Genomic DNA, 57,671 nt, shown 5'->3' on the forward strand with positions numbered 1-57,671 from the left:
GACAGGTCTAATTTCTGTGCCTTCTTTGCGGACTCGACGAGCTCAAACAACAGTTCATTTAAAAGACGGGCAAAGCTTTGTACTGGCGGGGCTACTTACGTCAGAAGAGCGTGAATCGTTAACCAAGATACCAATTCTGGGGGATATCCCAATCCTTGGAGCTCTATTTAGCCACACTTCTACGAACCGCTCCAAAACGGAATTAATCATTGTTGCGACTGTCAATCTCGTTGATCCCGTCGAGCAAGAACAAGTTAAGTTACCAAGCTTTAGACGTACCAGTGACCTAGAACGATTGCTAAGAATAGACCTCTCAGATCTCGATGAACCTGAGTTGGAAGACACGATTAACCAAGGAGGGTTCAACTAATGAGATGGATCGTTATTACTTTAATAGTTTTTTTCACTTCTGCTTGTACTCATCTTGATACCAGTAACTCTAGTGTTATTGAACAATTAGAGGAACGCTTTGAATTTGACATGACGACTGATGAAGATTCGATGCCTCGTTCTGTGGCTTTTATTCGAGATCTCAACGTAAGAGAGCCAAAGGCGACGTTTTTGGTCAGATATAAGCCTGATGCGAGTGAGTTTGTCGCGAAGTTAAGCGATCGATTTAAGTCAGAGTCTATCTCTAAAGACAGATATAAAGTCGAGCTTGCCGATCATTACCAAGAAAAAAACATCCTAATCATAGGTCGATATGTCCGAATTAAAAGCAGTGACTGTGGAGTGATGGTGTTCTCGAAAAGGGAAGATTATCAATTTGGTTGTAGCGTTGAGCATAACCGAAACATCAGCTTGGTTAACCCAATTAAGAAGGCGAAATAGCTATGGACTTGGATATCTTGTTTCGTAATTCGTCTTCGAAAATGAAGTCGACAGTTGAGGCTACCGATCTCATTGTTTCAGACGATAGCGCCTTAACTGAATCGATTAATGATCTATACGCGATTGAAGGCTTTCCTAAACCACTTGAAGTCACCGATATTGATTTAGATGGCGTTTGGAATCAGTCAAATATCAAGCTTAATCATGTTGTACTTGATCTTCGCAGCGCATCTAACGTTATTGAGCAAGTATCCGAGATTTCGATTCGCCTAGATGTGAACATATCTTTGCTTGTTCTCTGCGATGTCGATTCTATAAAACTGCGTAACCAAGTGCATTCTCTGGGTGCTACTTATGTCTTGTGGGATCCTGAACTTGATGCGTTACTCGCGGCATTAAAAGCGACGCAAGAAGGTGAAAGCACCGTTAAAAAAACGCGAGTAGCTAAACGTATATTAGTGTTAGGAACCAAAGGCGGCATTGGAGTATCTTACGTAAGTTCTGTGTTAGCACATTCCTTAGCAGAGCAAGCAAACCTAAAGACACTCCTGGTGGATCATGATTCTGGAGCGCTAAACAGCGACATTTATATTGGTGTAAAAGGTTTGAAAGCCAAGCACAATAGTATCGACTTAAATCAGATCGATATCGACAGTGCGATAGCGAAAACCTATGTGCATGGCGTTAAAGAGAAACTTGATTATTTGGTTCTAGAGAAGAATGTTGCCTGTCTTTCTGATCACGCATCTACGCTGTACAACCTTTCGAGTCAACTAATTGATCAGTATAACTTTATTATCGATTCAGCGCCGCTGTCTTGCTACGAAGAGATGCACGATCAGGAGTTATCTGATAAGTATCACCGCATTTTTATTGTTTGCGAACCTTCGGTTTCTTCATTGCGTTCATACAACTCGTTGAAGAAGAAGATCGGTAAGTCTGAACACCAAGTTATTTTCAACCTGAATAGACCAGCGAAAGACTTCATGGTGACGCTCGCAAGCGCAAAAGAGAGGATCAAAGCCAAAGATAGCATTGATTTTATGTATGAGCCGTCACTTGAAAAAATAGTGGTGCAGCAGGGTATCAATGAGTTGCTTAAATCTAAGTCCTCGACTGCCGTTTTGAGTATGGTTGCCACGTTAACAGGCAAGAAAATTAAAACCAAATCACGTTTCAGTTTGTTTAGAAAATGAATCAATTAAAAGAAATTTACATCCAGCTTCGAGATGAAATCTTCGATGCTTTGGACGCCGCGACGCTTGTTGAAATCAGTAATCAAGAGTTAGAAGAACAGCTTAAGGATTCTGTCAATATATTGATCGACAAGAAGCAATTGCAAGTCAGCTCTCTTAAGCGCGTTGATCTAGTTAAAGCATTACTCGATGAGTTGAAAGGTCTTGGGCCGCTGCAAGCTTTGGTCGATAACGATGACATATCGGACATCATGATCAATGGGCCTTCCGATATCTTCATTGAAATCAATGGCAAAGTCGAGCAGTCACCCATTCAATTTGTTAATGAAAAGCAACTGAACACCATCGCTAAACGAATTGCTTCGAATGTAGGTCGTCGCATTGATGAATCGAAACCTCTTTGTGATGCTCGTTTGATGGATGGGAGTCGTGTAAATATTGTGATTCCACCGCTTGCAATAGATGGCACATCTATCTCTATTCGTAAGTTCAAAGAACAAAAAATTAGGCTTGAGAATCTAGCTGAGTTTGGTGCCATGTCTGTGGAAATGGCAAAGCTATTGTCCATAGCCAGTCACTGTAAGTGCAACATATTGATCTCTGGAGGTACGGGTTCAGGCAAAACGACATTGTTGAATGCGTTGTCTGGGTTCATTGGTGAAACGGAACGTATTGTTACCATTGAAGATGCTGCTGAGCTACAGCTTCAAAAGCCTCACATCGTTAGGCTTGAAACTCGACAAGCCAGCGTCGAAGGGACGGGAGAGATCACCGCGCGTGACCTTGTGATTAATGCCCTTCGTATGCGTCCCGACAGAATCATTGTAGGCGAATGTCGTGGTGGTGAAGCCTTTGAGATGCTTCAAGCCATGAATACTGGCCATGACGGATCTATGTCGACATTGCACGCTAACACACCTCGTGATGCCATTGCTCGTACTGAGAGCATGGTAATGATGGCAACAGCCAGTCTGCCTATATCAGCAATACGTAGAACCATCGTTAGTGCAGTAGACCTTATTGTTCAAGTAAAGCGCCTCCACGATGGTAGCCGCAAGGTGATGTACATTTCTGAAATTATCGGGATGGAAGGGGATAGCGTGGTGATGGAAGACATTTTTCGTTATGAAGCTACTTCAAATTTCAAAGATGGAAAGATGGAAGGTGAGTTCAGAACACCCGGTTTATCGACTCGTTCTGTGATTTATGAACGCGCAAAATTCTTTGGTTTAGAACAAGCAGTGAAGGAGATATTTACATGACCTTAATACTGATTGCTTCATGGAGCGCTTTGCTACTTTACTTCCTTATCCATCGCTCTCGTCAAAGCAAAAAATTGAGCAGCTTAATTGAGATGGAAGCTGAATTTGAAGGGGTTAAAGGTGTTCGTTCTGTTATTGATTCACAACAGTTTGAAGAGAGCTACAAAGCCCGGTTGAGGAAAAGTTACAAGAAGACCATCAAAGTATTTCAACCTAATATGTCTTTGAAGTTAATTCTATTTGCATCTGTGACAGCATCGGCAGTCTATGCGGTCAATGAGTTCTTCTTGCGTCAGGATTATTTTGTTTGCTTACTCCTTGCTGAACCAATCTTGTTCTTTGTTTTTTACACAAAGTTAAAGCAAAGACAGATGGACCGTTTCAAAACTAACTTCCCAGACGCATTGAACATTTTGAGCGGCGCTATTTCTTCTGGTCAAAGCATCATTCATGCGTTTGAGTACGTAGGTAAGCAGCTTGATAATGATGTGGGAAAAGAGTTCAAGCTTATGGCTGAGCGATTACTTATTGGTGAAGATCCTGATGATGTTCTTGAGCGTAGCAGCAATACTTTTCCTTATTTAGAGTATTTCTTTTTCGCTTCAACGATAAGAATCAACCTTGCTCGGGGTGGTCAGCTCAAAGATGTGATCAACAAAATTAATCGACTTATGTTTGATTCTCGAGCCGTTGAAAAAAAGAAAAATGCATTGACCTCAGAAGCGCGAGCTTCTGCCAAAATTATCGCCTGTTTGCCCGTGATTTTTCTTATCATCCTGAAGTTTACAAGCCCTGAGAACTACAGCTTTGTTATGTTTGAGGAAGCGGGACAACCTATTTTTTATTACGTTCTAGTGAGCGAATTATTAGGTTTCTTTTGCATCTGGCTGATTTTGCGAGGTGTAAATTGATGGACTTTGAAACTGCCATTGTTTGGAGTGTCATATTTATTATCTCTATGGTTCTAGCAACGTATTGCTTGCGTTTTTGGGATAACACGAGAGCAAATATAGAAACTAGAAAAATAATTGGTTCAACACGCGAAGAAAAAAAACGAACGGATTTATTTAAGGCTGTTTTGTCTCGGCTTAGTTTCAATAAGCATGAAACTAAGCGGAAGTTAGTCGCAGCTGGTTTTTACAATGACTTCCTTGCTGATGCTTACTATTTATTGAAAATAATCCCTTTTAGTATTTGCCTAGTATTAATTGGTCTTGACTTCTCTAACGGTAAAACCGAAGTAATATTTGCCTTACTGTATTTATTGGGGGCCTTATTAGCGTTTGTCATCGCGCCGGATTCTTATGTGTCTGCTCGAGGTAAAGCCAATATAAAGCACATCAGTTCAAGGTTACCTTTTTTACTCGACCTTATGAATGTTTGTGTCCATACCGGCATGACTATTGAGTCTAGCTTAGAGTACTTGGCGAAAGAACTTCACTCAGTAGACAGTAACCTTGCTCATGTTGTGAGAGTGACTGTCGAACGCTCGCGCCTGGTGGGCCTTGAAAAGGCATTAGAAGAATTTTACGAACTCGTACCAACCAGTGAGTCACAAAGTTTCGTAATGACCATGGTGCAGAGCCTCCAATTTGGCTCATCTGTTGGTCCCGTATTATCGACCTTAGCTACTGATATTCGAGAGCTAAACATGATGGATTTAGAAGAACGAATTGGAAAGATGGGGGCAAAAATGTCAATCCCGCTTATCGCTTTTATCATGGTTCCTATTGTTGTGCTAATTGCTGCCCCTGGTATTTTGAGGATGTTGATGTGATAAGAAAATATATATTAACCGTAATTATGTTGGTTTTAATCTCTGGTTGTACAACGGTTAATAATCAACTTGATACCAAAGAACAATTGCTCATTGGATCGGGTGATTCACAAAAGCTTATAGAGTTTTATAAGGCGAATATCCAATCTGACCCGGAATATAAAGTAAAACTTGTTAATTTGTATCTAGATCTTAAAGATATCAAATCGGCTGAATTATATCGAAGCACCTATAGTGAAAGTGACCTTGATGATCCTGAATTTATTCTAACCAATGCTCGAATTTACTATCAGAAAAAAAACTTTGAGTACGCATTAGAAGAGTTAGACAAGTATAGAGATGAAGGTGGAGCTGAGTATGAGTACCAACTTTTAACGGGAAAAATACTTGCTCAGCAAAAACGATTTTCTGAAGCAATTGAGCATTTTGAGGAAAGTCGAAAGCAAGGAGCCTCAGACAGAGAAGCTGGAAACAATATAGCCGTTGTAAAAATAATGCAGTCTGATTATTTAGGTGCGACGGACATTTTATATGACCTTTACCTGTCGAATCCAAACGACCAAAGAGTGAGCTCTAACTTGATTCTATCTTCGGTTAAATCTCAGCGACCGGATATCGCATTGGAAGTTCTGAAACATTCGAATAGTGATGAGCAGGCTCACAAGCAGCTATCTGCATTAATGAGGTCAATATCTAAAAGCAAAGGGAAGAAGGCCGTGACACAGTCAACGATAGAAATGGAACAACAGCTTATTGGTTCTCAAGTTAATTCAGGTGGCTTTGTAGCACCGACATCGCGAGTCAGTAAATTGGATACGACCGCAGAGTTTCAAGCTTCTAGACGCAGTGTCGATGGTTCGGTGCTTGACCCAAGAAAACTTAAACCCGGTGCAAAACCCATTTATCGAGTACAAGTTCTGGCTACGTATACGGCGATTCCTTCGGATTTCTTGAATTACTTAAAAACGAATTATGGCTCTGTTTATTCGTATACGCATGGACTGTGGAAGCGTTATTGCATTGGTGATTTTAATGACTTAGATGAAGCGAAAGCGTTCTTAAACAGTATCGATATTAAGGGAGCATTCGTTGTTGATTACACCAAGAAAAGGTATGTCCGACTATGAGATCGTTGAAACGAAAGCAAAAGGGGTCGTTGACGGTTGAAGTTGCTATGGGTATTCCGATCTTTCTGGCTATTGTCTTTGGATGGGTTGAAATCTGTATTTTGACCTTCTCAATGAGTATGACTGATCACGCATTAACGACAGCGGTGATGCGAACTAAAAAAGCGGGCGACTCGAGCAGTAGCAACTCCATTAACTACGGCCAAATGATCAAAGATGAGTTGGACAAAGCGGGCGGCTCTTTGTGGAGCAACGTAGTCAAAGAGGGGAGTGTGATCGTCCATGTTAACTATTTTCGAGATTACGAAGGCTTTCTGAAATGCACGGATACTTATGCTTCTGCAGATAAGTGTCCAGATAAGAAAGATGAACCGGAAGGTATGGCATTGGCTGTTTACGCTTTGGAATACACTTATGATCCGATTGTCTCCATATGGTTCCCAGACATGCCTATCAAGCGGGAAATTATCACTATTCAAGAATATGAAAGATGCTCTTTCAAAATTGGTCAGGGAGCGGGTTGTGCAAGCTAAACAAAAAGGTGCATTTGCAGTTGAGTTGGCGATGGTATTGGTCTTTGCGTCAGGCATTTTTGTCGTCGTAGTAAACCATATGTTGGCCATCAATAAAAAAGGACAACTCGACAGAGCTTCCTATTCATTGACCACAATCTTTGCTGAACGAAAACAATTGTTTAATGCCAATATGGATATCTGTGCGGGCGATTGTCGGAAAACAGAACACAACGCGTTTGTGATTGCTTCTGCTTCGATGAAACGAATGATTCCAAACTTTGATAAAACCAAATTTGGGATGCGTATTGACGAGATTAGGCTTGAAGAAACTGCTTTGTCTGGAGGTAAAGTAAATTACCGAAGGGTTCAAAAGACTCTGACCAAAGGGAGCATACACGGATGTGATTTTCCAGACATGAGTGATGTAACCAAAGAAAAAGCGATAGAAATACTCCCGCTGACATCTCGAGGCCGCAGGTTACCTATGTATCAGGTTTCTCTCTGTTATGAAATCCCGACGAATTTGATTGGTATCGCTAACGGAGAGGTTTTTCGCCTTGTGAGTACATCTTATTCATTTGCGAGGGTTTAAGGTGAAATCGATAAAGAAAAACCGAGGTGTCGCAGGTATTTTATTCGTTGGTCTTTTGCCTATGATGGTTATTTTTATGGCATTTTCGATGCAAATGTCTCAACAGATGCTGGCGCATACAAGGTTATTGGAAGCCGCAGAGGTTGCCAGTTTAGCACTTATTGCGAGTCCTAAAGAGGACGAAGAAAAGAACGTAAAGTATGCACGCTATTTAGTTGATAGATACGTTGTTGATAATACGGATGACGTTGATGTCGCGGTGTTTACAAGCCGTTGTGAGTACAAAGACGGCTGCGTTCAAGCAAGTGGTGAACTTGCTCCGTTTAGTGACTTTGTGGTGAGTGCGACTGCCAAGTATACGTCTTGGATCGCGTACGAAGAGATGAACTTAAAGCCAGAGTTTTCGGTAAGTGGGCGAGCAGTTACGCGTAAGTATCTCCCTCAGCCTGTTGATGTCTACTTTATCGGTGACTTTAGTGGCTCTATGACTTACTCGTGGAAGAACGGAAAAATGAAACTCGATGTTGTAAAGGAAACCATTAAACGAGTCGTCGACGACATTGAAGAGTTTAATACGGAAGAAAAGAGCCGAGTTGCTTTGCTCGGGTACAACCCGCTCCATGTAAAACAATCTGATGAGATAGTAAGACTTAATGCTTATGGTTATCGTGCTTCATGGCGAAAGAAATATGCTTATGATTACGCTCGGAACTCTCCTGCGACAACGGTTAGACAAATGTTTGATAAACCAACTTTGTATAATGAGATCATTGAACCATCGTATGGAATGAGTAGATATCAAGTAGAGAGACTTTATAAGCGAAATAATGATTTTGATGATGACTACAAGTTTTATGATATTCCACTGACTGAAGACTATGACAACTTTCGAGCTCAGTTGATGAGCGCTCAGTTGAAAGCTAGTGGAGGCACCTCTTCTTGGAACGGGATCATTGCCGCTGCGCAAGAAGCCAATAAGGCGACCAACCTTAACCCTGAACAAGTGTTTATTGTGTTATCCGATGGTAGCGACAATGACGAAACTTATTTACAGAAATTAGTGGATCAGGGGCTATGTAAAAAGCTGCGCTCAACCATTTCATCGAAACGAAATCGTTTCCAAAGTAATGCACCAACTGAAGCTGAGAAAACCAAAGTCACGATGGGTGTCATTGGTATTAATTATAAAGTGGCAGAAACCGATGGCTTTGGAGATTGCTTTGGTAAGAAAAATATCTATCACGCCAAAGATGGTGAAGATGTGTACAAGTACATTTTGAATTTGATTAATGAAGAAACCGGAAAACTAAAGGATTAACATGAGATACCTAGTGATTTTATCTACGATGCTAATGTCTCCATTGGGCTATGCAAACTGCTTGGGTGATGTTGGCGAATACGTCACTTCGAAAATGTTGGTGTCTTCTCATACTGTTACGACACAAGTGACTGGGAAGCTGGTAGAGCTAAATGAGAAACCTCAAAATGAGGTGATCAATAGAGAGAGTGAAGTGATTCAAATCGGAGCTCAAGATGATGTGTGTTTCTATGATAAAGCGACGCAATCCCTGGTGCTTAATTACCCAACTAATGTGTACCAATTGGATGAAAGCCATAAGCAAGTATTAGGTCAGTACCTTAGCTTAGTGAGTGATAAGTCCAAGATTTATATAGAGGGTCACGCAGATAGTGTAGGCAGTAAAGGCTACAACAAAGCCCTGTCATCTCGCCGTGCTGGGCAAGTGGCGAGCTACTTGAAAAAAGATCTTCATCAAGGAAGTCGCATTGTTGAATATGCATATGGTGAAAGCGCGCCAATTTGTAAGGTTGAAGACAACAAGGAAACAGGTTGTAACCGACGAGTTGTGATCACTGTTAAGTCGTAATGGGCTTGGTGTTCGTTGTCTGTATTTTTATTTTTTGGGCCGCGATGTTAAGCGGTGTATAAAGAAAGGGAGCCCGTTTGGGCTCCCTTTTTTGATTCATCGCGTTATTTGATAACTAGAGAAGATAACCAACCACCTACACCGTTGGTTCAGGTAGTTCTTCTTTCTCAACCTGAGTCGGCGTTAGATACTCACACAGCTCATCGTAAGGAATAGGGCGAGAGAAGTAATAGCCTTGCATCAAATCACATCCACAGGCCTTTAGAATTGCGAAGTGCTCGTTTGATTCTACACCTTCTGCTAATACTACCATGCCGAAGTTTTTGCCGATTGCGATAATGTTTTGCACCATGGTGAGTGACTGCTGGTCTACAGCAATGTTTTCAATGAAACTCTTATCGATCTTAAGTTCGTCGATAGGGAGTGCTTTTAACATGCTCAATGATGAGTAGCCCGTACCGAAGTCATCTAGAGAGATCTTAATATCGTTTTCTTTGAGGGCTTCAAACAGTGGTTTCACTATAGTCACATCTTCAATGAACAAGCTTTCAGTAATCTCGAGCGTTAAACAGCTTGGAGAGAACTGATATTTCTCAAGCGTAGCGAATAGGTGTTCTGAGAACGACTTATGTGAAAACTGACGTACGGATATATTGATCGAAAGACCGATCTTTTGTTCTGTCGTTCGGTGTAAATGAGCGATCTGCATAACACTAGATTCAATAATAAAGGTGCCGATTTTTTGCATTAAACCTGTGCTTTCAGCAATAGGAATAAATACATCTGGAGGGACAAAACCCAGTTCCTCGTCTATCCAACGCACAAGTGCTTCTACACCGTGAGTACTTTCATCGGCACGAACTAATGGTTGAAAAACCATAAATAAAGCTTGTTTATCGATAGCGATACGAAGCCTTTGTTCTACTCTCATTTTGTAGAGGTGGGCGTCTTGCATCTCGGTAGTGAAAATACTGTATGAGTTTTGCTGCTGTTTCGCTTTGTACATCGAAATATCGGCAGAGCGTAACAGGCTATCTAAATCTCTTCCGTGTTCTGGGAAGCGGGCAATACCTATACTACAACCCAACAAAAATTGAGAATTTTCCACGTCATAGGGTTGAGAGAGTACTTCAATAATTCGTTCTGATAGTCGCTTAATTTCAGATTCACTACTCAGCGGTGTTAAAAACAAGAACTCATCACTGGATTCTCGTACCAATAGGCTGACTCTGGAGCGAAACCGCATCAAACGTAATGCTATTTGTTTGAGCACCTTGTCTCCGAAGTCATGCCCATGGGTATCATTAACACATTTGAAGTTATCGATGTCGATAAACAGCAGTGAGAATGGCTCTGACTCATTTTCAATCCACTTACCAATGTTTTTTCGCATATAGGAGCGGTTGGGGAGAGAGGTTAATGGATCGTGATTGGCTTGGTAAATCAATTGGCTGCGAGTTCGTTGCTCGTTCTTGGCAATCGATTTTACTAAAAAGTAGAAACCAAGCTGAAGAACAGCAAAAACAAAGAAAAGAGCACCGAACTCTTTTGCGAATATACCATCAACGTGTGCTAGGTCTGTACGGCCGACAACCCAAAGCTTGTAGTCTGGAATGTAATTAGCGCTAACAATCGAGGGGGATATGCCATCATCGATACAGAAAGAGTACGTGTCTTTGCCCGCTTTTACTTCTTTGACGCTGACACTCACTTGTTCTGAAAAGCTTTTGGTAATACGAGCCATCAGATCGCCATCAACCGGTTTTAAATATGAGTCTAGCGATTCGATATCGCTAGAAAAAAACTGACGATAGTTGTCCGCTCTGAGTAGGGTCAACGTGTTGTAACTGCCTACGTGCGCATTGTTTTCGAACAAGATTGTGCTGTCTAATAGTAAGCCTGCTGTCATGACCGCATCGACGTTTTTGCCATCGACAGAAATGGATTTTCTCAACGGGATCACTAGGCTGTTAAGAAATTTTTGAAAGTAAGTGCGCCCCAAAACCATTTTATCGCTAGACATAGCTTCTAGGAACGAGTCTCTAGTGTATGGGTATTCTAGTAAGTTAAGTTGATCAGCCAGTTGTAGATTTGAACTGACTGCGAGGTAGTCTCCCTGAGGGTTTAATAACCCAAAGGCAGCAATTGCAGGGTGAGTGTCAAGCAGCTTATCTAATATTGGTCTAATTTGAATAGAAGCCGTACGGGTAAAATCAGACTGTTTGGCCAACTGGTGCCCAACCACTTCAAGTAATGCCTCTTGGCTAGTCAAAAGAGATCTTACTGAGCTAGAGAAAATATCGACTTGAATATGTTGTTGTTCAGTAAAGTCATCTCTGTTGGATTGCCACTTCGTTATACCAAACACACTGAAAAGTATCAGGGTAAGCAGTACGATCAGAGCGTACAGCGACCAGATATTTTTCTTAAATAGAGCCATGATATGCCTTTTGTTGGTGACTACTTTTAACTGACTGCAAGTGACAAACCTTTGTTTCGCTAGTGTGATTAATGCAACGAGGCATAGAAACATCAAAGATGAAGATATCTATGATTAAATAGTGTAACGGCTACGAACAGAGATTCTTGAATGAAATATTAACACTCATAAACGTGCTTACAATTAACCCATGATTAATCACAGTTTTACTAGAAATCATTTGGCTTTGCACAGTAGAAGCGTTAACTAAATCACTATGTCTTCGAGCAAACACGTTCGTCAAGCAACAAGAGGTTTTCTTGTCGAGGGTTTAACTGATCATCTTTAGTAAGTACTCTATGAATGCACAGTATATTCTAACAGTATCAGTAAGCTAAGTTGAATCACTTTTTAGTTATGGCAATAGGTAGCCTCTCGTTAGCGCCCCATTCAGTCCATGAGCCATCGTAAACGCCCATATCACTTGAATAACCAGCCAGTTTAGCGGCTAATAAAATGATGCAAGCCGTCACACCAGAGCCACAGCTAAAGAACATAGGCTTAGAAGAGGTTAGATCTAAGGTTGAAAATATCTCAATTAACTCTTCTTGAGGTTTCATTTTACCTGCATTTAAGACTTGTGCGAACGGCAAGCAAACTGAGTTTGGGATGTGGCCACTACGTAAGCCTTCACGTGGTTCTGGAACTTCTGAATCGAAGCGAGCTTGAGAACGCGCATCTACAATGTTCGCGCTCTTGTTATCGGAATAGCTTTCAATTTGCTGAGCATTAACAAAATAGTTGCCTTGAATATTTCTATTAAAATTCCCGGTTTGAACTTCTGTTTTATAGTCAGTGTCTGTTACGTAGCCGGCTTCTATCCATGCAGGTAAACCACCATCTAAGATATAAACGTTGTTGTGTCCCATTGCCATAAACATCCACCACGCACGTGGGGAGGCAAAGGTTCCTGAGTTATCGTAAACCACGATTGTGCTGTCTTGATTGATCCCGATTTCGCGAGCGCGAGTGTTGAAGTGTTTTTCGGTCGGGAACATGTGAGGAAGCAAAGTGTGCTTGTTACAAAAGTCCTTATCGTAGTCAAACCGAACGGCTCTAGGAATCATTTGTCCTTTGATCTTTTCCGACTCACTTGGAATCTGAAACTCGATACTGGCGTCGAGGATGATGATGTCGTTTTCTTCTAGTAGACGCTGTTGAAGCTGTTCTGGTGAGATGAGTGGCTGGTTCATTCTTGTTATATCCATTCTTGTTGTTATATCGAATATTGTTGTTATATCGACGGCTACTGCGCAGTTCGACAGTGGATGAACTGATAGCTGTTTTGTTCAGTTATTTGATTAGTTAATGTATCAAGCACAACAATAGAATCAATAGGGCAGTCTGTTGTTGGTGGAATCGATACACGAAATGTTTCTGTTTTGTTTTTTTCGCTTAACTCATTGTCTGACATTTCGACTGTTAAGTAACGTCTGTGTCCGTCAAGGGATTGAGTCAGAGTATTGGAGATGACTGTGGCTTCAATGCGTTCTCCGGTAGAAGATGTCATCGGGAAATAGGTGAGAGCCAACAGTACACCGACACCACACATTAAGATAAATAGACCTATTTTTAACTGTTTCATGAGAGTAAGTCTTTGAAGGTTATCTTGAAAAGATAAGTCAGATTGACGGTAAAGTGAATGTCATCAATCAGAAAATTTGAGTGGCTATCCATTCTTATACGTTCAAAAAGTGAGCATTGCTGCTCACTTTTTATTGATACAGAATCAGCTTTGCATCTGTTGACTACCAAACTGTCTCCGTCGATTACCAAACGATCTGGGAATCACTGCTTGATACCACTTGTTGTAATGGCGGTTGACCATCATAAAACCAAATCTCGACCAACAGTGAGTCGTGGTTGACTGGAGCCGTAAAGTTAGACGCGAAGACTCCGTTGTTTAATGAGCCTGCAATCACTTTACTCGAGTAGTCTGGTTTTAAGGTAGAGTCATCTCGTGTGCTAAAACGGCTATAAACGGTAACAAAAGACCGCGCAGTTGAGATACTGCTGATGTCGATATCGAGATCAAATTGCTCGACAGAGCTGTAATCAAACCCGTCGGGCACAACTAGGTCGTTCATTGTATAGATTGGCTCTGCTTCCACACTTGTGACTGGCGAGGGCGATGTTGTTACAGGAGGAGTTACTACCGGAGTTGTGGATACGACAGGTGCTGACGGCGTTGGTGATGGTGTCGATGCACTGCCGCCTTCACCTCCACCGCCGCCCCCACATCCCATTAATGCAAGTGGAGCAGCAGCTAAAATAATGGCTAACGATTTCTTCATGTTCCAAGTGCTTTGTACAGGCATACTTTCTTCCTTAGAGAGATTGCGACTTGAGTCAACGCAACAATTGTCTCGATATTGTTTAGTGTGAATAGTCATAACATCTCTCCTTAAGGTTCGTAGCGTTGGTTGTCAGCAGGTGATTGATACCATGTTTGGTTCGTGTCACCACCTGATTCCGCGTATTGTTTGAACTCTGGGTAAGCGGTAACAATATCCACGTACTCTAGAGGCCATTCCCATTCATCGTCGGAAGTCACTATCAGTGCCCAAGGATGATTCTCTGCTGTTTTGAAATATTTTCCAATTGTAGGATCACTGTCATCAACACCTAAGCCTGAGTCAAATAGGTTGTCAGTATCAAAGGCCTCGGTTGGAGCTTGGTCGGGTAAGTGAACCTCCCAGCTACGACCTGGATGCAGAGGTAAGTTTTCACCGTGATAATGCCCAGGAGTTGCGAAAATGAACGGGTCGTAAGGCATATCTGTCCAACTACCTGTACTTACTCCATCATTTGCTAAAGTAATACCGATTTGGAAGGAGAATTGTTCGTCATTCTTACATCCATTACTGGTACGGTAGAAGGTACAGTCGGTACTGATTTTCTCTGTAAGGTCGTTAGCAATAATAAAGATCGCCTCGCTACGTCCTTCTTCTAAGTCTAAATCCGTAAAGATGCCGTTGTGTTTCATGTAAGAGCTGCCGCTATCAACTGATGATGGTGCTAAGTTTGGCAGGCGAATGGCAAACCCGTTTCTGTAGCTTGCCCCTACCGCGGCTAAGCGGCCGTCGATGGTGGATTTCACTACTTTTCCATCTTTAAGGATCTCTGTAATTCGGTACATAATTACGGCGTCGTTCATATCGTAGTCCGCTTTATATGGCCAGTTGTCCTCGTAAGCTAGGGTTGCGTAACCAGAAGCGCTAGGGAAGTAGCGTGCAGTAGCGCCATCGTTGAGAACATCAACTTGAATATCCACCACCTCACCAGATGTAGAACCACCAAAGTAGTTCAAATTGGTTTGTTGACTGAATCTAAAACGAGCCCACGTAGTACCAGTCAGCGCGTTGATGTCAACGTTAAGGAATAGATCGTTTTCGCCCGCAGAAAGTTGGTAGTCGGTAAATACTTGTTCATTGGTACCGTCAAAGCTGCCATCTTGGTTCCAATCGATCCAAGCTGATAGATAGCCCGTTGTTGAAGCCTCGATTACAACTTTAGAATCAAGCCCTGCTTCTAGTGCGGTTACAAAACCGATACCACCGTTAGCCCATTCATCATCTACGCCAACAGTTTCATCAGACTGTGGTGTCACGTAACCATCTAAGTCAGCATCTGGTGGCGTTGTTCCTAACCAAGTTACGCCATCCAATTCATGTCTAGGACCATTGCTTGCTAACAGCGTTAGGTAACTATCAGGAGCATCCCCGAAGTCGATGCTTGAATCTTCATCCACAACAGGAGCATTAGCACAACGAGCACCATCATTTTGACCAGACGCTGGGCCATTCGACACAAATTCAACCGCAGGAACAATACCAGCATCGATATTGGTAGCGTTGCCTGGAGATAAGTTAATACGGTAGATTTTTCCGTCTTGGTTTCGAGATACGTAATAATAGCCGTTCACATCAAAGTACCCAGCACCAAACGTACCTAGTTCGCCGGTATCACCGATGTAGGTTTCTGCACCTGTGGTTGGGTTGAATTGGTACAAACCACCGGAGTTGTTATCAATACCATATAAAGAGCCATCACTAGGGTGGAAGGCAAAATCGGTCAAGTTTACAGTTGCAGGGCTGCCTGAAATTTTATTTACGGCTACGGTTGCGTTTGAATCGGTATCTAAAGGGGAAAGATCGACAGTGAATAGGCCTTTTCCTTTACGGTATAGGTAATAAACGTGATTATAAACATCACCAACATAAAAGGTGTGCTCAGTGGGTAAACCACTGGTATTGATCACTTCTGCTTGGAAATCTTGGCCAAGGCGAACTAAGCGTTTGTTTGTGGTGTCGTACCCGTAGATATATCGGTCTTCAAAATCAAAACCAACACCATTGATGTTGGCATTCATGCCCGTATCGTCTTCGAGAAGGGTAGTTGAACCAGTCACTAGGTTTACACCCCAAACTTCGACGGGTTTTGACTGAAAGAGGTATGCCTTGCTTGGACATGTATCGAATGGCGCTGCGTTGGCGACTAGAGGCGCACTTAATAGCAAACTTAACGTTGTGATTCTCATATCTACATCCTTGTCATGGAAGGTATAGATACTTAATCAAGTTGTATGCCATGTTTAAGTGTTTGATTATTAGGTGTTTTACCTTCTGTGAGTTGGGTTTTTACTTTTTTCTCAAAATGAGAATTCAAATGAAACCAATCTCTCATCTGTTATTTCAAATTGATAAAGACGTTAGCAGGCTAATTTTGAACGATAAAAAGCCCTGACTCGAGGCCAAGGCTTAGGTGTATAGGAGAGAGAATTGTTCGGTTACCCACACACTGAGCAATTAGGCATCTTCATTAAGTTCATCTCACGCCAGTTGTGTGACATCGCATCTAGAATTAAAAGTTTGCCTTGCTTGGGTTGCCCAAACTTAGCAATTACTTTGATAGCTTCCAAAGCTTGAGCCGCGCCAACCATGCCGACAACCGGAGCCATAACACCCGCTTCAACACAGCTTAGCGCAGCATTGCCAAATAGAGCACTCAAACATTGGTAACACGGTGCGTCTGCATCCTGATAGGTGAATACGCTAATTTGACCTTCCATGCGAATTGCGGCTCCAGAGACAAGTGGTGTCTTTGAGGCGTAGCACAAGCGATTAAGTTGATTGCGCGTTTCAACGTTGTCACTGGCATCAAGAACAAGCGAGTGCGTTTCAATCAACTTTTCAAGCGCTTGGTCATCAAGCCTGTGGTCGACAGTTTCAATTGTCAGATGAGGGTTCAATACCTGCAGCGACTCGGCTGCCGAATTGACTTTCTTCTTACCAATATCAGCATCGGTATGAAGCACTTGTCGCTGCAAATTCGAAAGTTCGACATCATCATCATCGATAAGAGTCAGCTTACCTATGCCCGCAGTTGCAAGGTATTGAGCAGAAGCACAACCTAAGCCTCCTGCACCTAACACCAAGATCGAACTCTGCTTAAGTGCTTCTTGGCCTTCAAAATCAAACTGTTTAAGGATGATTTGGCGGTTGTAACGAAGCATCTCTGCGTCAGACAGTATTTCCATCACAAGCCTCGTTAGTAAAGCGTCGAGTTAAACAGCTGAATTTGAACCGTTTCACCCACTTCTACACGTCCGCGTTCGCGCTCTAGTACCACAAAGCAGTTTGCTAGACTCATAGAACGGAAAGCACCTGAACTTTGGTTACCCGTTGTTTCTACAACAAACTGACCGTTTTCAATGGTGTAAATACCACGCTGATAATCAGTACGGCCTGGGCCTTTTTTGAATGCAGACTTGGTTATAGCAGGAATAGATTCTGGCGCTGTCCACGCAGTATGACCCGCAAGCTTAGCCAGCATAGGTTGAACCAGTACGTACATCGTCATCATCGCTGATACTGGGTTACCCGGTAGGCCACAGAACCACGCGTTATCTAATTCACCGAATGCGAACGGTTTGCCCGGTTTGATTGCCAGTTTCCAGAAGCCGATTTGGCCGATCTCTTCCAAAATGTCTTTGGTGTAATCCGCCTCACCAACACTCACGCCACCAGAAGTCACAACTACATCTGCTATTTGCTGTGCTTTTTCGAAGGTTTCTTTAAGCGTCGCAGGACAATCTGGGATGATACCTAGGTCGATTGCTTCACAGCCAAAGGCTTCGATTAATGGTTTAATACCGTAACGGTTACTGTCGTAGATCTGACCGTCTTCAAGAGGTTGACCTAATGGTTTTAGTTCATCGCCAGTAGAGAAGAAAGCGACTTTAGGCTTGTGTAACACAGTTACGTGACTCACACCCAATGAAGCAATCATTGGAATGTCGCGAGGTGTTAAACGTTCGCCGCGGCTGAGAACGATATCACCTTGCTTGATGTCGTCACCGGTAGGACGAATGCTGTTGTTTAGCTTAATATCATCTTGTTGGATTTCAACGCCTGCGTCTGTTTCACGCGTGTTTTCTTGCATCACGACCGCATCACACCCTTTTGGGATTTTTGCGCCTGTCATAATGCGAATACAAGTGTTCGTTGGCCACTCGCCTTCAAATGGTTGGCCTGCGAAGGACTTGCCTGCCAAAGGTAGTACTTTACCGTTCTTTAGATCGGCTAAACGCAGTGCGTAGCCATCCATTGCTGAGTTATCAAAAGGAGGTACGAAAATAGGGGATAGAATATCTTCAGCAAGTACGTAACCCAATGCATCCGCCAGTGGCAGTGATAAAGTCGTTTGAATCGGTTTAATTGGTGATAGCAGCTTATCTAGTGCTTCTTCAATTGGCATCAAGCCCGGAGCGTCGCAACAGCCCATAATTGAAATCCTTTGGTCGTTATTATTTTGATTTAGTGGTTGGCAATGGTGGCTCAATAATTATCAAATCACGGTTGTTCGCCAACGAAATTGCAGCCACTTTAGCATAGTTTAAGCCCCGTAAATAATGACCTCCCTTAAAATATGGGTGTATTTATTCAAAATTACGAGTATCCTTGTTTGCCATCCAGAAGGGGTATTAAAAGAGGAAGTTCAATGTCAGGTCTTAGCGAATCAGCGAAGTTGGTTAAAGATGCGCTAGCAAGCCGCGGATTAGAGACACCAATGCGTCCTAACCAGGTTAGCCGAGAAGAGAAAAAGGAACGAATCGAACACCATATGCGTGAGATTCTCACTCTCCTTGAACTTGATCTTGCCGATGACAGTCTGGAAGAAACACCACAACGTATTGCGAAAATGTATGTGGATGAGATTTTCTCTGGTTTGGATTACGCCAATTTTCCTAAAATCACCGTGATCGAAAACAAGATGGGTGTTCGTGAGATGGTACGAGTAAAAGACATTACCGTAACTAGCACATGTGAGCATCACTTAGTCACCATTGATGGTAAAACCGCAGTAGCTTACATTCCGCAAGGTAAGATCATTGGTCTTTCGAAGATCAACCGAATCGTTCGTTTTTTTGCTCAACGTCCTCAAGTTCAAGAACGTATGACGCAGCAAATCCTTGTAGCATTGCAAACCCTACTAGAAACGGATGATGTTGCTGTCACCATGGATGCGGTTCATTACTGCGTAAAATCTCGTGGTGTTATGGACGCAACCAGCGAAACGACGACAACAGCACTGGGTGGTATCTTCAGATCAAACCCAGCAACGCGCCACGAATTCTTACACGGCCTGCGTTAATACGTTTCGTTATTTGATAAGCTCGATTTAGCCTCTGTAAATTGATGTTCGTTGAAAATAAATTTTCTAAGCCTCGCTTTTTGCGGGGCTTTTTTGTACTTGTAATGAAGTAAACGGCAAAGACCGCGAATGTCGTCATTCCCTAGAGTGAAGAATGAGCGACTCATTCACTTTTGTCATTCCCTAAAGTGAGGAACGAACGTAATAGGGAATCTGTTTTGATTAGGTGTTTATTAGTGTGGTTAGCGGGAGATCCCCGACTCAGTCGTTCCTCCTTCTCGAGGATGACGGCGAGTGAGGTAAAATACGAGGGTGGGGGTTCAGTGTGTATGCTACGCCAGCCTTTTAGAAGCAAACGCTGATGATCTTGCAGAATGAGCGACTTAGTCCCTTTCGTCATTCCCTAAAGTGAGGAACGAGCGTAATAGGGAATCTGCATTTTCGATGTGGGTTGGTTGGAACGGAAATTAGATGCGCTCTACAGAATCTATAAAGCGCAAATTTGGGTACAGCAGCTGGTGGAGTGCTTAAGAAAGATTAAACAAACGCTTAAAGCGGTGAACAAAACCGGCCGGCTTGTTCTCAGCTTGATAGGTGTTCAAACCATCATAAAAACTTGCCATGAACTCTACGCGTATCTCATCACCGGTGTTTCTCGATACGCGAGACAGTAGCGCAGCGGCTACTGCAGCGTGATCATTGGCTAAGCTGTAATCCATTCCTAGCCGCCCCTGAACGAACAACCACAAATGAGTGATTAACTTTAACTGCTGAGCGTTAGAGTTTTGAAACTTGTCGCTGTGCTCAGTGCCCACTGTAGTATCGAATACATTTTGCATTGCCTCATTCGCTTCTTTATTGCTTTCAAAGCGATAGCTTGCATCGATATGTACCTTGGTTAACAGGCCAAGCAACGTCTGACGTGCAGAGTTGTCCGGTTTGTTCTCGCAAGCGTGTCTAAACAGAGCATGGTTTTCATCAATAAATGACTTTAACTCTTTTTCATAACCAGTCGTCAGCGCTTTGACTGAATCGAGACCTGCGCGCTGCAAACAGGCTTCGAGCTTAGTTTGGCGCTGAGGTTCAGTCTGAGTTTGGATCTCAGTCATTACTCTGTAGCTCTTCCCACGTGACTTCTGCAGATTGAGTGTCGCTGTTTACAAACGCAGAGTTACCCGACAGCATTACTGAAAGGTCCATAGTACGTTGTGTCATCGCTGCTAGTTGCTCAATACCATCGTTGTCTAGACGAACGATCTGAGCTTTCAGGTAACCGAATTTACCTTTGTTCTGTTCCCACCAAACATTCGATTTAGTGTTGAAGCTAAACACGCTCACAGACTTAGATAGGCGAGTCGCTTTCTTAACACGTTCTGGATCGGGTTCGCCCACATCAATCCACTCTAAGATTTGGTCATCTAACGACTTCTGCCATAAATCCGGTTCTTCAATGCTAGACAATCCTTTAGTGAACTCAAGTTCAGGAGATGCATTGATACAGAAAGCAATGATACGCGCCATCATGCGCTGTTCTGTTTCAGAAGGGTGTTGTGCAACCGTTAGATTAAAAGAGTCGTAATAGTCGCGATTCATATCGGTTAAAGAGATACGAAACTTATAGATTGTGGGTTTTAGAGCCATGTGATGTAAGGGTTCCAATCGGATGAGGTGTACTATAGGTGTACCAATGAGTTTTTTGAAATCACAGCCTATAGATAAGTTGTGCCTAGTATAAACGAAGTAGAACAGTTAGCTAGCAAGAAGAAATTTTAAGTAATACTTGATTTAACGGTTGCCCCAAATTGACTGATAGTAAGTCGTTATTTTCTTTCGAGTGAGTTTCATTAAAATCATTAGATTATGATAAATAGAAAAATCAGATGGCGACAACTCTCTGTTTTTTTTGAAATAGATAGCACTCATTAAGTTAATTGGTCTGAGTTTATGGTTAAAATGATGTTTCTGACAGTAAATGTGCGGATTGTTCTATTTACGTGCATACCATCAACTTTTGCGAATTGACAATTCCAGTCTAAATATCTAAAAAACATCTAGAGTTTATGCAATTTGAGAAGTATTGATATGGCAACTATTGGTGTTTGTGAAATAAAAAACATGCAGCTTAGTAAGAGAAGCAAGAGAGATGTAGCTGATATTAAGTCGATTATGGAATCAGGGAACCTCTTAGCAGGAGTTCTAGCGGCAACTCCATTTTATTTTATCTTTGGCACACCAAGTGTCACGAAAAGCCCGTTTGAAACGATGATAACAATCAGAGAAAATGACTGGGATACGTTTGGTCAAGCGATGTTGAGTTCAAGCTCTTATACTCGAAATGCGATCCTTAAAATAGCAATGGAACGTGAGATATTCACAAATGGAGAGGAACAAAAGTTCTGGGGGTGTGTGGTTGAATTATCGAAGTAAGGTTTTAATAGCTCTTTCGTTGTTATCTGGTTGTGCCTATAGCCAAACAAGTGTGGAGAGCCTAGAGAAACAGTGGTTACAGAGAATCGATTTTTGTATTGAGTTAGCTCAGAAAAACGAAGTCCCGTTTCCAAAGTCTGATTGGTTTCAATCACTCTCGATTGAAGACAAAAAGAGCGTAGCTAGCTACATTGCGAACTACAATGACAGACAATGTTCACACTTCGAAACTGAAGCTTTGCTCAAAGCTATTCAAGAGCAGGATGCCCAAGAGGTATTCGATAGAAACGCTGTCGATTTAATACCTCTTGAAGAGCAAACGTCGGAAAGAATGAAAAATATAGACGTGATTAAGGTCATGGAACTTCAGAAACGCTTTAGTGAACCATTTAGTACTCGCTATGTGATGGAAGAGCAGGGTTGGTATCCCCCGCAATAAGTCGATCTGTGAACAATAGAAATTGACCGTTAAAGGCTAATGCCGTTCGCTCTTAAGTGAACGGCATTACAGCAGAGGCTGGCTATTTTTAGAAAGATGTTTACCACTCTGTTCGCTTCTGTTTCTTTACGAATCGAAACAGTGCTCCGTGTGACTTTAGCTGCATTTATTCTGGCTGTGATTGCTGTGAGCTTAATTCTCAAATATTGCTGAATGAGCTTAAAATTTAGGACTACCAGACGTAGAACTTAAAACAGAGCATAATGAAAATAGCGGTAATGATTCCTAGCCAGCCTAATGTTCGAGTGACTACTTCAGGTGATTGACCATTAAAATGGGGGAGCAAGATAGCGCCTAACGAAACAAGTGGCAGAAAGCCGTAGAGCTGGCCATCATACTTGGTCGTCATTACTGGGAAAGGGGGAATAATCTTGTAAACAAACAGGTATACAAGATAAACCGACATGGCGATAGATGCTTGTTTTTTGCTGGTATCACTTCCAGACCAAAATAAAAAATAGACAGCTAAAGCTAAGAAAGATAATAGGTCAATCATATAATTATTGAGCTCAGAGGCTGCGGTATCTAAAGGAAGATTATTTCAGTTTGTTCGATTAGCGACAAGTCTTATGTATAAATTAAGTTTGATTAGTGTTTATGAGCTACTTTTAGTCACTATCACTACTAATTTGGTGCGGATGTCACCTTCATTTTGTTTGTTTTTTTATTAAAATCATAGACCTAATTTTTAAGGCGAGTTATAGATTATGGTTAAAGGCGAGTTTTGTCGTGTTGAAGGTTTTAAGCCATCAGCCCGTACGCAGGAATACATTGAACAAATGAACCACATCACAGACATGAGCTCTGTTCTAGACAAGATCATTAAGGCAGTTCCTTTCTTCCAAATCTTTGCTGGCCGCGACTCTTATAAAGGTGTTGCTATTGCATCTGCGTCATATAATGCAACTACCTATGATTGGGTGTTGTATCAAGATGCCGTGGCAGCAGTTGGGGCTCTTGAGCGAAGCAGGTTAGTGCAACTTTCAGGAATGGCAGCACTAAATACTCATGGGGAAGAGCGCAAGTTTTGGGAGTGCGTTCATAATGCGTTGTAGGAGCCTTATCTCTATGCTTTCGTTGGTAGCTTTTTCAGTGTCAGCTTCGGATACCTGGGAGGCGCACTTAAAAGCTGATATGGAGCAGTCTTATCAAGCTCTAGACGAAAAGGTTGATCTCTGTTTATCTCAACGAAACAGCTTTCAATATAGCAAGGGAATCCAAAATGTTTGGTTTAATAACTTAACTGATGAGAACAAGAAAGGAGTTCTGCTGTTTGCATTCGAAAGGGCTATGGAGCGATGTTCAATTGCTGAGAGAGCGGAGTACACTCGTATAATGCTTAGATATGTATCATTTACCAATGATGAAAAGCCTCTTGAGCAGTGGAAAAAGTTAGTAAGGGGTTTTCCAGATACCATTGATTCTGTCGTGGAGGTGGGAATTGAAGATGCTAAAAATTTTTCCGACACGCATTTCTCACAACCATTTGATGTGTTGCAAGTAGCAAAATCTCTAAGCTTGTAACCGACTATTCTGGGTGATTATGTGTTGCTCCTAAAATCTTCTATTCAAACTCACTTTTGTCCAAGACCTTGATAGGTTGAATAGCTTTTGTTCACCATCAGCAAGGGACCTACTTGTGAACACAAATAGGTCCCTTCGAGTCAATGTTTTTATATTCCCTACAAACCATTAATCGCTTTTATATTTTTCGGTCGTGTAATTTATGTGGGAACAACTGGGTATAAACCTGCCACAATGTGTTTAGGTTTCTATGACCAGTTACTTGAGCAACTTCCTCAATGGTGAAGCCTTTCTCGAACAAGTGGCTTGCACCTCCACTGCGTAGGTCATGATACCGCAGGTTATCAACTCCAACCTTTTGACACACTTCAACAAAGCCTCGGCCAACTGAGTGTGGGTTATAAGGGAATATCAATTCTCCTTTACGTTCTTGCCTCATCACAATATCTAATGCTTCACCAAGTAGAGGAACGACCATATGGTGCCTTCTTTCTTACGTGGGTCTTTTCGGTCACGTGCGATCACTGTTCTAAGTTCTTCGTTCAAGTCTTCCCCCCGAATACCACACACTTCGCTGACTCTCATACAGCTCAGGATGCTGAAGTCTAGAAGCATAGAGTAGGGCGTCTTGTTCGTTTCTCTGATTTATCGATGAGTTTCATGCAGAATAGGCGTTGCTTCTAAGAATGTGTTCACGTTCGCGGAAACGTTGAATAGAACTAACTAGTTTAAATCTCTGAATAGCGGGTAAAAAAATAGCCAGCAGAGGCTGGCTATTTTCAGAAAGCTTTAAAATACTAAATTAAAGTACTTTGATGCTGTCAGCTTGTGGGCCTTTTTGACCTTGAGATACAGTGAACTCAACTTGTTGGCCTTCAGCAAGAGTTTTGAAACCGTCGCCTGTGATTGCAGAGAAGTGTGCAAATACGTCTGGGCCGTTTTCTTGCTCGATGAAGCCGAAGCCTTTAGTTTCGTTGAACCATTTTACTTTACCAGTAACTGTGTTAGACATGATGATATCCTAAAATTAAATTTTTATTTTGAGCCAATTGTGGCACTGATAGCGCGGAAAAGTTTATTGCTATTGCGTACAACACAACGGGGTTACTAGTAATCCAACGAAATGTTTATATACAAAGAACTTTCTTTCTAGCCGAGATGAAGTCTAAATCAAATTAGGGGATAGTCAATCGAATCCATAGTGAAAGGTTGTAGAAACTTGGGGGTAGTCAAACTTTGCATTCCTTAAATATCATGGAGTTACAGTTGTATGGTGATTTGTTGTAGTTTTTGTGAAAAAGGTAGTCGAAATTGATGACGAATTTGGAGTAATTGCACTGTTTTTGCACATTAATTTTTCAAATTATTAAGCCGATAATTGGAGCTTGAATCCAATTTTAACGGCTTATATTTATAATCTCACTGTAAGCATCATGTTTCTATTGGAACGAGCTTTTGACTACTTTTTCAATCGATATAGGTTGCCATTATCGGTACTGAAAAAGATGTCGCCACTTAGTGAAGTTTCGATGTCTCTTATCCTCTCGCCTAAATCTTCTAAAATGCGTTCTTCTTCGGTTGCCTCACCTTGTTCATTGACAGTCACAATATTGATGTGAGTAAGTTTAAGCGCGCCAGCCAGAAGTTTTCCTTTCAACTCTGGGTATTTGTCACCTTGGTAGACGATCAAGCTGCCCGGAGCAATTGAAGGAACGTAGACTTTTATTGGAGACTCGATGCCGTCTTTGGTTTCAGATTCGCCAACGCGAATTGGGCCCCAGTATTCTTTACCGTGTGACGTGACAGGCCACCCGTAGTTGGCACCTGTTTTTATTAGGTTAATTTCGTCACCACCTCGCGGGCCGTGTTCAATCGACCACAGCTTTTGGGTCGGGAAGTCGTAATACAAGCCTTGTGGATTACGATGACCATAGCTCCAAATTTCATTGAGCACCTTGTTGTTATCCGAGAATGGGTTATCGCTTGGTGTACTTCCATCGGCATTTAATCGCAATATTGAGCCAGCGTGAGTCATGGTGTCTTGGCCGTTGTCTCGGTCACCGCGATCGCCGATTGAAAAGTACAGGTGGCTATCATCAAAAGTAATGCGACTCCCAAAGTGACGTCCGGTGTCTGTTCTGGACTTTGTCACCAACACGTCTGTCCAATTGGTGATTTTATTATTGCTGTAATTAGCAGAAGCCAGTGTCGTTACACCTTCACCTCCGACGTCTTTACTGTAAGTGACGTAGAGTTTTTCGTTTTCAAAAGGGGAGAGAGTGATATCCAATAGACCACCTTGGCCTTTCGCCCATACATTTGGCAGCCTGAACAGTGTGCTTTGTTCACCCGTCTTTAAATCAACCTGTTTAATGACGCCAGCTTTTTCTGTGAGAAGCATAGTACTGTCATCGACATAAGCGAGGCCCCATGGAATCTCGAGGCCGTCTGTGATTTTCTCTACTTGCCATGCCAACGCTGAGGTTGAAGCCATTGGACTCGATGCGATGAGTGCCAAAGTACAGGAAAGAATACGATGATGATTGTTCATGGAAGCCCCTTGATTTTCATGACGTGGTATTAGTTTAGCTTGTGCATGCTCAAGTTTAAGGAAACATTCATTCCGTTTTGGCTCATGGTGCTGAGGAGTTATCTAAAAAGCGAGTGATTAACCCATTTAGCTTAGGTTATTGGCAAACAACGGCAACCTTCTCACTCGCTGCAGTATTGGCTGGAACTGGATGGTCGATCAGTCGAATAGGAGATTCATACAAAGCGGATAGCGCTTGTTCATCAAGTAACTTATTTGCGCTACCTTCAAACGCGACCTGTCCTTTCTTTAGGGCAACGATGTGTGTCGCGTAACGCAGTGCTAGATTCAAATCGTGCAAAATGACGATCACTCCAACATTTTCCGTTTTGTTGAGTTCAGACAGCAAACCCATAAGCTGAAACTGATGATGCACATCCAATGCCGAAGTCGGCTCATCAAGGATTAGTACTGGTGATTGCTGAGCCAACAACATCGATACCCACGCGCGTTGACGCTCTCCTCCCGATAAATCATCCGCCAAGGCTTGTGAGAATTCAGTGACACCGGTTCTTTCCATCGCTTGTTGGATAATCGACTTATCTTCTGAATTCCAACGGCCTAGCGCGCCTCTCCATGGGAAACGTCCTAAACGAACCAACTCTTCTACGGTTAAGCCTGCAGAAGCGGGGAGCTTTTGCGGTAAATAAGCAATCTTCTTCGCTAAGTCTTTGCTTTTGAATGAAGAGAGGGAAGCGCCGTCTAGTTCCACGCTGCCGTGATCCGGCGACATCTGTCCAGAGAGTAAATTAACGAGTGTAGATTTACCCGAACCATTATGGCCAAGAACGACTGTCAGTTCATTGGTCGGAATCGTGAGGTCTTCGATTGAGAGGATGGTTCGTTCATCACGAACAATTTTGATGTTTGAAAGCTGAAACATGTCAGTCCTGTAATTAGATCAGTAGCGAAGCTCAATGGGAGAAGGCTCGTCGTATTGAACTTTAATAAATGGCGTGACTAAGCGATTTTTTTGTTGTCTGGATGCCTAGGGCAATTATCACAGTACTTTCTTGAATCGCATTTATAAACGAGGCAGCAGCTGATTCTGATCAGTTTTAACATCCCCGAACTAGAGTCCACTTTAAGGCTGTTTAAATGATTTTCAGGCAACTGGCATGCTTCTAACCAAAGCTTAGCTTGCGCAGTAATGTAATCGTTGCTCAGGCTTGGTTCGTGCTGCTGAAGTTTTATCAAACTGCCTAACAATAGATCGGCCAATAAATGATTGGTAAATCCTGGGCGAATACGTGTCCATTCACTGATCTGGCTTCGATAAAACTCAGTCAGTGCAAGAATGGCTTCACCAGCATCTGGAATCAGCTCTTCTGGTGAACCATGTTGATGATCACCATTAAAGAAGCGGTAACCAGTAATGAACTCTTTGTATCTAAATTGACCGATATTCTTGATGTCGGGCAATGAATGAAGCCCATAGATAGAAATGAAAGTCACATAGATAGGCTGCCAACACACGAGATCCCAGGTTCGCGTTAACCAATACGCTTTACCTGCTTCTGGGTGGCTTTGCGAAAGACCATCGTAAACTCGTTTGAGCTCTTTATGACTATTCTCATTTGTTACCGCAATGCTCCTGTTATTAAGCGCACCAAAGCTTCCGCTTAAATAGGGGGTAACTTGTTTTGAGTAAGCGAAGATTTTTTGATGTAGAGACGGGGCTTTCCGACGGGTGATAATATTGTGCAGTTGGGGAAGCATCTTAAATCAATAAATGAGAATCAGTTGCGTTATCATAACGAACATAGTCGAGGATAACCATACAAAATGGAGCATCTACTCGGTGCTTTTAATGTTTTTGAGATTTATAAAGTTTGGGTGGGCTGTCCTTTTTTCAGTGATAAAAGCCACTTTAAGTGATAAAAGTATTGTTGAACCCAACACGCCCTAGTCAAAAATAGAGAAGATGAAAGCTTGAATATGAACACACCTGCATTTGATCGTATCAGCCGCGTTCTGGCTTATATCCATGCGAACTTAAGCTCAACACTATCGCTAGAAGATATTGCGAAACAAAGCTGTTGGTCTCGTTGGCAGCTGCAAAGAGTGTTTCAAGCCGAAACCGGGCTTACCGTGGCGAACTATGTGAGAGAGCTAAAGTTAAGTCAGGCTGCCGAAGAGCTGCTTGATGGAAAAGATCGTGTTATCGATATTGCGCTTGGTCTCGGATTCAATTCAGAAATAAGCTTTAGCCGTTCGTTTAAGCAAATGTTTGGGGTAAGCCCAAGTCAGTATAGAAAAGCAGGTAAAAGAGTAGGGCTAAAAAAGCCGATACAAGTATCTGAAACGGCGAGTAATTCAGAAAATAGGGCGTTAAGCTTTGTGGAAGTGCGCATTGATGAAAGAGAGTCTTTCTTAGTGAAAGGAATGACATCAGAAATCAGTGGCTTGTTTTCACTCACGCAAGACTTCACACAGAAAGTCCCTCAGCTATGGTCACGTTTAGAGGGTGAGGTTGAAATCCCTGACGCCAACATGCTCCAGTTCATTGGTGTTGTTGACCTGACTCAGTCTTGCTTTGACGGAACCAATATTTACTATTGGGCGGGCGTTGAGCTTCATGACGAGATCTCTATCCCGCAACTGCCTAGTATTATCTCTGATAAGTTAGAGGTGCTGACGATTCCGAAGCAAACCTATGCTGTAGTGAAGCACCGTGGTCCTATAGAGCATCTACCCCATACTCTAAGTTGGTTCGTGCTTAATTGGCTTCCAAATTCAGGTTATCGTGGCGTTGATGGTTATGAACTTGAGATGTACCCATTTGGCTATCAAGCTCATGCTTCTGATGCGGAAATGGAGTACTGGGTTCCAATTATTAAATCGTAGTCATATTTCAGCCCTCCGACTTTCTCCCCCCTTCCTCAAAAGCCTTTTTGTTACAAGGTCAAAGGTTACAAGGTCGAATGCTACTAGAGCAATTGTGTGTTTAATCAGCAATTGACCTAATTTTACTAAAAATAGGCCAAGTTCTTTTTGAACTTGCACCAAATTGTTAATTATCCCATCTCTAGATACATACAATGCAAATGAGATTTATTACTATTTACAATTAAGCATTGGTACCGAGGGAATCATGACCACTCACACTCGTTTTAAGTATTCATCATTGGCAGTCGCGTTGCTGACTGCGTTTTCAGCGCAAGCATTCGCGGAAGATACCACTACTTCGGCAGATTCGAATGTAGAAACTATCACTGTTATGGGTAAAGCTTACCGTAATACAGCAACGAAAACCGTTTTAGCGCCAGAAGAAACGCCGCAAACACTTAACGTTATCGAAAGCGAACAGATGGAACAACGTGGTGTTAAGTCTGTAATGCAAGCTCTTCGTTATGCACCAGGTGTATCAACCGAGAATAAAGGTGGTGCAGTGGTTCTTAGTGATTGGGTTAAAATTCGCGGTTTTGGCTCTACGAATAACTATTATGACGGAATGATGTTGCCAATCCTTCCTGGATGGAACGTACAACCTCAGATTGATCCTATTGCTATGGAGCGTTTGGAAATATTCAAAGGTCCAACATCGGTTCTTTACGGATCAATGCCACCAGGAGGCATGGTCAATATCATTGCAAAATCGCCTAAGTTCGAAGAGTCTACGAAAATTGGCTTGGCAACGGGTTTAGATAACTTAGTTGAAGCTTCAATTGATACAACGGGTGCTTTGAGTGACAACGTTGCTTATCGCTTGGTTGCTCTGGGTCGTAAGAAAGATACGCAAGTAGACGGTGTTGAGGAAGAGCGCTATGTGATTGCGCCATCAATCGATTGGTATGTGTCTGATAAAACCTTTATTAACTTCAATCTTTATTATCAGAATGACCCTGCACTAGGTCAGAACGTGACACTCCCATTAGCGGCGATTGAATCAGGAAAAGTCTCACCTTCGACATTTGCCGGGGATGTTAATTACAACACCATCAAACGTGATTTCTTGATTACTGGTTATAAGTTTAACCATGATTTCAACTCAAATTGGGCATTTCTTCAGAATTTCCGTTATATGAAAACTGACTTTTATCAAGAAAGTACTAGCAGTGGCAATTTTGATGTTTCAACTGGCTCATTAGCTCGTTCGGCATATAGCACGGATGAAAGCTCTACGGGTATTAGTGTTGATAACCAACTATCGGGCTTAGTGTCTACTGGCTCATTGGATCACTATTTACTTTTTGGTGTGGATTATCGAAACACAGAGGGTGATGTAGCCTACGACGCTTTCGCAGGTGTTGATAGCATCAACCTTTACAATCCAAATAACGATAAGCTGAACCCGAATGATTTTACAAAAACGTATTATCAAAATAACGACATTGAAGTGAGTCAGCTTGGTTTCTATTTCCAAGACCAGATGTTGATTGATAATTGGGTGTTCATTGCTGGTGGTCGTTTTGACAAAGTCGAAACAACGACAAAAGTATCAGTATTTGGTGGTGCACCAAGTAAAACGGATACTGATGATACTAATTTCTCATACCGCTTAGGTGCTTTGTACAAATTTGATAATGGTTTATCTCCATTTGCTAACTTTGCTACCAGTTTTGAACCGAGTGTAAAGTTAGATACTAACGGTAACAACCTAGATCCTGAAACCGGTGAACAAGTCGAGTTGGGCCTTAAGTATGACTCATATGAGAATATGATTTCAGGCTCGATGGCTCTGTTCCAAGTGAACAAAAAAAATGTGGGCGTTCGTCCTGATGGAGCTTCACCATGGACTTCAGTTGGTGAGATTCGCTCACAAGGTATTGAGTTAGAAGGACGAGCACAAGTCACTGATAACTTGGATGTGTTAGCGAACTACACATACACAGATATGGAAATTACTGAAGATAGAAACGCATCAAATATCGGACAAACACCAGTATTTGTACCAGATCATACTGCAAATGTTTGGGCTAACTATTTTGTACGTAGTGGTGCAATGAGTGGTCTTAGAGTCGGCGGTGGCGTGCGTTATGTGGGAGAAACGGTTCTAAACGATACGTCAGACAAAAATAAAGGCCAAGTACCATCATATACTTTAGTTGATTTGTCTCTAGGTTATGACTTAGGCGAGGTTAACAGCTCGCTTAAGAACGCAACAGCTAATGTCGTTGCAAATAACATATTCAATGAAGAGTATTACACTTGTTGGAATGAGAGCTATTGCTGGTACGGTCAAGAGCAAACTGTAGAATTTAATGTTAATTACGAATTCTAACTAAGTTAGGGTTATCAATTTAAAGCAGCCTTTACTGGGCTGCTTTTGTCGTTTGAATAAATATAGAATTTAGATTGAGTAGGCAACAATATGAATTTACAACGAATAGCTTCCCATGTTTCTAAAGTAAAGAGCTTGAATACAAAGCTAGTGGTAACTGTATTAGCGAGCGCTTTATCGTTTAATGCGATGGCCAATTTTCAAGTTGAAGACAGTGAGGGCGTAAAAACCCTTGAAGCTCAGCCCGTTAGAGTGGCTGCGTTAAACTGGGACATTGCTGAACAAGTGATTGAACTCGGTATCACACCAGTAGCGGTGCCTGATATTGCAGGTTATACCGATTGGGTTGTTCAACCTGCGATTCCAGAAGGCGTGGCGGACATTGGTACTCGAACTGAGCCCAATTTTTCTGCTTTGAAGAAGCTAAATCCTGATGTGATTCTCATCGCTTCACCGCAGAAAGATCTTCAGGATCGACTCTCTGAAATTGCGCCAGTACTTTACTACCAAACGTACAGTGAACAACACAGCAATGCAGCGGCTGCTATTGAGAACTTTAAGAAGATTAGTCAATTACTGGGTAAAGAAGATCAAGCCGACAAGAAGCTCGCAGCGATGGACGAACGTATCGCTGTTCTAAAAGCTGAGTTAGACAAAGCGTATCCGGGCAACAAGCCAAAAGTCACTTCTTTCCGTTTTGCGAGTACCACATCGGTGTTTATCTACGGCGATAATTCGATTCCACAATATGCACTTGAAAAGCTTGGTTTTGAAAATGCGATGGATCTTCCTGTAAGCCAGTGGGGCATCAGTCAAAAACGAATGACAGAGCTTAAGAACGTTAAGAAGGGCATTGCGCTTTATTTTGAACCTTTCCCATATCAAGACAAACTAGACCGCTCTCCAGTCTGGAAGAGCATGCCCTTTGTTCGTAATGGTCAATTTAGCCCAGTGGCAGCAAGTTGGAGCTACGGTGGTGCCATGTCGATTTTGTACAACGCGGAAGCTATGGCGCAATCGCTGTTGACCTTAGCGGAGCAGTAATGAAATCCAGTGGTTTGGTGATGGGGGCAGCGCTGTTTTTCGCTTCCCTTGTTCATTTATGGTTAGGGCAATCTGAATTTGGCCCTATTGGTGAGCTGCTCCAGCAAGTTTCACTGATCAGTGACAGCGCGACATTCAATTCAATGGTTGATGATTCATTCGAGTTGATGGCGTTAATCTATGTCAACTTGCCTCGCTTAGCCATGGCGATCTTGGTTGGTGGAACACTCGGCACCATAGGTAGCCTGTTTCAACAGCTGACGCAGAACAGAATGATGTCTCCGTTAACTTTAGGTACATCATCAGGCGCTTGGCTTGGTCTGGTTATTCTTAATGTGGTTGCACCGATGTTGGTCGCTCAGTATTCAGTTTGGTTCGCGCTGATCGGTGCGCTGCTCGCGATGGGGCTGATTGTTTCGATTGTCGGCATTAAAAACATGAGCGGTTTACCCATTGTATTGGCGGGTATGGCGGTCAACTTATTGCTAGGGGCATTTGCGACAGCGATTATTCTGCTCAACGATCAGTATGCGCAGAACTTGTTTGTTTGGGGAGCGGGCGATCTAGGGCAAAATGGTTGGGAACAAGTGCTTTGGTTGATGCCTAAACTACTGCCGATTTTGGCCATATTCTTCTTAGCTCCGCGAATTCTGACTTTGCTTTCAATCGGTACAGAAGGGGCTGCTGCGCGTGGTCTTAACATCGGCATGACCTTCTTTGTATTAATGGCGATTGGAGTTTGGTTAGTTTCTGTGTCGATTACCTCAGTGGGCGTGATCAGCTTTATTGGCTTGATAGCTCCTAATATCGCAAGGCACTTGGGCTTTTTGAAGGCGAAATCGGAACTCATAGTAAGCTGCGTGTTAGGTGCGCTGTTGCTTTGTGTGACCGACAGCTTGGCGATCTTCTTAGCGCAATGGTCTTTGGATATGATTCCAACAGGAACGGCAACTGCGGTAATCGGTGCTCCAGCTTTGATCATTATTGCTCGCAAGCAAATGTCTGCTCAAGATCAGCTGTTTTTCTCGATGCCTAAAGGACCAAAGTTTATTTCACCTTTGGCTTACTTCTTATTGGGCACAATGATTTTCGGGTTGCTGGCGTTGAGTACATTGTCTCAGCCTTCTTCTGATATGGGCTACTTTGTTATCCCAGACGCATTTGAATGGTCTATCCGTTGGCCGAGGATGTTAACTGCGATATTCGCTGGTGGCGGCTTGGCGGTTGCGGGTGTGATTCTGCAAAGGTTAGTTTACAACCCATTAGCAAGCCCAGACATTCTTGGGGTTTCGGCGGGTGCAGTTTTGGCGTTGATTTTAAGTAGCTTATTTATGGGCTATTCGATTCACTCATTGAGCCCTTGGATTGCTTTCTTAGGTAGTGCGATTGCACTCTGTTTGTTGCTGTTCCTTGGCAAGAAGCACCAGTTTGCTCCGTCTATCCTAATACTTACAGGTATCTCGTTGACTGCAGTGTTAGAGGCTTTAGTGCAATTCTCTTTAACGCGAGTAGGAGAAGGGAAATACACCTTATTGGCGTGGTTGGCAGGTTCTACCTATCGTGTGGAACCCGAGTCAGCAGCGATTATGGCCATAGTGATAACCGTTTGTATTGGTGTGGCTCTGCTGCTGAGTCGTTGGGTGACCTTAATTGCGACCGGACGTCAGTTCGCGAGAGCCAGAGGGTTGAATATCAATATCGCTTACGTGGCATTGTTGTGCATTGTCGCGATTTTATGTTCGGTCGTGACAACAACCATGGGGCCTGTCGCGTTTGTCGGCTTGTTAGCTCCGCATATCGCTGCAATGGTGGGGGCTCGTTTGATTCGAGAGCAGATCATCTTGTCGTTTTTAATTGGTGCTGCTCTCATGCTATTTGCAGACTGGTTAGGGCAAGTGGTGGTGTTCCCAGCGCAGCTAGCTGCAGGCACGTTAGTTTCCATTATTGGTGGCAGTTACTTTATCTTTTTATTACTCAAATCCCGAAGAGCATAGGTTCTGCTAATAACCTAAAGCCATTGGTAAGCAAAGCTATTGGCAATTAAAGCGACGAATGAAAAGCAGTGAATGGAGCGACCCATCACTGCTTTTTATTGATGCTGTCTGTGTAAGGGGAAGTGTTAAGCAACACAGGTCTCGCTTCTTAATGTGCAAGTTTGGCATATGTTAATAAAATGTATAATCTAAAGGTCTGACCACTTATAAGGTAGCCACCATGCCAAACCTCGATCGTATTACTTGTTCTATCGATGAAAACCAAATTGCGACGGTTGTTTTGAACCGACCCGATAAGCTCAATGCTATTGATATGGCTATGTTTGAAGCCGTTAATGACATGATAAGTGATCTCAAGAAGAACAGAGATATTCGAGCTGTTATTGTTAAAGGCAGTGGTTCAGACTTTTGTTCTGGTTTAGATGTTAAATCGTTATTGAACAGTAAAGTTGGGGCGATGAAGCTTTTGTTCAAATGGTTACCGACATTACCCAATGCTGCGCAGCGATTTTCGCTTGGTTGGCGAGAGATCCCATGTCCTGTCATTTTTGCGATTCATGGTCGTTGTTGGGGAGGTGGCCTTCAATTAGCCAGTGGTGGTGATTTTAGAATCGCTAGCCCTGATGCAAATTTCTCGATATTGGAAGCGAAGTGGGGTTTGATTCCTGACATGGGAGGCGCCATCGCATTTCGCGAGCTGATGCGTAAGGATCATACGTTAGAAATGGCGATGACGGCCAAGGTGATCGACAGTGAAACAGCGAAAGATTATGGACTAGTAACCAAGATTGCCGAAGATCCTTACGCGGAAGCTTATGCGTTGGCATTGGAATGCGCGAATCGATCGCCAGATGTCGTCGCTGCTAATAAGAAACTTTACAACAAAACTTGGTGGTCAAGCCCTGGTATGGCTGTGTTCTACGAAACTTGGTATCAGATAAAGGTCGGGTTAGGTAAGAACAGGGCGATTGCTGCTCAACGTGAAATTCATCGTGACAAACCACGGCCGTACGTCGCCAGAAAGTTTAAATAGTGTTTGTACAGGAATAATCGATATTCCCTTTGTTTATGGGGCTTTGCGATAACCTTAGAGTAATTTAATGTCTAAGGCTGAATGAGCAATCTGATGAACAAAACTTTTACTTACTCGCTAGCTGCCGCCGCAATTTTTACTAGCTTAAATGCTTTCGCAAGTGGTCTATTTTTACAAGAAGCTGTCGTCGCTAATGCTGGTACTACCGGCGCCGGGGACGGTGTTTACACTCGCTCTGCTGCTGCGATGTGGACTAACCCTGCAACCATGTCTCACATGGGCGAAAGCAAAACGACCATCAATACTATGGCGTTCGATCTTGAGATGAAATATCAAGACAACGGTGATAAGCAAGATGGTAAAGCTCATTCAGTTATGCCGTCATTTGGCGCTTTCCACGCGCACCAAGTAACAGACAAACTACACCTTGGTATTGCGCTTGGCGCTGTCGGTGGCTCTAGCCTAGATTACGGCAGTGAATGGGCGGGTGCTGCACTTCTAGAAGATATTACTCTAACTGCAATGCAAGTGAACCCATCACTCAGTTATAAGCTGAATGACCAATGGTCAGTAGGTGCCGGTGTTCAATTCAGTTGGGCTGCGTTCCAACAAACGACTTCAATGTTAACGGCCAAACAAGACACTGACTGGGCTTATGGCTATAACCTTGGCGTAATGTACACACCAACAGAAAAACTTAAGCTTGGCGCGAGTTACCGCTCTAAGCTAGAGCATGAATTCAACAATGACGTGAATGGTAAACTAGGTGCTAGCGTTTTGAATTCATTATCGACAGATATTGCTTTACCTGAAATTATCGATGCCAGTGCGAGTTATGCACTGAATTCTCAACTAGACCTGCTTGCAAGCATTCAGTTCCACCGTTGGAGCGCGTGGGACGAGACAGTACTAGACTTTGGTGCATCAGTGGGTGGTAATCCTGTGGGTGGGGTTCCAATCAAGCGTGATTGGGATGATGTTTGGAAATTTGCGGTTGGTGCTGATTATCAACTTAACTCAGACTGGCGTCTAAAAGCAGGCTTCTCTTATGAAACATCGCCACAAGACGATCCGTCAATGCAATGGGTTGACCTCCCTGTAGGCGAACAGTATCGCTACTCGGTAGGCGCGTCTACTTACTGGGATGAAATCTTGATCGATGTGTTCTACGAATACGCAGACTTAGGTTCGGTTGAGATGAATCGTGATGGACCTACAGGGCGCAACTTGCTCAATGGCTCTTTCGATGGCCGTATCCACTTTGTTGGCGTTAGTGCGACCTTCTAATGACATTACGTACTCTATTACTTGTTGCTGCGGCAACGCTCGGGTCTATGGGGGCTTTTGCTGAAGAGAAACACCCTGATGATCCGACTAAGATCGTAACCAAAGCAGGCGTTGCTTATAACGAAGAGCTTAAGTTTTCGGGCTCTATTGGGCTGGATGAAGCGCGAATGATCAATGCTCGTGTTAATGCAGATGGTGAAGAGTGGCGAGTAGGCGGTTCATGGCTATTGCCATTGGGTATCGTCAACTTCAACTTTAGCCGTTCAGAATACGACAACGATGCTTATAAGAATAACTACAGTATTGGTACGTTTATACCACTGAGTTATTTCGATATTGAGCCGTTCGGTTGGCAAATCTTCCCAATGGCTGGTTACAGCTATAACGATGGTGAAGTAGCCGTATTCAATGATGAGAATGTGGGCTCGGATTATGTATTGATGCCGAGCTCGACACATGGTGGCTATATCGGAGCGTTTGGCTTAAAAACGATAACCTATGAATGGTCTATCATGGGCTTTGGTGGTGGTTCAATGGGTTCTGACGATTACTCTGGCTATTGGGCTGGTGTTGGTGTGAGCTATAAATTGAGTGATGCTCAATCATTCAATTTCTTCACAATTTTTGCTGAGGATGATTTTGGAGAGAACAACAGTGTTGGTGCATCTTACACCTATGAGTTTAAATAGCTGTTAGCAGGCCAATTCGCAGGTGGACACCTCTCGTAAGAACTACTGACTTAGTCCAGATTAAATTGAACAAAGTCGCTTATTAAAACTGAGCGACTTTCTTTTATTCTATTTCCCAATCTTTTTATCTCCTTCTGCTGTTTTCTATCTCTTTCTCATGTGAGAGTACTGCTCTCTTAATCTAGATTAAGTTTTCCTCGTCTTATTCTCTGTACTATCCGCATAAATCAACGCCCATTCAGTAATGGACAAAAGAGAGTCACTTTGTGAAAAAGAAGTGGTTCTCTTTTGTCTTTTAAAATGGGCAAACACAATAAAGATTTAATGAGGATAAGACTTGAGCACTTTGTTTACAGAAACCCGCATCGGCACAATGACATTGAAGAACCGCTTTATGCGAAGCGCGACGTGGGAAAATATGGCAACAGAAGATGGCCATATGACAGACAAGCTTTACGCTATCTATGAAGAGTTGGCTCAAGGTGAAGTCGGTCTGATCGTGACGGGCTATGCCAACATCGTCGAAGAAGAGAAGCCTAATGCGGGCATGATGGGCATGTATAACGACTCGTTTATCGAAGAGTATCAAAAGCTCACTCAATTGGTCCATGAAAACGACTCTAAAATCGTAATGCAATTGGCTTATGGCGGTACGAAAACCACATATGATCTAGGCGAACGAGTGATCTATGCACCGAGTGAGGTTCCGGAAAAAGGGACCCAAACACTAGGCAAAGCGATGACCAAAGACGAAATTGATTACATTGTTGATGCCTTTGCTCAAGCGTCATTGAGAGCACAGAAGTCAGGCTTTGATGGCGTCGAAATTCATGCTGCTCACACTTACCTGATTAATCAATTTCTAAGCCCTTATTACAACCAACGTGAAGATGAATACGGTGGTAGCCTAGAGAATCGCATGAGATTTTTGCTAGAGATCTACACGGCAACGCGCAAGTTAGTGGGTGATGATTTTCCAATCCTAGTTAAATTGACTGCTTCTGAGTTTTTCGAGGGCGGTGTGACCTTCGATGAGACGCGCCTAGTGTGTAAAAAGCTAGAAGAAGTGGGTGTTGATGGCATTGTGGTTTCTGGCAACATTCATGGTAAAGCTGACACTATGATTGGCGAGTCACATGATGGGTTTACCATTCAAGCTGAAGGTTATTTTCACGAATATGGTCATGCTATCAGCCAAGACGTTAATATCCCAGTTATCACTGTGGGTGGATTGAAGGATTTCGATGCCATAGAAGCTATCGCAAATAACACGGGCATTGAATACTTTGCGCTTTCAAGACCGCTGCTTTCTGAACCAAATTTGGTTAAGCGTTGGAAAGAAGGGGACAGAAGCCCTGTTGAGTGCGAAAGATGTTCAAAATGCCGAACTAAGCGTGGCAACTTCTGTGTCGTGAATAAAGACAGAAAAGCACAGCTTGCTCGCATGTAGTCGTTGAACCTATATCTAAAAATATAACCGAGTCTGATCCTGTTTAATACCACAGGTGCAGACTTGCTCTGTGTTCTACGAACTTATATTTGAAACCTTATTAATCACATTTCTCTGTCAAATTGGTGCGTGCTAAGGGATACAATCCACACGTAAATTTTCCAATCGAGTTATTCTGAGCATACTGTGAAATTACTTCCCCTCTTAAAGCAACCTCGAATCCACTGACGCCTCTTTAGTTTTAGCGACATTGCTATGATTTAAGCGTGATACTTATTATTTAACTCAATAGAACCTGTGTTTATTGGGACGTTAGCTTGTGCACCTCGGATCTGCAAAGTCGAATGTTTTGATATTTAAACGAATAAAACGAATAAGTTAATCAGAGGTAGAAATGCAAAATAAGCATTGGTCTAAATTCGAATTGCTTCATGAGGTTGTTACTAACCCCAACATTCACATCAAGGGTCAACACAGTTATTACAGCGATTGCTGGGACAACGGGTTTGAAGGTTCAGTCGTTCGTTATCTTCATGGTGATGAAGTCAGTCGTCAGTGGGAGCCACGATGGGAAATCGACGAACTGTATATCGGTGATTATGTCTGTATTGGTGCAGAGGTTGTGATTCTGATGGGCGGTAACCATACCCACCGAGTCGATTGGTTTTCTTTGTATCCATTTATGGATGTGATTGAAGATGCCTACATCGGTAAAGGGGACACACATATCAAAGATGGTGTTTGGCTAGGCATGCGAGCGATGATTATGCCCGGCGTGACGATTGGCGAAGGCGCAGTAGTGGCGTCGAACAGCGTCGTTGCAAAAGATGTTGAACCTTACAGTATTGTGGCTGGCTCCCCAGCAAAAGTGGTCAAACACCGCTTCGATAAGACTATTATCGAAGAGCTAATCTCAATGAATATATACGACTGGCCGCCAGAAAAGTTTGAATCATTGAGGCAGCACTTGTGTGGTTCTGACTTAACGGCACTTAAGAATGCGATGGCTGAATATGATACTCATAAGTCGTTGAATACTTAATCGTATCCAATAGAAGGGGCACTCTATTGCTTATGGAGTGCTCTTTTTGTTTATCTATGCAGCAGTAACTGTCAATTTCAGCAAATATTTGTCCGTCATCGTTGACCTTACCCTAAGGGTAACCTTTATAGTCGTCTTATAAATTTAAAGGTTAGCTATGACAAACACACTCCGAACAAGTTGGATTACTGTTTTCAGCATCATCGCGATGTTGATGTCTAGCTATGCCTCAAGCTCATCGACTATGATGACTAAAGTAATGATGATGGAAATGAGTTCGAGCGAATCGGCTTGTTACCACAGTGATACGTCGACTAATGACTCAATGGCGGGATGCCATGTGATGAGTGAAGAAGCACCTGCTGAACACTCTAATATGAGTGCCCATGATTTGATGGCTCAATGCGATATGTCTTCAATGAGCGAAGACGGCAGTCATATGATGGGTAACCATTGTTCAGGTGCCGATTGTTGCGCCTCAGTATGTTCTGCGACTTCTTACCCAATTCAGGCGGTTCAAGTCGCTAATCCATTTGTCTCTTCTTTAGCTCGTTTCCAATCTGTCATTATCGGCCAAAAAGTCGCACGCGCTCAATCTTTGTTACGCCCACCCACCGCATAAATCTATATCTAAAAACGTTGCGATATCAAAGCTATAAATCTGATACGCCGATCTTTTATATGCGTTATTTAACGCTAGATATGGACATTCATTGTGAATATAAAACCGATAAACTCTGTGTATGTAATGAACACGAGTTTCATGGTTGCTGCTGCCTTTATTTCAAGCTCTGCTTTTATTTCAGGTAGTGCTTTAGCTGCAGCTCCTGCTTCAACACAAGCAAATCAACAAAGCTCAACACAGCAACTTAATACACTGATTGAGATTGCTTTAAGCGAAGATGGAAATCGCAAACAGTACTTTGCTCAGTCTCAAGCGATGCGAGAAACGGGCATTGCCAGCGCGACCTTAATGGACCCGAAATTAAAAGTTGGATTTGGCGGTTTGCCTGTCGATAGCTTTCAATTCGACGAAGACCCGATGACCAATATATCAGTAGGGCTGATGCAGCAGTTTGAGCGTGGCGATACGCTTAACCTCCAACAGAAAAAGGCAGGCCAGCAGGCTGATGCTTTAGCTTTGCAGGTGCAAGCAAGAGAATTGACGGTTGCGAATAGCATGACGCAGCTTTGGCTTGAGTTAGGTTATCAGCAAAAGGCTGAATCGGTGATTCGTCAAAATCGTCGTTTGTTGGTTGAGCTTGAAAACTATGTACAAACCAATTACTCGATTGGCAAAAGTGAAGCGCAAGATCTGCTTAATGCTCAGCTTCAAGTTAGCAAGCTCGATGAGAAACTTCAGGCAAACCAGCAGGTTCAGCGTCGCTTAATCTCTCAGCTTTCTGAATGGTTGGGTTCTGATTGGTTGGACTCTCAGATTCTTGATTCTCAGGGCGTACTGAATGCAACTAATCAAATCGATTGGTCGTTGTTAGAAAGCAAATTGGCGAGCAATATCGATTCAACCAAGCACTACCAGCTCCTGACTGACCATCCTTTGGTTAAGATCTCCGATGTCGGCATTTCCTCCAATCAAATTCAGGTTGAGTTAGCCGAGCAAGCCTATACCCCGCAGTTTGGGGTTGAAGTGATGTATGCCCATCGACAAGCCAATAACATGGCGGGCAAGCCTGCCTCTGACCTTGTCAGTGCTTATTTAACGGTCGATATCCCGCTGTTTACAGGGAACCGACAAGATAAAAACCTATCGGCGGCTCAGTACCAAGTTGGCGCGGCCAAATCTCAAAAAGATACCTTACTCTCCCAAATGAACGCGCAAGTGAACTCATTGCTGGTGGACAGATCAAATCTGCTCGAGCGATTAGATCGCTATCAAACGTCCTTGCTTCCTCAAACCGCGGCACGAATCAGCGCGGTTGAAAGGGGCTATCAAAATAATACCGCTCAGTTCAACGATGTCATTTTAGCAACGACCGATGAGCTGGCACTTAAGTTAGAGCAACAACGTTTGATCACCGATCTCAACATCGTTAACAGCAAGCTAGCCGGGTTAGTCAGTGGTTTTGAATACCAAGTAAACCAACCACAACTCAACTCTAGCGCAACTAAACACACAGCCAATCAATAAGGGAATAGACAATGAATACAGTAAAAGTAGCGACTATCGCTTTATTGGTCGGTGGTGCATTGGGTTTTGGTGTGAACCATTTTCTAATTAATCCAGCACACGACATGTCAGCAATGGCAACGAGTACAGGCGCAGATGTAAGTAAACAGACCAGCGATGAGCCTCTGTATTGGGTGGCTCCGATGGACCCAAATTATCAGCGAGACAAGCCGGGTCAGTCACCTATGGGGATGGATTTAATTCCTGTTTACGCGGGTGACTCAAGTGGTGCAAAAGATAAGCCCGGAACCGTGTTTATTGATTCTTCTGTGGAAAATAACCTTGGCGTGAAAACCGCACAGGTCACAAGAGAAGCGCTCTCACCGCGCATTGAAACTGTGGGCTATGTGGCATTCGATGAAAGTGCACTATGGCAAACCAACGTGCGTGTTTCTGGTTGGGTAGAAAAACTCTACATCAACGCTGTGGGCGAAAAGGTTAACAAAGGTGATGTGCTCTTCACACTCTATTCTCCAGAGCTTGTCAAAGCTCAAGAAGAGTTGATCAGTGCTTATAAAACGGCTCGTAAAGGTTTGATCAAGGGCTCGACTGAACGCTTAATTACCTTGGGTGTTGATAAGAAGCAAATCCGCGCTATTACGCGACAAGGTAAAGCCACGCAAACCATTGAAATTAAAGCGCCAGCCGATGGTGTTATAGCCAGTTTGAATATCCGAGAAGGTGGTTACCTTTCACCTGCACAAGCGGTGATCAGTGCTGGCCCATTAGGCGAAGTATGGGTTGATGCTGAGGTGTTTGAGCGTCAAGCGCACTGGATCTCGTCAGGCAGCAATGCGGTGATGACGCTAGATGCCATTCCCGGCAAAGAGTGGGTGGGTAATGTTGATTATGTTTACCCAATCCTTGATCCAAAAACTCGGACCTTGCGTGTTCGTTTAAAGTTCTCTAATCCAAACGGTGAGCTTAAGCCAAACATGTTCGCCAATATTGCACTGAAACCCATCAGTGATGAATCTGTTCTTACTATTCCAAGATCTTCGGTGATTCACTCCGGTGGTATGACTCGAGTGGTGATGTCAGAAGGTTCCGGCAAATATCGCTCTGCTCGTATTGAGGTTGGTCGTGAAGCTGGCGAAAAAATAGAGGTGCTTCAAGGGCTAGAGCAAGGCGAAAACATTGTCACTTCTGCGCACTTCATGTTGGATTCTGAATCGAGCCAATCTGCTGATCTGTCACGCATCAATGGTGTTGAGGAAGAGGCTGAAACCGTGTGGGCAAACGGTGAAATTTCCGAAGTTATGCAAGGCAGTCGCATGGTGACGATTAACCATCAGCCTGTTCCTGAATGGGATTGGCCGGGCATGGTGATGAACTTCACCTTTGCGGAAGGCTTAGACATGAGTGACGTGCAACGTGGTAAGGCGATTGATTTTGAGATGAGAAAGACAGAGTCAGGGCAGTACGAAGTTATTGATTACAAGGTCAACAAACACAAGATCGCCGGCGAAGTTTGGGTAACGGGTGACATCACCATGTTGATGGCAGATTTTGGCATGATCACTGTAAAACATCAGCCAGTCCCTGAGTGGAATTGGAAAGCGGGTGAAATGAATTTCCAAGCCAGTGATGACCTTGATTTATCGGAGTTTGCCGAGGGTCAAACCATTCGGTTTCTAGTGGCGAAGCAGGGTTCTGACTACACGCTCAAATCTCTCGAACCAACGAATAGCAAGGGTGAGGGCACATTATGATCAATGCAATTATTCGTTGGTCCATCAGTAACCGCTTTTTGGTGCTGGTTGCCACTGTAGCCATCGTATTTGGGGGCTTATACAGCGTTAAAAACACACCGGTCGATGCGATTCCTGATTTGTCAGATGTTCAGGTGATTATTAAAACCAGTTATCCAGGGCAAGCGCCACAAGTGGTCGAGGATCAGGTGACTTACCCATTGACCACCGCCATGTTAGCTGTGCCAGGTGCTGAAACGGTTCGTGGCTACTCGTTCTTTGGTGATTCCTATGTATATATCATCTTCAATGACGATACCGATATGTACTGGGCGCGTTCACGAGTGTTGGAGTACTTAAGCCAAGTTGCACCTAACTTGCCATCGAGTGCCAAGCCAACACTAGGGCCGGATGCAACCGGTGTGGGCTGGGTTTACAGCTACGTGTTACAAGACAAAACTGGTCAGCACGACTTGGCCGAACTTCGTAGTTTGCAAGATTGGTTCTTAAAGTATGAATTGCAAACAGTAGAAGGGGTGTCTGAAGTGGCGACCGTTGGCGGCATGGTGAAGCAGTACCAAGTACAGATTGATCCTGCCAAGTTACGTGCTTACGACCTAACGCTTCAGCAAGTCAACAAGGCGATCCAAGATGGTAACCAAGAAACTGGCGCGTCTGTTGTTGAGATTGCCGAAGCCGAGCATATGGTTCGTACTACGGGTTACCTCACAAGCATCGAAGACATTCAATCTCTGCCGCTAAAAGTGACCGATAAGGGAACACCGCTGTTATTGGGTGATATTGCTGACATTAATCTTGGCCCGCAAATGCGCCGTGGTATCTCTGAGCTGAATGGTGAAGGTGAAGCCGTTGGCGGCGTTATCGTGATGCGCTTTGGTGAAAATGCCAGTGAAGTGATCGACTCGGTGAAATCCAAACTCGTTGAACTGCAAGTGGGCTTACCTGATGGTGTCGAGATTGTCGCGACTTATGACCGTTCGACTTTGATTGATTCAGCCGTTGAAAACCTATGGAAGAAGCTGGCTGAAGAGTTCATCGTGGTCGCCGTGGTGTGTGCGCTGTTCTTGTTCCATATCCGCTCGTCGTTGGTTATCGCACTAAGTTTACCTGTCGGAATCTTGGGTGCATTCATCGTCATGCATTGGCAGGGCATTAACGCCAACATCATGTCTCTTGGCGGAATAGCGATTGCGATTGGCGCCATGGTGGATGGTGCCATAGTGATGATCGAGAACGTTCATAAACACATTGAACGGACTCCGCTCACTGACAAAAACCGTTGGCAGGTGATTGGTAAGGCAGCAGAAGAAGTTGGCGCACCGCTGTTCTTCTCTCTGATTATCATTACCTTGAGCTTTGTGCCTGTGTTCGCGTTAGAAGGCCAAGAGGGCAAGATGTTCTCGCCACTTGCGTTTACCAAGACGTATGCGATGGCGGCAGCGGCGGGTTTGGCTATCACGCTTGTGCCTGTGCTAATGGGTTACTTCATTCGCGGCAACGTGCTACCTGAGCACAAAAACCCAGTAAACCGTAGCCTAGTGGCTATGTACAAACCGCTTCTGAACCTCAGCCTAAAATATCCCAAGGTGATGATTGTTATCGCACTTGGCTTAATGGCGTCTGCTTATTACCCAACCAGTAAGCTTGGTAGCGAGTTCATTCCTCCTTTGGACGAAGGGGATTTGATGTACATGCCAACCACATATCCAGGGATCTCGATAGGTAAAGCGCGTGAATTGCTTCAGCAAACCAACAAGCTAATCAAAACCATCCCAGAAGTTGAAACTACATGGGGCAAAATCGGACGCGCAGAAACGGCAACGGATCCCGCACCTCTGACCATGATTGAAACGGTTATTCAGCTAAAACCTCGCGATGAGTGGCGTGACGGTGTCACCACTGAGTCATTGCGTAAAGAGTTCGATGAGCTGATTCAGTTCCCTGGGTTAACTAATGCTTGGGTTATGCCAATCAAAACCCGTATCGATATGTTAGCGACGGGTATTAAAACCCCAATCGGCATCAAAATCGCAGGCCCGGATTTGAGTGTGATTGAAGATATTGGTTCGCAACTTGAACCCATCCTCAACAAGGTTAGTGGCACTGCTTCGGTATATGCCGAACGTGTTGCGGGTGGTCGTTATGTGACGATAGACATTAAACGTCGCTCGGCTGCGCGATATGGCTTGAGCATTAAAGAAGTGCAACAGGTTATCTCGACTGCGGTTGGTGGCATGAATGTGGGTGAAACCGTTGAGGGGCTAGAGCGTTACCCAATCAATGTCCGTTACCCACAAAGCTATCGTGATTCTGTCGTTAAATTGCAGAACCTGCCGTTAGTGACACCAAATGGAGCGCGAATTGCTTTGTCTGATGTCGCGGATATTCGTTATGAAGATGGGCCCCCAATGATTAAGACGGAGAACGCGCGTCCCAATGGTTGGGTGTTCGTTGACATCGAAGGTCGCGATCTTGGCTCTTACGTGGCCGAGGCGCAAAAAGTCGTTACAGATCAAATCGTCTTGCCTGCTGGATATTCATTGGCATGGTCTGGTCAATACGAATACATGGAACGTGCGAAGGAGCGTTTGAGTGTCGTAGTGCCAATCACCATCGCCATCATCATGTTGTTGCTCTACCTCAGTTTCCGCCGCGTCGGTGAGGTGATGATGATCATGCTGACATTGCCACTCGCGATGGTGGGGGGCCTATGGCTGATGCATCTCCTCAATTACAACTTCTCCATTGCGGTGGGTGTGGGCTTTATCGCCCTTGCCGGGGTAGCTGTAGAGATAGGTGTGATCATGTTGGTCTACCTAAACCAAGCATGGCACTACAAAAAATTGGATGCGGAGCAGAACCAGCAAGCACTTCAGGGTGAAGACTTAACAGATGCGATTCGTGAGGGCGCAGGACTGCGTGTTCGCCCTGTGATGATGACAGTACTTACGGTGATCATTGGCCTTATTCCAATTATGTATGGAGAGGGAACGGGCTCTGAAGTGATGCAGCGAATTGCAGCGCCGATGATAGGCGGAATGGCGTCTGCATTGTTGCTTACCCTACTGGTGTTGCCTGCAATCTTTAAGCTCTGGAAACAGCGTGAGATTTCGCATAGCCACAACGAGACAAACAAATAACGTATTGATTATTAGCCCTTACTTACCAAAACAGAGTGGGTAAGGGCGTACCACATGAACATGTGAAACTAACAAATAAATAACTGAATTATTCTAAGGAACGATCATGAAAAAGACACTTATTGCGATTGCAATGACGTTAACTACTACAACGGCTTTTGCTGAAATGGACCATTCGACCGTTGATCATTCGAAAATGGATCACTCGATGATGAAAAGTGGAGAGATGGATCATTCAAAAATGGAGCACAGTATGATGAAGGGTGGAAAGATGGACCACTCAAATATGATGAATATGGAAGGCATGATGGACATGGAAGGAATGTCAAAAGTGGGTATGCCTGCGACAGGCGCAAAGCCGGATAAAGTGGTTCATGTTCTACTAAGTGACGATATGAAAATCACATTTAAGAACAAGGTTGATATTGAGCCGAACGACGTGGTGCAGTTCGTTGTGATGAACACGGGCAAGATTGACCACGAATTCTCGATTGGTTCTGCCTCAGAGCAGCTAGAGCACCGTGAAATGATGAAAAATATGGGTAACCACGCTCATGACTCGGGCAGTACAGTCACAGTTAAGCCGGGTAAAGCGAAACAGATGCTGTGGCATTTCCATGGTGATAATAACGTAGAATTCGCGTGCAATATTCCTGGACACGCTGAAGCGGGGATGACTAAGACTCTGGTGCTTTAACGCTTGATGCCTTAATTCCCGGACTTTGACGTCTATAGAGATGCCCAGTATTAACTGGGCATCTTTACGTTCAACAGTGTTAACCGTGACGAAGTGCGGCAGAACGACCAAGAATAGATAGGGTGGTTCCATTGTGAAGCAGTGCACTCATTGCAGGGCTAAGGTAACCGAGTGCTGCCGCAAGCATAATGCCGCTGTTTACGTATTCAGCAATTTTGATGTTTGAATGAATGACTCCCATTGCAATATTTGCCAATTCACGAGCCTGTGATAGAGCAGAAAGGTTGTCATGCAATAAAACAACGTCAGCAACTTGTCGAGCAAGCTCAGTTCCTTGAGACATAGCAACACCTACATCTGCAGTTGTTAATGCTGGTGCATCATTAACGCCATCTCCAATAAACATAACACGCTTGCCTTCACTTTGAAGCGATTCAACAATGGCTGATTTAGTGGATGGAACGGCTTCAGAAAATACGCGATCTAATTGAAGTTCGTTACCCAAGATTTGAGCTTTGAATCGACTATCTCCGGTTACCATAATTAGTTCAGTAATCCCTAAGCTACGAAGACTTTCTAGCGTACTTTTCGCATCTTCACGAAGATGGTCTCGTAGTCCTAACATACCAATTAATTTTCCATTGTATGAAATAAAGATCAAATGTCGACCTAGTGCTTCATATTGACGAATAGTATCTTCGACTTCGTTAAAATTAACTTGCTCGTGAGCTTCTAAGAAGTGTCTACTGCCCATAACGAGCTGTTCGTTATTCAATGTGGTTTTTAAACCGTGTGCGATGACGTACTCAACTTCCCCATGATCGATATGTGGGAGTTCATGCTGTTTTGCAGCATTAACAACCGCTTGAGAAAGTGGATGGGTACTGTGTTCTTCAACTGAGGCTGCCATAGCAAGTAAGTCGCGCGCGTTACTTTTGTTGCACAGTGGAATGACATCAGTGACTTCCATATCGCCATAGGTGAGTGTGCCGGTTTTATCGAAAACGCAGGTGTCGATATTCACTAGCTTTTCAATCGCAGAACCACCTTTGAATAGAATCCCTTGAGAAACGGCACGGTACATAATGGACTTAAATGTCACGGGCGTGCTGAGTTTCAAAGCACAAGAGTAATCGACAAGAAATACGGAGGCGACTCGGTTAATATCTTGAGTGAGTGCAAAAACAGCGGCACCAATACCTAGAGTTATCTTAACGCGTCGATTTGCCATGTCTTGTGTGACTTGCTGAGTCTCACTTTTTTCACTCAAAGAATCGTAGATTAACTTTGCAATTTTAGCGGTGGTTGCTTCACTCCCTACCTTATCGACACGAACTTGAATGGTGCCATCGTGGACACTGGTTCCAGAGTAGACTATGGCGTCTTCTTCCCTTCTTACTGGTACGTTTTCACCTGTAAGAGAAGATTGGTTAATGAGTGCCGCCCCTTTAATAACCGTGCCGTCAATAGGAATAGCGACACCAGGGCCGAGCTCAATAACATCATTTGGGCTGAGTTTTGATGAATGAACTTGTGTTCTATCTGTACCAGACACTAACCAAACAAGAGTTTCTTGAGGACGCATGAGATCAGCCAATAGCTGATCACTATTGCGGCTTGTCTTTTGCTCCATGTATTCGCCAAGGCTAATTAAGCTCTGAGTCATCATCGCAGTGCTGTAATCTCCGCGCCAAGCGGATAGCCCAACAGCAATAGCATCGAGTACTTCAACTGATACTTCTTTGTTCTTGAGATCTTGAATACCTTCAAACAAAGTAGGTGCAATTAGAGTTGCGGTGCTCATTGCTGCCCATTTGTTAGGAAGTAAGGCTGCGGCGATGGTGCCTATAACATTCATTGCAATATCGCCACGAGTATATTCGTGTTCGGTGTCTTCTTGGTCTGCGTCAGAGAAGTCCAGTTGCATTAGGCGAGATTCAACGGTAGAAGCTTTAAGGAGTTGGGTGTCATACTCCACGACTATCGAATTTGCCTCTTCATTCACGCGAACTTCGTTTATCCCTTGAATTGCGAGTAAACTGGTTGTTATCCAGCACCCAATATCTGAGTATTGTCTGAGTGCCGGAACTTTAAAACGAACTCTTCCTGGAAAGTGATGTTTTACTTGTAGCCCAATCATTCGTCGCCTTTATGCAGGTTGCGGTAGTATTCCAATTCCGCTTGAGTGTCCTCCAAGCGTTCTTTGAGTTCTTCTACTTCGCCTCGTACTGCTGACCATGCTTTTTCTCCAGTCGCGGCAACACCTTTTTTAAATTTCTTATTTGTAAGCAGATAAGCTACGGCGGCACCAGCAGCTATACCCATGGCAAAGTGCGTTTTAGTGTTTTGTTGTTGGTATTGTTGAGGTTGCTCGGTTTGTTCTGGCTGTTGATAGCCGTAGTACGGGTAGCCGTAAGGGTTATTGTTGTTCATTATCTTTGTCCAATTTTTGATCTAGTAAATAAAGCCCAGCAGCACCTACACTTAATATCGTCAGAAGAGAAAGAACAGGGCGTCCGGCCATTTTCTCTGCAATGTAAGTTGTAGATCCTGCAATAGCGCTAGCTTTAATTGCGTCTTTTGTGGCTTCGGCTGCCATGATATTAGTGTCAAGGTGCCCAGTTCTATGTTGCTGCCAGTTTTTAGCAAGTGAAGCGCTGCCACCAGCAATTGCACCAACGAGCATCGCTCGGTTAGCGGTACTGAGTTTGTTGGTTGCGTTACTCATCGTTATTGCTCTTGAATCGCTGGTGTATCGTCATCTGATTTAGAATCAGTTGGCTCTTGTCCTGGTTGCAATGGTTGAATCACAGGTTCTGCTTTATGTCTTTGAACAGAGTCTTGATAGCCTTGTTTGCCTGCTGCATAAGTGTCTTTAAAGATTTCGCTACTCGTTGAAACGTTCTCTTTCACCGTTGAAGCTGTGCTGACTGCTGTTTCTTTTACTGTGTCACCGCCGGTCTTAAGCATGTCGCCAGCGCCTGATACAAGCCCCATTAATTTTCCACGCACGTTATCATTACTTAAAATTAGTGCAGCAGCAGCGCCAACCATTGCGCCTTTCCAAAATTCTTTATCACTCATACCAAAACTTCCTAATATTTCTTTGAATGTGTTTGCGTCTTCACCAAGCGCACCGTCGAGCATCGCTTGCGCTTGATCCATAAATACGTTGTTTTCTTGCTCTGAAGAAGCGCCGTTAGTCGGCGGAACTTGTTGCTGAGGTTGATTAGGTGGCATTCCGTGCTGTTGCCAATGTGGTGGCATCATTCCAGGGTGCATTCCTGTCTGGTGCATAAAAGGAGGATGCATCTGTTGCCCCTGCATCATGAATGGAGGCATTCCCATTGGAGGAGGCATGTTAGGATCCCAATTACCATTTCTCTGGGCTTCAAAGTAGGCATTTGCCATTTCTTTTTGCATGTCCATCATGGCATTGAAATATGCTTGGTAAGGGTTACTCGTCTCGTTACTCAAGGTTATCTCCTTAGAGTTTTAGCTGTTCGGCTAAGGAGTAGCATGCTTGTTCAGCTTCTACTTCTGAGTCTGAAAATAGGGCATCGATAGTTGAAGACTGGATATTATTTGCATCGTATTCAATCACAATACTTCCGGTCGCTACGTTGATTTTGTAATTTTTGAATGCAGGTACGGAGCTAATTGCTTGTTCAATTTCACTGTTTCGAAAGCTTGCAAGGTGTGCAACGATGCCGAGCTTGTACTTTAAGCGAACCCGTCCTGGGATATGATGGCCAATCGATACCCACTTTCTAAGTTTTAAGGCCTTGTCTATATGTTGTTTCATAGCTCAGATTATAATGGTCACATGAAACATATGGCTAAGGACAAGTAATAAATGAGTGATTTAATTGGAGATGTTTTGCTCCAAGTCAAGTTTAATGCTATTTTAGTATTGAGATTGGTTATCATTAAGGTTTTTGTTTCGATGAACACTTACATTCACAGTACAAATCAAAGGCTTAGAGTTAGATCTGATTACATAAAGGGTCACCCAGCTGAGGTTGAAAAACTCATCAACCAGCTAAAAGATATTGACGCGGTGTTCACAATTAAGCATAAGAAGTATGCAGGTTCTGTTGCTATACAGTTTGACCCCAATGATTTGGATTGTGAAAGTCTATTGGAAATACTAGAAAGCCATCACTGGACCCAAAGTGATGAAAGACCATCTTTTGTCGAAAAAGCTATGGTATCTGGTACAAAAACCTTGGTTAAAGGTGCGGCAACCATTGCACTGAATCGCCTAATTGGCTCTTCGGCAAGTCGCGTTGTTATGAGCCTGGCGTAAACTAAAGATTGAAAACAAAAAAGCAGCCGTTGGCTGCTTTTTTGTTTTTGTTCACTTTAACGTTATGCGTAAGCCCTATGCCGTAAGTTGAAACTTTTTTGCTGCACACTTACACAAGCCATTTTGCAGGGCAGGGCATCGTTTACAAGGGGGAGATTTTAGCGGCATACGACCAATAGAGGTGACATTATTTAGTGTCTGGCGACTCTGAGGAGGAGTTAAACCGGAAGAGTTCGCAGCTCGCTTAGGCTCGCTTAAGGTATGCCCTGTACTTGGAGCATCATTTAACCAAGAGATAATCGGGTTCAGTGGCTTTGCCAATTCAGAGACAGCACTTATTGCAACTTGTTCTGCAAGATCTTGGAGTTCATTCTTTGTATTTTGATCGATAGAAAACTTTCGATCGGTGGTTGCTGAAGGGGCATTGCGATTCTTGAGCTTTTTTAGCTGCAATACAGAAGCTGAAGTCGATTTGGAACTCGCCTTTTTATACAGTTTCTTTAATGCCTTCTTTGTTTTCATGAGATTCCTCTGTCTATCTAGAACAGAGTCTATCAATAATAAGAGTACAAATAAATCTCATTTACAAGTGGTGAATAATAGCAGGGTGGGTTAATTGCTATTGAAGCAGAATGGATGCCTCCAACACATGATGTACTTCGTTGCTAAAATGAGGCATTTCGGTCATGATTTTTACTAGCTTACTATCTATAGAATCAGTTTCATTTAGTGATCGAAAACATTGAACAGCCAGATCTGGTTGCTCTTGGATACAGCTCTTCAACGAAGTTAGCTCGACTTTGTTTGCATTTTCAACTTTGGATAAAGCGATATTGATTGCTTCGATATTTATGCTTAACTCTTTGGTTTTTAACATTTTTATTTCACACGTTTCTTATAATGCGCGAACACTAACACACAGGGTAATAATATTTATTGATTAAGGTTAATAAATCGCTCTGTTAGCATTATATTTTGTGATAGGTGGATTTGTTCTTACGAACGGTGAAACGTTTTATTGAGTAGAACGGTGCTTTTGTTTCGTTAGGGGGAGATGTTGGAGCGTGCAGCGGGAATCGAACCCGCATCATCAGCTTGGAAGGCTGAGGTAATAGCCATTATACGATGCACGCACACTGTCTTATGAGTAAGACTGAGGCATCAAGAAGACTGGAGCGTACAGCGGGAATCGAACCCGCATCATCAGCTTGGAAGGCTGAGGTAATAGCCATTATACGATGTACGCACATCGTCTTAACGAGTTTGATAATGCCACATCTAACTGAAAACGAAACCTTTTTCTTTCATTTTTATTCTAAGTGCTCGCATAACCACCACTCCGCTAGTTTTTCCATCATGTTTGACGTTTTCAGAGTGAATAAAATGTGACTAAAGTCTCGTTAAACGTAGGGCGAGAAACAGCCAAAAATCCTCCGCTATTTCTAAGACCCACTCAGTTGGATTTATAAACCTATTTTAGTGGTGTTTCCTCATCATAAAATCAACATGAATACAGGCAATTTGACTGTTAACATAAACTGATTTCCATTCGTATTTTGATGCCCATTAATAACAATCTGGATGCATGATTTTAACTTGCCAGTCTGTCAAAGTATTCATCAAGCGAATCCGAAGCGGGAGGAGTAATAGGTTCCTCTAAGCATTCGAAGAAAAAAGTAACGAATTTAGTTGATAATTCATGCAAAACTCTCGTCATTACGTCTATCGTTTGGTACATTTGCCGCACATTTTGTCTCCCCTAAAATTCCCATGCCTTCTCAGTTCCGAATTAACAAAATTGTTGAAATTGGTGACACTCTTCATCGCAGTGGTTGTGCTCCTTACAAGCTAGAGAAATACACCCAATTCTATGCAAAAAAGCATGGTGTTGATGTGATGATCCAAGCAACGCCAACCGCGATTAATTATCAATTTCCAGACGATAACAACGCCGTTATTCTTAAACGTCTAAAGCCTGCTTCAATTAACCTGAGTTTGTTGGCCAATACCATCATTCGTATTAACCAACCGAGCAGTGAGCCTGTGCCAGAGCCAGTCGGTTACTCTAAACTTGTGACAGCACTGGCTAATATGGGGATTCCACCTGCGTATCTGATGCTTATTGGCAGTACGTTGGAAGCCGTTGGCTTTTCTGCTTTACTGGGTTTGATGGTTTGGGTATGTCAGCAAGTTCTTCATTCACGTCGCGCTATTGCGGTTGAATTCATCTCGGCACTATTAACGGGTATCTTTGTGGCATTTTTGGCAAGCACAGGCTTGCCGATTCCCGTGTGGGCGTTGTGTATCGCTTCGATTGTCTTGTTTGTCCCCGGGTTATCCATAGCCAACGCACTAGAATGTTTGGCGTTTAATGATCTCGTCTCTGGTACCAGTTTGTTAGGGCAGAGTGCTTTAACCCTGATAAAGCTGTTTGTCGGGATTATTATGGGGCTCAACATTGGTGAAGCGATATGGGGACAAGCGGTGTCCATTGACTATACCAATGCGGTTCCGACATGGATGCACATATCTGGTTTGGTGTTGATCTCTGTATCTATCGGTGTAATGTTCAATGCGCGTCCTAAAGACATCTTACTTGGCTTGCCAGTGGCGGTTCTGGGTATGTGGGGGCCGTTCTATCTAGGTTTTGATAGTGGTTGGGTTGTCGGCACTTGGGTTACGACGGTTCTTATTACTTTGTACGGAACTTGGATTGCCAAGAAGATGGAGCTCACGGGCTCTATTTATATCGTGCAAGGGATCATCATCTTGGTTCCGGGTAGCCGAGTATTAGTAAGTGCCAGCCAGTCGGTGTTTGAACAATCGATTTTGCCTATTCCGAGTATTGGTTTATCGGCGTTATTCATGTTCTCTGCAATCGTGGCAGGGCAAATCACCGCTTACTCGATTTACTCGCCAAAAGTCGAACGTTAATCCGTTCCGCTTCCCAAGCCTTTAAACAAACACAGCTTAACGGCTGTGTTTGTTCGCTTTAGGTACTGATCTTTTTAAGACAATTAACTCTTAGTAAAACTTGTTAGATTTATGCTCGCTAAGCTTAACAAGAGCCATTAAAATGGAACAAATTCTATTTAAATTAAGTATTAACGTATGTCTTTACCTCCTTGCCCGCAATGCCAATCTGAATATGTCTACCCAGACCAAAACAACCTAATCTGCCCTGAGTGTGCCTATGAATGGAACCCAGAAGAAGAGCGTTTAGAAAGAGAAGCTGCGCGTGTAAAGGACGTGAATGGCGTTGTATTGGAAAGTGGCGATAAAGTTACCTTCATTAAAGATCTAAAAATTAAAGGCAGTTCTTCTGTACTGAAAATTGGCACTAAAGCGGTAATCAGACGAATCAATGAAGGCAAAGATCACCAGCTAGATTGTAAGCTTGATGGTGGCGGTGAAATGTTAGTCACAGCTAAGTACGTTAAGAAGCAGTAGTCGGGACCTCAAAACTATATGGACATAGTCAAAGCCGATATATCGCATTCAAGAGCCTTTCACCTGTATGTGATCGCTTGTATTGATGATGGACTCGATATCTATACTGGCATTTCTGATGGCAGCGATGCCTATTTAGAAAGGCGAATTGCTTATTCAAAAGGAGAGGGACTACCGGAAGGTTGGACCCCAGCTTCTACCTATTTTTGTATCGATTCACGTGAGATCCTTGGCGTTATTCGAGTTCGTCATGGAACTAGTGAGTACATTCATGACGTCATCGGGCACATAGGGTATGAGACTAAGCCACAAGCTAGGGGGCGAGGCATAGCAAGTCATATGTTGTCTTGGGTACTGCATCATGTGCTAACAGAAAGCGCTATTATTACTTGTGAAAGTGGCAATATAGCTTCACAGAAAGTGATTGAGAGGTGCGGTGGCCTGTTCTTAAGTACCTTTTACTCAGAACAAGATCAGCAAGAAGTTTTACGTTATCAGCTAGACCCAAAATGAACACTTAAGCATGGCCTTACTTCTGTTCGCTTAGTTTCGTATAAGTGAATTATTAGTCAATGAAACTACTAGTTAGTGATTTTGGTTCATCGATTATTGTTGGAGATATTTTGAAGTATTCGACAAGACCCGCTCAGTCATCAGATTATGAATTTCTGTTTGAGCTAAAAAAGGCGGCTGAATTTGAGCCCATCAAGGCTGTCTTTGGTTGGGATGAGCAAGTTCAGCGGGATATACACGCTGAAGAATGGGCTGAAAAAAGGCCTGAAATCATTGAATATCAAGGAAAAGCGATTGGTAGTGTGTTGCTGCAAGACAAAGGTGACCACTTCTATTTGTGTCGATTCTTTTTATTGCCTGAGTATCATGGAAAGGGCATTGGTAGCCAAATCTTAACGAATTACCTAGCTTACGCGGAGAAACTCAATAAGCCTGTAGAACTCTGTTACTTGCAAGGTAATCGAGTTGGAGGGCTATATCGGAGGTTTGGCTTTGAAATGACCTCTCAAAATGACCAGTTTGTTTATATGTGTTTCAGATAGGCTGGAATATGCACTCAATTATTGCCGATTATTAAAATAGTGGCTGATAAGATCTTTTGTTTAAGTTTGAGTGTAACTGATTAAATTTATGGTGTTTTTCTTGATTTCATTCATAATCCCTATGGATTTCATAAAAAACATAAAGGCTTAGAATGAAAAAAATTTTTGCGATTGGACTAGCTGTAACTGTAGTTGGTTGTAAAACACTCCCAAGCGATTCAACAGACACCTTAGCAAGTCCACACGGCGATGGTGCATTGGCGATTGCTACAGTAATTTCCAAATATGACTCAACTTACCCATGTGAAACTTTCACATTTGATATGCAACGCGAAAATGAAGTAGGAAAAATCGAGTCGAAAACATTGCGATTTTTTGTACAAGAGGATAAGGAATATGCACTTTTTGATGGTATTAAACCAGGGGAATACGTTCTTTCTCAATTCAGATGTAATATAGAGCATGGTTATGTAGTTGACGGAAAATCGTATCTTCCAATTGATATTGAAACAAATATAACTATCGAAGCAAACTCTGTAACAGTGTCGCCAGAGTTAATCTACGCAACACAAGATGAAGACCGATCTTTTAGTATACATATTCAAGCTTTGCCTGAGTATGTGGAAGCTATCGAACCTTCTTTATCTGAGGCTATCGACGACAATTGGAAGCTAATTTTTCCTGGCAGTTAATTAAGAAACCACCTTGGTGATAACCTCATAAAGGTGGTTGATTGTAATTTAGGTCTTCGAAAGTTTTAATTCAATGGTCTTACACCATTGGATACTATCTTTATACTGCTATGTCCTGTGGCGGCACACCAAAGGTTTTCTTAAAAGCGTTAGTGAAGTTTGAAGGATGCTGATAACCCGCTTCATAGGCGGCCTCGGTGATTGAAACCATTCCTCGTTCTAAATGCTGGCGTGCGATCTCTAATCGTCGAAAGCGGATGTAACCGTTTATTGTCATATTGTATGACTGCTTAAAGCGTCTTTG

At 43.2% G+C, this 57,671-nt stretch carries 58 protein-coding genes, 2 tRNA genes and 1 pseudogene (2 of these 61 only partly in view); 36 read left to right on the forward strand and 25 right to left on the reverse strand.

Annotated elements, in window-relative coordinates; genetic code table 11:
• The 11 genes in view from Q5H80_RS16615 to Q5H80_RS16665 are tightly spaced (at most 26 nt apart) and all read left to right on the forward strand, a layout consistent with a single transcriptional unit that may run on beyond the window.
• Positions 1-370: the 3' portion of a type II and III secretion system protein family protein gene (locus Q5H80_RS16615; protein ID WP_192891125.1), read on the forward strand. It extends 956 nt beyond the left edge of the window; the window shows 370 of its 1,326 coding nt (coding positions 957-1,326); its start codon lies beyond the left edge, outside the window; it ends in the stop codon at positions 368-370.
• Entirely contained in the window at positions 370-831 is a 462-nt protein-coding gene (locus Q5H80_RS16620; RefSeq protein ID WP_304570517.1) for an ATPase, read from the forward strand. The genes Q5H80_RS16615 and Q5H80_RS16620 overlap by 1 nt, the downstream gene beginning before the upstream one ends.
• Before the next feature lie 2 nt (positions 832-833).
• Complete coding sequence (locus Q5H80_RS16625; RefSeq protein ID WP_304570518.1) at positions 834-2,027, forward strand: AAA family ATPase; 1,194 nt, start codon at positions 834-836, stop codon at positions 2,025-2,027.
• A complete protein-coding gene (locus Q5H80_RS16630; protein WP_009845561.1) occupies positions 2,024-3,289 on the forward strand; it encodes a CpaF family protein in 1,266 nt (421 codons plus the stop codon). Before Q5H80_RS16625 ends, Q5H80_RS16630 begins: the two co-directional genes overlap by 4 nt.
• On the forward strand, positions 3,286-4,200 hold the full coding sequence (locus tag Q5H80_RS16635; protein ID WP_192891122.1) for a type II secretion system F family protein: 915 nt from the start codon (positions 3,286-3,288) through the stop codon (positions 4,198-4,200). The genes Q5H80_RS16630 and Q5H80_RS16635 overlap by 4 nt, the downstream gene beginning before the upstream one ends.
• Positions 4,200-5,066 carry a type II secretion system F family protein gene (locus Q5H80_RS16640; protein WP_304570519.1) on the forward strand — a complete coding sequence of 289 codons (867 nt, stop codon included), beginning with the start codon at positions 4,200-4,202 and terminating at the stop codon, positions 5,064-5,066. Before Q5H80_RS16635 ends, Q5H80_RS16640 begins: the two co-directional genes overlap by 1 nt.
• Before the next feature lie 26 nt (positions 5,067-5,092).
• Positions 5,093-6,193 carry a tetratricopeptide repeat protein gene (locus Q5H80_RS16645; RefSeq protein WP_369809730.1) on the forward strand — a complete coding sequence of 367 codons (1,101 nt, stop codon included), beginning with the start codon at positions 5,093-5,095 and terminating at the stop codon, positions 6,191-6,193.
• A complete protein-coding gene (locus Q5H80_RS16650) occupies positions 6,190-6,726 on the forward strand; it encodes a TadE/TadG family type IV pilus assembly protein (RefSeq protein WP_304570522.1) in 537 nt (178 codons plus the stop codon). Before Q5H80_RS16645 ends, Q5H80_RS16650 begins: the two co-directional genes overlap by 4 nt.
• Complete coding sequence (gene tadF, locus Q5H80_RS16655; protein WP_304570523.1) at positions 6,716-7,300, forward strand: tight adherence pilus pseudopilin TadF; 585 nt, start codon at positions 6,716-6,718, stop codon at positions 7,298-7,300. Before Q5H80_RS16650 ends, tadF begins: the two co-directional genes overlap by 11 nt.
• A 1-nt stretch (position 7,301) precedes the next feature.
• Positions 7,302-8,618, forward strand: coding sequence for a TadE/TadG family type IV pilus assembly protein (locus Q5H80_RS16660; RefSeq protein ID WP_304570524.1), 1,317 nt, complete (start codon positions 7,302-7,304; stop codon positions 8,616-8,618).
• Between the two features lies 1 nt (position 8,619).
• The gene (locus Q5H80_RS16665; RefSeq protein ID WP_304570525.1) at positions 8,620-9,186 is read left to right on the forward strand and encodes an OmpA family protein; all 567 of its coding nucleotides are present in this window, start codon (positions 8,620-8,622) and stop codon (positions 9,184-9,186) included.
• 136 nt (positions 9,187-9,322) lie between these two features.
• Here Q5H80_RS16665 and Q5H80_RS16670 read toward each other — a convergent pair whose 3' ends face one another.
• The 7 genes from Q5H80_RS16670 to moeA all read right to left on the reverse strand — a co-directional run bounded on the left by Q5H80_RS16670 (position 9,323) and on the right by moeA (position 18,451).
• On the reverse strand, positions 9,323-11,626 hold the full coding sequence (locus Q5H80_RS16670; RefSeq protein WP_304570526.1) for a bifunctional diguanylate cyclase/phosphodiesterase: 2,304 nt from the start codon (positions 11,624-11,626) through the stop codon (positions 9,323-9,325).
• 383 nt (positions 11,627-12,009) lie between these two features.
• Positions 12,010-12,858, reverse strand: coding sequence for a sulfurtransferase (locus tag Q5H80_RS16675; protein WP_304570527.1), 849 nt, complete (start codon positions 12,856-12,858; stop codon positions 12,010-12,012).
• A 53-nt stretch (positions 12,859-12,911) separates the two neighbouring features.
• Positions 12,912-13,250: a hypothetical protein gene (locus tag Q5H80_RS16680; RefSeq protein ID WP_304570528.1), complete on the reverse strand. Its 339-nt coding sequence runs from the start codon at positions 13,248-13,250 to the stop codon at positions 12,912-12,914.
• 184 nt (positions 13,251-13,434) lie between these two features.
• Positions 13,435-14,058: a hypothetical protein gene (locus tag Q5H80_RS16685; RefSeq protein ID WP_304570529.1), complete on the reverse strand. Its 624-nt coding sequence runs from the start codon at positions 14,056-14,058 to the stop codon at positions 13,435-13,437.
• An 11-nt stretch (positions 14,059-14,069) separates the two neighbouring features.
• A complete protein-coding gene (locus Q5H80_RS16690) occupies positions 14,070-16,205 on the reverse strand; it encodes an LruC domain-containing protein (RefSeq protein WP_304570530.1) in 2,136 nt (711 codons plus the stop codon).
• Between the two features lie 249 nt (positions 16,206-16,454).
• Complete coding sequence (gene moeB, locus Q5H80_RS16695) at positions 16,455-17,204, reverse strand: molybdopterin-synthase adenylyltransferase MoeB (protein WP_304570531.1); 750 nt, start codon at positions 17,202-17,204, stop codon at positions 16,455-16,457.
• A gap of 11 nt (positions 17,205-17,215) precedes the next feature.
• Positions 17,216-18,451 carry a molybdopterin molybdotransferase MoeA gene (gene moeA, locus Q5H80_RS16700; RefSeq protein ID WP_304570532.1) on the reverse strand — a complete coding sequence of 412 codons (1,236 nt, stop codon included), beginning with the start codon at positions 18,449-18,451 and terminating at the stop codon, positions 17,216-17,218.
• A 216-nt stretch (positions 18,452-18,667) separates the two neighbouring features.
• Here moeA and folE point away from each other — a divergent pair, with 216 nt between their 5' ends.
• A complete protein-coding gene (folE, locus tag Q5H80_RS16705; protein ID WP_004731548.1) occupies positions 18,668-19,321 on the forward strand; it encodes a GTP cyclohydrolase I FolE in 654 nt (217 codons plus the stop codon).
• Between the two features lie 527 nt (positions 19,322-19,848).
• Here the strand turns inward: folE and Q5H80_RS16710 are convergent.
• Both Q5H80_RS16710 and Q5H80_RS16715 read right to left on the reverse strand, forming a co-directional pair.
• Positions 19,849-20,430, reverse strand: a complete 582-nt coding sequence (locus Q5H80_RS16710; RefSeq protein WP_304570533.1) for a hypothetical protein — start codon at positions 20,428-20,430, stop codon at positions 19,849-19,851.
• On the reverse strand, positions 20,423-20,962 hold the full coding sequence (locus Q5H80_RS16715) for a YaeQ family protein (RefSeq protein WP_004731545.1): 540 nt from the start codon (positions 20,960-20,962) through the stop codon (positions 20,423-20,425). The genes Q5H80_RS16710 and Q5H80_RS16715 overlap by 8 nt, the downstream gene beginning before the upstream one ends.
• A 441-nt stretch (positions 20,963-21,403) precedes the next feature.
• On the opposite strand from Q5H80_RS16715, the gene Q5H80_RS16720 reads away from it, so the two are divergent.
• Both Q5H80_RS16720 and Q5H80_RS16725 read left to right on the forward strand, forming a co-directional pair.
• On the forward strand, positions 21,404-21,748 hold the full coding sequence (locus Q5H80_RS16720) for a hypothetical protein (protein WP_304570534.1): 345 nt from the start codon (positions 21,404-21,406) through the stop codon (positions 21,746-21,748).
• A complete protein-coding gene (locus Q5H80_RS16725; RefSeq protein WP_304570535.1) occupies positions 21,732-22,187 on the forward strand; it encodes a hypothetical protein in 456 nt (151 codons plus the stop codon). Before Q5H80_RS16720 ends, Q5H80_RS16725 begins: the two co-directional genes overlap by 17 nt.
• Positions 22,188-22,419: 232 nt before the next feature.
• Here the strand turns inward: Q5H80_RS16725 and Q5H80_RS16730 are convergent, their stop codons facing one another.
• Entirely contained in the window at positions 22,420-22,743 is a 324-nt protein-coding gene (locus Q5H80_RS16730; RefSeq protein ID WP_304570537.1) for a hypothetical protein, read from the reverse strand.
• Positions 22,744-22,954: 211 nt separating this feature from the next.
• Here Q5H80_RS16730 and Q5H80_RS16735 point away from each other — a divergent pair, with 211 nt between their 5' ends.
• Together Q5H80_RS16735 and Q5H80_RS16740 are read left to right on the forward strand one after the other, a co-directional pair.
• Positions 22,955-23,302: a hypothetical protein gene (locus Q5H80_RS16735; RefSeq protein WP_102536427.1), complete on the forward strand. Its 348-nt coding sequence runs from the start codon at positions 22,955-22,957 to the stop codon at positions 23,300-23,302.
• Between the two features lie 13 nt (positions 23,303-23,315).
• Entirely contained in the window at positions 23,316-23,771 is a 456-nt protein-coding gene (locus Q5H80_RS16740) for a hypothetical protein (RefSeq protein ID WP_304570539.1), read from the forward strand.
• 178 nt (positions 23,772-23,949) lie between these two features.
• Here the strand turns inward: Q5H80_RS16740 and Q5H80_RS16745 are convergent.
• The 5 genes and pseudogenes from Q5H80_RS16745 to Q5H80_RS16765 form a co-directional block, all read right to left on the reverse strand.
• Positions 23,950-24,488 (reverse strand): annotated as a pseudogene (locus tag Q5H80_RS16745) (tyrosine-type recombinase/integrase); the annotation flags it as partial.
• 85 nt (positions 24,489-24,573) lie between these two features.
• Positions 24,574-24,783 (reverse strand): cold-shock protein, encoded by a 210-nt coding sequence (locus Q5H80_RS16750; RefSeq protein WP_004731543.1) that lies wholly within the window; start codon positions 24,781-24,783, stop codon positions 24,574-24,576.
• 447 nt (positions 24,784-25,230) lie between these two features.
• The gene (locus Q5H80_RS16755; protein WP_304570540.1) at positions 25,231-26,322 is read right to left on the reverse strand and encodes a PQQ-dependent sugar dehydrogenase; all 1,092 of its coding nucleotides are present in this window, start codon (positions 26,320-26,322) and stop codon (positions 25,231-25,233) included.
• Positions 26,323-26,458: 136 nt separating this feature from the next.
• Positions 26,459-27,244, reverse strand: a complete 786-nt coding sequence (locus Q5H80_RS16760; RefSeq protein WP_304570542.1) for an ABC transporter ATP-binding protein — start codon at positions 27,242-27,244, stop codon at positions 26,459-26,461.
• A gap of 77 nt (positions 27,245-27,321) precedes the next feature.
• Complete coding sequence (locus tag Q5H80_RS16765) at positions 27,322-28,080, reverse strand: siderophore ferric iron reductase (RefSeq protein WP_304570544.1); 759 nt, start codon at positions 28,078-28,080, stop codon at positions 27,322-27,324.
• 219 nt (positions 28,081-28,299) lie between these two features.
• Between Q5H80_RS16765 and Q5H80_RS16770 the strand changes: the two genes are divergently transcribed.
• The 14 genes from Q5H80_RS16770 (at position 28,300) to Q5H80_RS16835 (ending at position 47,861) form a co-directional block, all read left to right on the forward strand.
• Positions 28,300-29,208 carry an AraC family transcriptional regulator gene (locus tag Q5H80_RS16770; RefSeq protein WP_304570545.1) on the forward strand — a complete coding sequence of 303 codons (909 nt, stop codon included), beginning with the start codon at positions 28,300-28,302 and terminating at the stop codon, positions 29,206-29,208.
• A gap of 247 nt (positions 29,209-29,455) precedes the next feature.
• On the forward strand, positions 29,456-31,585 hold the full coding sequence (locus Q5H80_RS16775) for a TonB-dependent siderophore receptor (RefSeq protein ID WP_304570547.1): 2,130 nt from the start codon (positions 29,456-29,458) through the stop codon (positions 31,583-31,585).
• Positions 31,586-31,675: 90 nt separating this feature from the next.
• Positions 31,676-32,629, forward strand: coding sequence for an iron-siderophore ABC transporter substrate-binding protein (locus Q5H80_RS16780; RefSeq protein WP_304570548.1), 954 nt, complete (start codon positions 31,676-31,678; stop codon positions 32,627-32,629).
• Positions 32,629-34,623, forward strand: coding sequence for a Fe(3+)-hydroxamate ABC transporter permease FhuB (gene fhuB, locus Q5H80_RS16785; protein ID WP_304570549.1), 1,995 nt, complete (start codon positions 32,629-32,631; stop codon positions 34,621-34,623). The genes Q5H80_RS16780 and fhuB overlap by 1 nt, the downstream gene beginning before the upstream one ends.
• 220 nt (positions 34,624-34,843) lie before the next feature.
• The gene (locus Q5H80_RS16790) at positions 34,844-35,656 is read left to right on the forward strand and encodes a crotonase/enoyl-CoA hydratase family protein (RefSeq protein ID WP_304570550.1); all 813 of its coding nucleotides are present in this window, start codon (positions 34,844-34,846) and stop codon (positions 35,654-35,656) included.
• A gap of 93 nt (positions 35,657-35,749) precedes the next feature.
• Positions 35,750-36,943, forward strand: coding sequence for an OmpP1/FadL family transporter (locus tag Q5H80_RS16795; protein ID WP_304570551.1), 1,194 nt, complete (start codon positions 35,750-35,752; stop codon positions 36,941-36,943).
• Positions 36,943-37,632: a hypothetical protein gene (locus Q5H80_RS16800; RefSeq protein ID WP_304570552.1), complete on the forward strand. Its 690-nt coding sequence runs from the start codon at positions 36,943-36,945 to the stop codon at positions 37,630-37,632. The genes Q5H80_RS16795 and Q5H80_RS16800 overlap by 1 nt, the downstream gene beginning before the upstream one ends.
• 394 nt (positions 37,633-38,026) lie before the next feature.
• On the forward strand, positions 38,027-39,082 hold the full coding sequence (locus Q5H80_RS16805) for an NADH:flavin oxidoreductase (RefSeq protein WP_304570765.1): 1,056 nt from the start codon (positions 38,027-38,029) through the stop codon (positions 39,080-39,082).
• Positions 39,083-39,476: 394 nt separating this feature from the next.
• Positions 39,477-40,124, forward strand: coding sequence for a CatB-related O-acetyltransferase (locus Q5H80_RS16810; RefSeq protein ID WP_304570553.1), 648 nt, complete (start codon positions 39,477-39,479; stop codon positions 40,122-40,124).
• Positions 40,125-40,281: 157 nt separating this feature from the next.
• Positions 40,282-40,746, forward strand: coding sequence for a hypothetical protein (locus Q5H80_RS16815; protein ID WP_304570554.1), 465 nt, complete (start codon positions 40,282-40,284; stop codon positions 40,744-40,746).
• A gap of 99 nt (positions 40,747-40,845) precedes the next feature.
• Positions 40,846-42,273, forward strand: coding sequence for a TolC family protein (locus Q5H80_RS16820; RefSeq protein ID WP_304570766.1), 1,428 nt, complete (start codon positions 40,846-40,848; stop codon positions 42,271-42,273).
• Between the two features lie 11 nt (positions 42,274-42,284).
• Positions 42,285-44,024, forward strand: a complete 1,740-nt coding sequence (locus tag Q5H80_RS16825) for an efflux RND transporter periplasmic adaptor subunit (protein ID WP_304570555.1) — start codon at positions 42,285-42,287, stop codon at positions 44,022-44,024.
• On the forward strand, positions 44,021-47,164 hold the full coding sequence (locus Q5H80_RS16830; protein ID WP_304570556.1) for an efflux RND transporter permease subunit: 3,144 nt from the start codon (positions 44,021-44,023) through the stop codon (positions 47,162-47,164). The genes Q5H80_RS16825 and Q5H80_RS16830 overlap by 4 nt, the downstream gene beginning before the upstream one ends.
• 106 nt (positions 47,165-47,270) lie before the next feature.
• Positions 47,271-47,861 (forward strand): cupredoxin family protein, encoded by a 591-nt coding sequence (locus Q5H80_RS16835; protein ID WP_304570557.1) that lies wholly within the window; start codon positions 47,271-47,273, stop codon positions 47,859-47,861.
• A gap of 79 nt (positions 47,862-47,940) precedes the next feature.
• Here Q5H80_RS16835 and Q5H80_RS16840 read toward each other — a convergent pair whose 3' ends face one another.
• Genes Q5H80_RS16840 through Q5H80_RS16860 form a run of 5 tightly spaced genes read right to left on the reverse strand, consistent with a single transcriptional unit; the run spans position 47,941 to position 51,666 of the window.
• Positions 47,941-50,001 (reverse strand): heavy metal translocating P-type ATPase, encoded by a 2,061-nt coding sequence (locus Q5H80_RS16840; RefSeq protein WP_304570558.1) that lies wholly within the window; start codon positions 49,999-50,001, stop codon positions 47,941-47,943.
• Complete coding sequence (locus Q5H80_RS16845; protein ID WP_304570559.1) at positions 49,998-50,294, reverse strand: YtxH domain-containing protein; 297 nt, start codon at positions 50,292-50,294, stop codon at positions 49,998-50,000. The genes Q5H80_RS16840 and Q5H80_RS16845 overlap by 4 nt, the downstream gene beginning before the upstream one ends.
• Positions 50,281-50,589: a hypothetical protein gene (locus tag Q5H80_RS16850; protein ID WP_304570560.1), complete on the reverse strand. Its 309-nt coding sequence runs from the start codon at positions 50,587-50,589 to the stop codon at positions 50,281-50,283. The genes Q5H80_RS16845 and Q5H80_RS16850 overlap by 14 nt, the downstream gene beginning before the upstream one ends.
• Positions 50,590-50,591: 2 nt before the next feature.
• On the reverse strand, positions 50,592-51,338 hold the full coding sequence (locus Q5H80_RS16855) for a YtxH domain-containing protein (RefSeq protein WP_304570561.1): 747 nt from the start codon (positions 51,336-51,338) through the stop codon (positions 50,592-50,594).
• Positions 51,339-51,348: 10 nt separating this feature from the next.
• Positions 51,349-51,666 carry an HMA2 domain-containing protein gene (locus Q5H80_RS16860; protein WP_304570562.1) on the reverse strand — a complete coding sequence of 106 codons (318 nt, stop codon included), beginning with the start codon at positions 51,664-51,666 and terminating at the stop codon, positions 51,349-51,351.
• Between the two features lie 51 nt (positions 51,667-51,717).
• On the opposite strand from Q5H80_RS16860, the gene Q5H80_RS16865 reads away from it, so the two are divergent.
• On the forward strand, positions 51,718-52,170 hold the full coding sequence (locus Q5H80_RS16865; RefSeq protein ID WP_304570563.1) for a hypothetical protein: 453 nt from the start codon (positions 51,718-51,720) through the stop codon (positions 52,168-52,170).
• 75 nt (positions 52,171-52,245) lie between these two features.
• Here Q5H80_RS16865 and Q5H80_RS16870 read toward each other — a convergent pair whose 3' ends face one another.
• The 4 genes from Q5H80_RS16870 to Q5H80_RS16885 form a co-directional block, all read right to left on the reverse strand.
• Positions 52,246-52,692, reverse strand: coding sequence for a hypothetical protein (locus tag Q5H80_RS16870; RefSeq protein WP_304570564.1), 447 nt, complete (start codon positions 52,690-52,692; stop codon positions 52,246-52,248).
• Positions 52,693-52,789: 97 nt separating this feature from the next.
• On the reverse strand, positions 52,790-53,047 hold the full coding sequence (locus Q5H80_RS16875) for a hypothetical protein (protein ID WP_304570565.1): 258 nt from the start codon (positions 53,045-53,047) through the stop codon (positions 52,790-52,792).
• A 181-nt stretch (positions 53,048-53,228) separates the two neighbouring features.
• Positions 53,229-53,303, reverse strand: a tRNA-Gly gene (locus Q5H80_RS16880).
• Between the two features lie 38 nt (positions 53,304-53,341).
• A tRNA-Gly gene (locus Q5H80_RS16885) sits at positions 53,342-53,416 on the reverse strand.
• 524 nt (positions 53,417-53,940) lie between these two features.
• Here Q5H80_RS16885 and Q5H80_RS16890 point away from each other — a divergent pair.
• From Q5H80_RS16890 to Q5H80_RS16910, 5 genes are all read left to right on the forward strand, one after another.
• Complete coding sequence (locus Q5H80_RS16890; protein ID WP_009845522.1) at positions 53,941-55,104, forward strand: threonine/serine exporter family protein; 1,164 nt, start codon at positions 53,941-53,943, stop codon at positions 55,102-55,104.
• Positions 55,105-55,281: 177 nt separating this feature from the next.
• Complete coding sequence (locus Q5H80_RS16895) at positions 55,282-55,620, forward strand: zinc ribbon domain-containing protein YjdM (RefSeq protein WP_004731484.1); 339 nt, start codon at positions 55,282-55,284, stop codon at positions 55,618-55,620.
• 18 nt (positions 55,621-55,638) lie between these two features.
• Entirely contained in the window at positions 55,639-56,133 is a 495-nt protein-coding gene (locus tag Q5H80_RS16900) for a GNAT family N-acetyltransferase (RefSeq protein ID WP_304570566.1), read from the forward strand.
• Positions 56,134-56,243: 110 nt separating this feature from the next.
• A complete protein-coding gene (locus tag Q5H80_RS16905; RefSeq protein ID WP_304570767.1) occupies positions 56,244-56,675 on the forward strand; it encodes a GNAT family N-acetyltransferase in 432 nt (143 codons plus the stop codon).
• Between the two features lie 152 nt (positions 56,676-56,827).
• Positions 56,828-57,367, forward strand: a complete 540-nt coding sequence (locus Q5H80_RS16910) for a hypothetical protein (RefSeq protein WP_304570567.1) — start codon at positions 56,828-56,830, stop codon at positions 57,365-57,367.
• A gap of 100 nt (positions 57,368-57,467) precedes the next feature.
• Here Q5H80_RS16910 and Q5H80_RS16915 read toward each other — a convergent pair whose 3' ends face one another.
• Positions 57,468-57,671 carry the end of an AraC family transcriptional regulator gene (locus Q5H80_RS16915; RefSeq protein WP_304570568.1) on the reverse strand. 900 nt of this gene lie beyond the right edge of the window, so 204 of the gene's 1,104 nt are visible here — the last part of the coding sequence; the start codon falls outside the window, past its right edge — the gene reads right to left on this strand; the stop codon is at positions 57,468-57,470.

Origin of the sequence: Vibrio sp. SNU_ST1 (genome assembly GCF_030563405.1) — a bacterium.
GTDB lineage: Bacteria > Pseudomonadota > Gammaproteobacteria > Enterobacterales > Vibrionaceae > Vibrio.

Bases quoted from the DNA above. Each gene is read 5' to 3' on its own strand.
- Q5H80_RS16900 (WP_304570566.1), top strand. From the start codon at position 55,639: ATGGACATAGTCAAAGCCGATATATCGCATTCAAGAGCCTTTCACCTG.
- moeB (WP_304570531.1), bottom strand. From the start codon at position 17,204: ATGGAAATACTGTCTGACGCAGAGATGCTTCGTTACAACCGCCAAATC.
- Q5H80_RS16685 (WP_304570529.1), bottom strand. From the start codon at position 14,058: ATGACTATTCACACTAAACAATATCGAGACAATTGTTGCGTTGACTCA.
- Q5H80_RS16790 (WP_304570550.1), top strand. From the start codon at position 34,844: ATGCCAAACCTCGATCGTATTACTTGTTCTATCGATGAAAACCAAATT.
- Q5H80_RS16800 (WP_304570552.1), top strand. From the start codon at position 36,943: ATGACATTACGTACTCTATTACTTGTTGCTGCGGCAACGCTCGGGTCT.
- folE (WP_004731548.1), top strand. From the start codon at position 18,668: ATGTCAGGTCTTAGCGAATCAGCGAAGTTGGTTAAAGATGCGCTAGCA.
- Q5H80_RS16645 (WP_369809730.1), top strand. From the start codon at position 5,093: ATGTTGGTTTTAATCTCTGGTTGTACAACGGTTAATAATCAACTTGAT.
- Q5H80_RS16675 (WP_304570527.1), bottom strand. From the start codon at position 12,858: ATGAACCAGCCACTCATCTCACCAGAACAGCTTCAACAGCGTCTACTA.
- Q5H80_RS16830 (WP_304570556.1), top strand. From the start codon at position 44,021: ATGATCAATGCAATTATTCGTTGGTCCATCAGTAACCGCTTTTTGGTG.
- Q5H80_RS16680 (WP_304570528.1), bottom strand. From the start codon at position 13,250: ATGAAACAGTTAAAAATAGGTCTATTTATCTTAATGTGTGGTGTCGGT.
- Q5H80_RS16690 (WP_304570530.1), bottom strand. From the start codon at position 16,205: ATGAGAATCACAACGTTAAGTTTGCTATTAAGTGCGCCTCTAGTCGCC.
- Q5H80_RS16755 (WP_304570540.1), bottom strand. From the start codon at position 26,322: ATGAACAATCATCATCGTATTCTTTCCTGTACTTTGGCACTCATCGCA.
- Q5H80_RS16750 (WP_004731543.1), bottom strand. From the start codon at position 24,783: ATGTCTAACACAGTTACTGGTAAAGTAAAATGGTTCAACGAAACTAAA.
- Q5H80_RS16895 (WP_004731484.1), top strand. From the start codon at position 55,282: ATGTCTTTACCTCCTTGCCCGCAATGCCAATCTGAATATGTCTACCCA.
- Q5H80_RS16795 (WP_304570551.1), top strand. From the start codon at position 35,750: ATGAACAAAACTTTTACTTACTCGCTAGCTGCCGCCGCAATTTTTACT.
- moeA (WP_304570532.1), bottom strand. From the start codon at position 18,451: ATGGGCTGTTGCGACGCTCCGGGCTTGATGCCAATTGAAGAAGCACTA.
- Q5H80_RS16850 (WP_304570560.1), bottom strand. From the start codon at position 50,589: ATGAGTAACGCAACCAACAAACTCAGTACCGCTAACCGAGCGATGCTC.
- Q5H80_RS16810 (WP_304570553.1), top strand. From the start codon at position 39,477: ATGCAAAATAAGCATTGGTCTAAATTCGAATTGCTTCATGAGGTTGTT.
- Q5H80_RS16865 (WP_304570563.1), top strand. From the start codon at position 51,718: ATGAGTGATTTAATTGGAGATGTTTTGCTCCAAGTCAAGTTTAATGCT.
- Q5H80_RS16890 (WP_009845522.1), top strand. From the start codon at position 53,941: ATGCCTTCTCAGTTCCGAATTAACAAAATTGTTGAAATTGGTGACACT.
- Q5H80_RS16625 (WP_304570518.1), top strand. From the start codon at position 834: ATGGACTTGGATATCTTGTTTCGTAATTCGTCTTCGAAAATGAAGTCG.
- Q5H80_RS16630 (WP_009845561.1), top strand. From the start codon at position 2,024: ATGAATCAATTAAAAGAAATTTACATCCAGCTTCGAGATGAAATCTTC.
- Q5H80_RS16740 (WP_304570539.1), top strand. From the start codon at position 23,316: ATGCTTTCGTTGGTAGCTTTTTCAGTGTCAGCTTCGGATACCTGGGAG.
- Q5H80_RS16835 (WP_304570557.1), top strand. From the start codon at position 47,271: ATGAAAAAGACACTTATTGCGATTGCAATGACGTTAACTACTACAACG.
- Q5H80_RS16760 (WP_304570542.1), bottom strand. From the start codon at position 27,244: ATGTTTCAGCTTTCAAACATCAAAATTGTTCGTGATGAACGAACCATC.
- Q5H80_RS16780 (WP_304570548.1), top strand. From the start codon at position 31,676: ATGAATTTACAACGAATAGCTTCCCATGTTTCTAAAGTAAAGAGCTTG.
- Q5H80_RS16825 (WP_304570555.1), top strand. From the start codon at position 42,285: ATGAATACAGTAAAAGTAGCGACTATCGCTTTATTGGTCGGTGGTGCA.
- Q5H80_RS16730 (WP_304570537.1), bottom strand. From the start codon at position 22,743: ATGATTGACCTATTATCTTTCTTAGCTTTAGCTGTCTATTTTTTATTT.
- Q5H80_RS16910 (WP_304570567.1), top strand. From the start codon at position 56,828: ATGAAAAAAATTTTTGCGATTGGACTAGCTGTAACTGTAGTTGGTTGT.
- Q5H80_RS16670 (WP_304570526.1), bottom strand. From the start codon at position 11,626: ATGGCTCTATTTAAGAAAAATATCTGGTCGCTGTACGCTCTGATCGTA.
- Q5H80_RS16845 (WP_304570559.1), bottom strand. From the start codon at position 50,294: ATGAACAACAATAACCCTTACGGCTACCCGTACTACGGCTATCAACAG.
- Q5H80_RS16765 (WP_304570544.1), bottom strand. From the start codon at position 28,080: ATGCTTCCCCAACTGCACAATATTATCACCCGTCGGAAAGCCCCGTCT.
- Q5H80_RS16805 (WP_304570765.1), top strand. From the start codon at position 38,027: ATGCGAAGCGCGACGTGGGAAAATATGGCAACAGAAGATGGCCATATG.
- Q5H80_RS16775 (WP_304570547.1), top strand. From the start codon at position 29,456: ATGACCACTCACACTCGTTTTAAGTATTCATCATTGGCAGTCGCGTTG.
- Q5H80_RS16875 (WP_304570565.1), bottom strand. From the start codon at position 53,047: ATGTTAAAAACCAAAGAGTTAAGCATAAATATCGAAGCAATCAATATC.
- Q5H80_RS16840 (WP_304570558.1), bottom strand. From the start codon at position 50,001: ATGATTGGGCTACAAGTAAAACATCACTTTCCAGGAAGAGTTCGTTTT.
- Q5H80_RS16870 (WP_304570564.1), bottom strand. From the start codon at position 52,692: ATGAAAACAAAGAAGGCATTAAAGAAACTGTATAAAAAGGCGAGTTCC.
- Q5H80_RS16720 (WP_304570534.1), top strand. From the start codon at position 21,404: ATGGCAACTATTGGTGTTTGTGAAATAAAAAACATGCAGCTTAGTAAG.
- Q5H80_RS16710 (WP_304570533.1), bottom strand. From the start codon at position 20,430: ATGACTGAGATCCAAACTCAGACTGAACCTCAGCGCCAAACTAAGCTC.
- Q5H80_RS16770 (WP_304570545.1), top strand. From the start codon at position 28,300: ATGAACACACCTGCATTTGATCGTATCAGCCGCGTTCTGGCTTATATC.
- Q5H80_RS16860 (WP_304570562.1), bottom strand. From the start codon at position 51,666: ATGAAACAACATATAGACAAGGCCTTAAAACTTAGAAAGTGGGTATCG.
- Q5H80_RS16640 (WP_304570519.1), top strand. From the start codon at position 4,200: ATGGACTTTGAAACTGCCATTGTTTGGAGTGTCATATTTATTATCTCT.
- Q5H80_RS16715 (WP_004731545.1), bottom strand. From the start codon at position 20,962: ATGGCTCTAAAACCCACAATCTATAAGTTTCGTATCTCTTTAACCGAT.
- Q5H80_RS16650 (WP_304570522.1), top strand. From the start codon at position 6,190: ATGAGATCGTTGAAACGAAAGCAAAAGGGGTCGTTGACGGTTGAAGTT.
- Q5H80_RS16815 (WP_304570554.1), top strand. From the start codon at position 40,282: ATGACAAACACACTCCGAACAAGTTGGATTACTGTTTTCAGCATCATC.
- fhuB (WP_304570549.1), top strand. From the start codon at position 32,629: ATGAAATCCAGTGGTTTGGTGATGGGGGCAGCGCTGTTTTTCGCTTCC.
- Q5H80_RS16635 (WP_192891122.1), top strand. From the start codon at position 3,286: ATGACCTTAATACTGATTGCTTCATGGAGCGCTTTGCTACTTTACTTC.
- Q5H80_RS16735 (WP_102536427.1), top strand. From the start codon at position 22,955: ATGGTTAAAGGCGAGTTTTGTCGTGTTGAAGGTTTTAAGCCATCAGCC.
- Q5H80_RS16620 (WP_304570517.1), top strand. From the start codon at position 370: ATGAGATGGATCGTTATTACTTTAATAGTTTTTTTCACTTCTGCTTGT.
- Q5H80_RS16665 (WP_304570525.1), top strand. From the start codon at position 8,620: ATGAGATACCTAGTGATTTTATCTACGATGCTAATGTCTCCATTGGGC.